Raw genomic sequence first — 55,969 nt, forward strand, 5'->3', positions numbered from 1 at the left:
GAGCGGGTCGATGCGGAGCGGGCCGAGCCCGGGTGTCAGAGCAGGCCGAGCTGGGTCACGAACATGGCGACGACGGCCACGAGGACCCAGCCCATGACGTGCTCGAGGATCTTCGGGCCGTCCTCGCGGGGACCGCCGGTGCGCGCGCGGGTGGCGGAGGCCGGGTGTGTGGTCATATCCATTTGTCCACCTTGCCACCCGCGACGGCGTCTGCGGCGATGAGCTTGCTCACACGGTCAGTGCACACCCACCGCCGCAAGCGCCATGCCCTGGCTCGGGCTCGGGTGGGCCGGGAAGTAGAGGTAGCAGACTCCCCCGGTGCCGGAGACGACCTTGCCGGAGGCGTTGTACCGCTTGGTCCTGAGCCAGATGTTCTCGAACTCCCGGCGCAGATAGACCCGTCGTACCGCCTCGTCGCTCGGCGAGGCCGGGTCGTTGGCGATCACGTCGCCGTCCGCGGTGAAGCCGATCACGGTCATCAGGTGGCCGGAGGTGCCGTAGCCGGCGCCGGTCAGCTCGGTCTTCAGGAAGGACTGGGACGTTATGGCCGGGATGCCGGCCGCGATGAGGGTCTCCAGGTCGGTGAGCGAGGCGAGTCGCGTCACCACGCCCTGCAGGCCATCGAACGTGGCCGCGTACGCGGCGTTGAACGGCCAGTTTCCGCAGCCCTCGTACTGGGCGTCGTAGGTGAAGCGGGCGGCGTGGTCCACCTGCGGGTCGGCGTACGTCGGGTCGACCCAGGACAGCTGCTCTGGAGTGAGTCGGCCGCCCCAGTACTCGATGATCATCTGCGAGGAGGTGGGGCTGCACCACGCCTCGCCGCCGCCGTCGTACTGCGGGTACTGGCCCTTGTGGATCTCCTGCGAGTAGCGCGGGACGGCCAGTTCCTGGGCGAGGCCGGGGGTGGAGGCGGGGACGGTGAAGCGGTCGGGGATGTCGGACCCCATGGCGCCCAGCCGCCACACGGTCGGCGTCAGATGCGTCCCCGGCCTGCGGTAGAGGGTGAGGCGCAGCCGGTACGACGCCAGGCGCAGGCCGGTGCTCGCGTCGTCGATGGCGAAGGTGTCGGTCCAGATGCTGCTCTTGCCGTCGGCCTGGCCGTCCACCGAGGTCCGCTTGATGTCCTGGTCACCGGCCGCCCAGCGGCCCATCACGTACCACGGGGTCTCGGTGCCGTCGGAGTACGTGCCCTGGAGTTCCACCTGGAGCCAGGTGCCCTCGGGAGTGTGGGCGTTCCAGGAGGAGACGACCTCGGTGGCGGGGACGGTGAGCCGGTGGACCGGGGAGGTCCAGGTGGCGTACTCCCAGGTGGCGGTCGTGCCGGTGTGCGGGTCGGTGTAGTCGGTGCGCCCGGCCGGGGCGCCGATCAGGACGCCGGGGCGGGCGCCGGCGACGGCCCGGACACCCTGGGCCACGCCGAGGCGCCACTCGCGGTACGTGGTCCAGGAGTGGTAGTCGATCGGGCGGGCCGGCGCCTGGCCGGGGTCGTCCGCGGCGGTGGCTCGCTGCGCGGCGGCAGCGGGGACCGTTCCACCGGCCACCGCCGCGGCGACGGCTGCGGTGAGGACGGTTCTGCGGGACGGCTGTTGGGCTCTGCTCATGGGCGCGATTACCCCCAGGTGTCCGATGATCCGGTGCGGTGTGTGCGCCAACTATGGAGCAGGCGGCATGGGCGCTGCCAGCACTTCTGCCCATGCGGCGCCATCAATATTGGTCTCGTCCACTGGAACGGCAGAGGGGAGCCCGCTCGAGACGCCGAGCGGGGAACCGCGCGACCGGCCCGCAGTCGCACAGCTCCCCGCAGCCACCCCGGCTGGACGCCTCCTGCCGTGGTGCTCGGCGTCAGACGAGATCCATCGCGGCGACCTCGTCGGGCCGGCCGTAGCTGATCGGCCCCTGGAAGCGGCGGCGGGCGGTGGCGAACCACCACACCGTCGCGACAAGCAGGACGACGGCGAGCGCGATCGGCGCGTAGTTGAAGGTGTCGACGGTGATCGGCGAGGCCTGCGGCAGCATGAACAGCACGCTGCTGAGCACGATCCAGATCACCGCGAGCCAGCCGACCGGCCGGCCCCAGCGGCCCAGGTGCCAGGGCCCGGGCTGGAACTCGCCGCCGAGCCGCAGCCGCAGGAAGATCGGCACGGCGTAGGCGAGGAAGAGGCCGACCACGTTGACGCTGACGATCGCGGTGAACGCGGTGTGCGACCACCAGCCGGGCACGACCAGGGCGACCGAGCAGGCCACCGCGAGCCACACCGCCTTCACGGGCGTACGGGTGCGCGGCGAGACCGAGTGCCACCAGCGGGAGCCGGGCATGGCGCCGTCCCGGGAGAAGGCGAAGATCTGCCGGGTGTTGCTGGTGAGGTTGGCGAGACCGCAGAAGAGCATCGCGCCGATGACGATGAGGAGCATGACCTTGGCGGTGCCGAGACCGAGGCCGTCGATGAGAATCTGGACGGGCGGCGCATCCGAACCGGCCACCTTGGCGTAGTCGCCGATGCTGTAGACGAGTGCCAGCATCAGGATCAGACCGGTGATCGCCGAATACCCGATGGCGCGGGTGATCCCCTTGGGCGCGTTGACCGTCGCGTGGACCGTTTCCTCGGACATGTGGAAGCTGCCGTCGAACCCGGTGAACGTCCAGCTGGTGACCAGCAGGCCGAGCATGCCGCCGTAAAGTCCGCTCGTGAAGCCGGTGTTGTTCTCGAAATGCGTCACGAAGGACGCCGGCTGGTGGTGATCGGGCATCACTATGAGTGCGCCGACGATCACCACGAGTCCGACCAGCAGCCACCACACGGAAATGCGGTTCAGTACGGCGACGAGCTGCACGGTGTACGTGTTGGCGAGGCCCTGCACGACGATGATCAGGGCCGTGATCAGCACCGTCTGGTGCGTGGTCGGCTGGTAGGAGGGCCACTGCAGGTGGATGAAGGCCTGGATGAAGGTGGCGGCCGCATAACCGGTGGCGGCGGTGCCGCCGATCTGGCCCACGAAGTTCAGCCAGCCGGTGAACCAGGACCAGGCGCCCTTGTGGCGCTTTGCAAGTTTACCGGCAGAGAAATACAGGGCACCGCTCGTCGGATAGGCCGAGGCGACTTCCGCCATGGCCGCACCGATGAGGAGCACCATGACGCAGACCCCGATCCAGCCGAACACGAGAATTCGCGGGCCGCCCGCGTTCATCCCGAATCCGAAGGACGAGAAAATACCCGAGAGGATATTGATGATGGTGAAGGAGATCGCGAAATTGTCGAACGCCTGGAAGCGGCGGGTGAGTTTCCGCGGATAACCCATCGCGTGCAGGGTCGCGTCGTCGTCGAGCACGACCGCGTCCTCACCCGCGCGGGCCTTCGCCCGTGGCGTCGATGTCCGTTCCGACACAGTTCGGCCTTTCTCTCGATGGGGTGAAACTCGATGGGGGTGGAGATGGAGGTGAAAGGGACGAGCCGGGGTCAGTCGGGCCGCGGCACGGGCAGGCCGCAGGCGCGCCGGGCCCGGGAGAGCTGCTCGGCGGGGTCGCCGAAGGCGCTCCAGGGCATGCGCGAGGCGTACGGGCCCATCGCCGTGAACACCGCCCGGGCCTCGAACTCGCGCCGGGCCATGACCAGGGCGTGCGCGAGGTAGGCCAGGTCGAGCACCGGGGTGAAGCGGTAACGGGCCACCGCGGGCAGCCAGTTCCGGTAGATCGCCAGCGCGGTGGAGCGCCACTGCGGCTCTTCCCAGACGCGGTCGGCGAGCAGCTGGGTGGGGTTGTAGCTCTCCACCAGGGCCACCAGCGGCAGCAGCCGGAGGGCGGAGTCGGCGGGCGCCCGCTGGCTGAGGAAGGCGGCCACGTCCCAAGCCGCGTTGACCGAACCGCCGTGCCGCGTGAAGAAGAACGACAGGAAGCGGTGGTGGCCCTCGCGGTGCCAGGGGTCCAGCGACAGGACGTGCGCGAACAGCCGCCAGGGCCCGGCCGGGGCGGTGAGCAGGCCCCGCGGTGCCGGGTCGCTCGGCCGATGCAGCCGGGCCATGGCGAGCTTGGCGACCCAGGGCGTGGGGTCCTCGGGGGCCATGGCGGCGGCGCGGTCGCAGGCGGTCAGCGCGATCCGCTCCAGCGCCTCGGCGCGCTCGTCGCGGGCGTCGGCGGCCCGCAGGGCGCGCTGCACGGCGACCCGGGCCCACATCAGCGTCGCCTCGGGCGTCGGTTCCTCGGCGAGCCAGCGCTCGACCAGATCGGTGCCGGCCGCCTCCGAGGCGAGGACCAGCGAGCGATGGGCGCGCAGGGCGTGGTCGGTTCGCGACTCGGCGAGCGCCTCGGACGCGTATCGATAACGTCCGACACGCACATCGACGCATACGCTCGCCAGGACACGGTCGTCGGCCGCCGGATGCCACACGTAGTGCCCTTCGAATAACTCCGCGGCCATCTCCCCCTGCCAGTCCCCGTACGGCGCACAGCGGTTGCGCTGGAGGCACCCTACTCAGCGACAGGCACACCCGGAACGCCTAATTCGACATATCGGTCAGGGGATTCGCGAATGTTTATCCGGGCCATTGACTGGCTGCCAGCCGATGATTCAAAACGCGACCACTACTACACTGTTTCCGGAAAACCGCCCACACCGACCACAACCGGGGGAACCATCATTCGCGACCTCGCCGCCCGGCTGCGCGGGCTCGCCCCCTCCCTGGGGCCGGTCCGGCTGATCGGCGTCGACGGACACGCCGGCTCGGGAAAGTCCACGTTCGCCGGGCACTTGGCCGCCGCGCTCGGCGGGGCTCCCGTGCTGCACCTCGACGACGTCGCCAGCCACGAGGAGCTCTTCGAGTGGACCGACCGGCTGATGGCTCAGGTGATCCACCCGCTCGCCCGGGGCGAGAACGCGTCCTACACACCCTACGACTGGCGCGCCCGCGGCTTCGGCGCGCCGCGCCCGCTGCCAGCCGCGCCCGTGGTCCTCGTCGAAGGGGTCGGTGCCGGCCGCCGGGCGCTGCGGCCGCATCTGGCCCGGCTGCTGTGGATGGAGCTGCCCCGGGAGGAGTCCTGGACGCGCGGCCGGCTGCGGGACGGGGCGGAGCAGCGGGAGTTCTGGGAGGGCTGGGTCGAGGCGGAGCGCGCGCACTTCGCCGCGGACCCGACGCGCCCCCATGCCGACCTCCTGGTGCTGCAGGAACCCGAGGGGTATGAGGTACTGCCGGGTCCTGAGACAACCCGTGGACCGGACCAAAGCGTGACCCAGAGTGACGGGGCGTCCGCGTTGTGGTGAACGTGTGAAGACCCTTGCGGGGGAACTTCTCCCAGTGCCTCAACTCCGCTTGACCCGGGGGCCGTACAGGTCTTACGTTCTCAATGAGCGGTCATTCGGGACCGCCCCCAGACGCGAAGCCCCCGGTTGTTCCCCCGTGACCGGGGGCTTCGTTCTGCCCACGCGGCTCTTTCCGGGCGCCCGGCGCACCGATCCGCTCACCCTCGGTCACCGATCCGTGTGCGCCCCGTCCGCCCCCACCTCGTCAAACGTCCCGTGCGGCACCCTTCGGCGCGCGGTCATGGCGCGGGTACGATGCCCTCGGTGCGACCTTCGAGGTTGATCGCGCACCTGTAACTCCGGTCCGCGGCACGGCGGTTCGACCGCGGCGGCCGTCGGGCGACTGCCCGGTGGTGAACCACGGGGACACGGTCTGTGGGGGGACGGGATGGACTTCGGCACGCAGGGCCCCGAGGCCCCGGCCGACCTGGCCTGGCTGCGGGGTGTGGACGCCTACACGATGGGCGCCTATCCGCAGGCGGAGGAGGAGTTCCGCACCGCGGTGCGGATGGACCCCGGGATGGCCGACGGCTGGCTCGGGCTGCACGCGCTCCGGGTCGACACGACGACCGCGCTGCTCAGGATGTTCCGGCACCGCGACCGCTTCGGCGAACAGCGCGCCCGGCACCGCCGGACCCTCAACTCCTGGTACTGGCTGGGCTGGTGGGTGCAGCCAGTGCTGGAGAGCCCGCGTGATCTGCTGCTCGCCCACGCCTCGCACTGGCTGGACGGCCGGCACGTGCCCGAGCTGGACCGGGCCCTGGCCGGGCTGCCCCCGGTCGACACCGACCCGCAGGTCCGCTTCCTGCACGCCTGCCGCGCCTATCTGGTCAAGGACTGGGAGCAGCTGATACGGCACACCGACCCGCTGCTGGACGATGCCATGCTCGGCATCGAGGCGGGCCTGTTCGGCGGCATGGCCCGGGTCCGGCTGGAGATGTACGGGCAGGCCGAACCCCTGCTGTCGGCGGCCCTGATGCGCTGCCGCAGCGAGCAGCCGCAGCGCAAGGAGCTGCGCTACTGGCTGGCGCGGGCGCACGAGGGCACGGGCCGCTCCGCCGCCGCGCTCCCCCTGTACCGGGCCGTGCACCGCGTCGACCCGGCCTTCATGGACACCTCGGCACGGCTCGCGGCGATCGCCGAGGGCGACGGGTACGACGACACCGCCGACCTGGCCGCGATCACGCTGACCGGTGCCGGGCAGGACAGCGTGGACGGGCCCGACGGATTCGATCCGCTGTTCGGCACCGAGGGCCGTGACCTGCGGCTGCCGGAGCCGGATCTGCCCACGGGGCCCCTGCCGTCGGTGAGCGATCCGGGGGTGCGGGTGAAGACCGGCGTCTCCTCCCCCATTCCGGCCGGGCCGACCGATCCCGCCCTGTTGGAGGAGGCGCTCGCCGAGCTCGAGCGCATGGTGGGGCTGGAGCCGGTGAAACGCCAGGTCAAGGCGTTGTCCGCGCAGTTGAACATGGCCCGGCTGCGGGCCGGGCAGGGGCTGCCGGTGCAGCCGCCGAAGCGGCACTTCGTCTTCTCGGGGCCGTCGGGGACGGGGAAGACCACGGTGGCCCGGATCCTGGGCCGGGTCTTCTACGCCCTGGGCCTGCTCGGCGGGGACCACCTGGTGGAGGCCCAGCGGGCCGATCTGGTCGGCGAGTACCTCGGGCAGACGGCCGTGAAGGCCAACGAGCTGATCGACTCCGCGATCGGCGGGGTGCTGTTCGTGGACGAGGCGTACTCGCTGTCCAACTCCGGATACGGCAAGGGCGACGCGTACGGCGACGAGGCCCTGCAGGTGCTGCTGAAGCGGGCCGAGGACAACCGGGACCACCTGGTGGTGATCCTCGCCGGCTATCCGGAGGGCATGGACCGGCTGCTGGCCGCGAACCCCGGACTGTCCTCCCGGTTCACCACCCGCGTCGACTTCCCCTCCTACCGGCCGCAGGAACTCACCGAGATCGGGAAGGTGCTGGCCGCGGAGAACGGGGACCAGTGGGACGCGGAAGCGCTGGAGGAACTGCGCTCGATCGCCGGACACGTGGTCGAGCAGGGGTGGATCGACGAGCTCGGCAACGGACGGTTCCTGCGCACGCTGTACGAGAAGAGCTGCGCGTACCGGGATCTTCGGCTGTCGACGTACGCGGGGTCGCTGTCCCGGGAGGACTTGGCCACGCTTCGGCTGGCCGACTTGATGCAGGCGTACGGGGAAGTGCTCTCGGGGCGGGGGCCGCAGGACCCGTCGGGTATGTGACGCGCCCCGAAGGGGCGCGGGGAACCGCGCGACCAGCCACGACGCACCGGCAGCCGCGCTGCTCCCCGCACCACCCCGGCTAGGAGGCGAGCACCTGCTCCGGCTCCCCGCTCATCCGAGGCTCCGGCATCTCCCGGTGGGCCGGGTCACGGACCTCGCCGACCAGGAGTTCCAGGACGTCCTCCAGAGCGACGAGCCCCAGCACCCTGCCGGAGGCGTCCGCGACCTGGGCCAGGTGCGTGGCCGCCCGTCGCATGACCGTGAGGGCGTCGTCGAGCGGCAGCTCGGCCCGCAGGGTGGTCATGGGACGCCAGACGTACTGCGGGACGGCGCGGTCGGAGTGCTCCAGGTCGAGGACGTCCTTGACGTGGACATAACCCATGAAGGAGCCCTTGTCCGTCGCCGAGACCGGGAAGCGGGAGTAACCCGTGCGGGCCGTCAGCTCGACGATCTCGCCCGGGGTGACCGACGGGTTCACCGTGACCAGCGACTCCCGGCGCAGCAGGACGTCGGTCACCGGGCGGGAGCCCAGTTCCAGGGCGTCCTCCAGGCGCTCCCGCTCCTCGGGGTCGAGCAGGCCCGCCTGGCCGGAGTCCTCCAGCAGGCGGTTGAGCTGCTCGCTGGTGACGACGGCCTCGACCTCGTCCTTGGGCTCGACCCGGAAGAGCCGCAGGATGCCCTGGGCGCAGGCGCCGAGGGTCACGGTGATCGGCTTGCACAGGCGGGCGAAGTAGACCAGGCCGGGGCTCAGCCACAGCGCCGCCTTCTCGGGGGCCGCCATCGCCAGGTTCTTCGGCACCATCTCGCCGATGACCAGGTGGAAGAAGACCACCGCGGCCAGCGCGATGACATAGCCCAGCGGGTGGACCATGCCGTCGGGGAGGTGGACCGCCGCGAACACCGGCTCCAGCAGATGCGCCACCGTCCGCTCGGCCACCGCGCCCAGCGTCAGCGAGCAGACCGTGATGCCGAACTGGGCCGCCGCCATCATCTGGGGCAGGCGTTCGAGCCCGTAGAGCACCTGGCGGGCCCGGGCGGTGCCGAGCGGTTCGATCTGGCTGCGGCGCACGGAGACGAGCGCGAACTCGGCGCCGACGAAGAAGCCGTTGGCGAGCACGAGAAGCGCGGCGAAGACCAGTTGGAGGACGCTCATCGGACGGCCTCCATCACGTTCACCGCCGGGGCCGTTCGGACCAGGCGGACCCGCTCGGCGCGGTAGTGGCCGACCTGGCGGACCGAGAGACGCCAGCCGGGCAGTTCGGCCTGGTCACCGGGGACCGGGATACGGCCGAGCAGGTCGGCGACGAGGCCGGCGACCGTCTCGTACGGCCCCTCGGGCACGTCGAGGCCTATGCGCTGGAGGATGTCGACGCGGCAGCTGCCGTCGGCGTCCCAGGCGGGCCGTCCGTCCTCCGGCGGGGCGGGGGCCAGCTCGGGGATGTCCTTGGCGTCGTGCTCGTCGCGGACCTCTCCGACCAGTTCCTCGACGATGTCCTCCAGGGTGACCACGCCCGCCGTGCCGCCATACTCGTCGACGACGACCGCGATGGGCTGCTCGGAGCGGAGCCGGGCCAGCAGGGGCTGCACCGGCAGGGTCTCCGGGACCAGCAGCGCCCTGCGGGCGATGCGTGCCACCGGGGTGCGCAGCCGGTCGTGCACCGGGACGGCGAGGGCGTCCTTCAGATGGGCCATGCCGACGATCTCGTCGATCTTCTCCCGGTAGACGGGGAAGCGGGACAGACCGGTGGCCCGGGTGAGGTTGACGACGTCCTCGGCGGTGGCCGTGTCCTGGAGGGCGCTGACCTTCACGCGGGGGGTCATGACGTGCTGCGCGGTCAGCTCGCCCAGGGACAGGGTGCGGACGAACAGGTCGGCCGTGTCCTGTTCCAGGGCGCCGGCCTGCGCGGAGTGCCGGGCCAGGGAGACGAGCTCGCCCGGGGTGCGGGCGGAGGCCAGCTCCTCGGCGGGTTCGACGCCGAGGGCCCGCACCAGCCGGTTGGCGACGGTGTTGAGCGCGGCGATCACCGGCCGGAACAGACGGGCGAAGCGGTGCTGCGGGCCGGCCACGAACCGGGCGACCTGCAGGGGCTTGGACACCGCCCAGTTCTTGGGCACGAGCTCGCCGATCACCATCTGGATCGCGGAGGCCAGAAGCATGCCGACGACCACGGCGACACCGGAGACGGCGCCGTCCGGGACACCGACGGCGGCGAAGGGGCCGTGCAGCAGCCGGGCCAGGGCCGGCTCGGCGAGCATGCCGACGACCAGGGAGGTGATGGTGATGCCGAGCTGGGTGCCGGAGAGCTGGAAGGACAGCTCCTTGAGCGACTCGGCCACCCTACGGGCGCGTCGATCGCCCCCGGCGGCGGCCTGCTCGGCGTCCGTCGCCTCGACGGTCACCAGGCCGAACTCGGCCGCCACGAAGAATCCGTTGGCGAGGATCAGCAGGAAAGCCGCTCCGAGGAGCAGCAGGGAGACGGTCACGCTGCCACCGCCTTCCCGGTATGTCGGGTCGGGGCGGCGCAGGTACTACAGGACGATCCGTCCATCGCTGGAGGGAGTCACTCCTCGGGTAGCAGGAACCCCTGTGCACCGGGTGGCGCGCCAGGGGCGGGGCCGCAGCGAAACGGCCTCCGTCACCAGATTAATCAAGACATGGGCCACTCGGGCAGGGTGGACGCCCCCGAGTCAGCCCGGATCCGCCCCCGAGTCAGCCCTGATCTTCCACCGGATGGGCCGTGGAGCGGGCGTCGGCGAGGGCCCGCAGGGCCTGCGCGTCGGCGATGGCGCGCCGCTTGGCCAGGCCCGGCTGGATGCCGAGCGCGGGCAGGCTGGTGCCGTCGCTGAGGTTGAGGAACACCCAGGGATCCCCCGGACGGAGGTTCACCTGGACGATCTCCGCCCACTCCAGGCGCCGCCTGCTGGCGATGTTGACCACGGTGACACCGGACTCGTCGGCGACGACCTTCACCCGGGAGATCTGGGCCAGCGCCCAGAAGATCAGCGCCCCGGTGATGAAGAAGCTCGCCCGCTCCCCCGGGCCGAGCTGCTCCAGCAGCATCGAGATCCCGGAGATGGTGAGGAAGATCACGACACCGGCGGTGAGCAGGATCGCCCGGGTGTGGCCCGGCCGGAACGTGACGGGAAGGGTGGGCAGGTCGGACATCGGTCGGCGTACCCCTTACAGGCGGCAGGCGTGGATGGCCGTGGTGAGGATGGCGCGCGCGCCGATGGCGTAGAGGTCGTCCATGATCCGCTGCGCCTCCTTGGCGGGGACCATGGCGCGGACCGCGACCCAGCCCTCGTTGTGCAGCGGGGAGACGGTCGGGGACTCCAGGCCGGGGGTGAGCGCGACGGCCTTCTCCAGCTGCTCGACGCGGCAGTCGTAGTCCATCATCACGTAGGTCCGCGCGACCAGGACGCCCTGGAGGCGGCGCAGGAACTGCCGGACCTTCGGCTCCTCGCCGTCGGTGCCGGTGCGGCGGATGACGATCGCCTCGGACTTCATGATCGGCTCGCCGAAGACCTCCAGGCCGGCGTTGCGCAGGCTGGTGCCGGTCTCCACGACGTCGGCGATGACCTCGGCGACGCCCAGCTCGATCGCGGTCTCCACCGCGCCGTCGAGGTGGACGACGGAGGCGTCGACGCCGCTGTCCTCGAGGTGCCCCGCGACGATGCCCTCGTAGGAGGTGGCGACCGTCTTGCCCTTGAGGTCCTCGACGCCGTTCGCGGTACCCGGCTTGGCGGCGAAGCGGAAGGTGGAGCGGGCGAAGCCGAGCGGCAGGATCTCCTCGGCGTCGGCGCCGGAGTCGATCAGCAGGTCGCGGCCGGTGATGCCCACGTCGAGGCGGCCGGAGGCCACGTAGATCGCGATGTCACGGGGGCGCAGGTAGAAGAACTCGACCTCGTTCACCGGGTCGACGATCCGCAGCTCCTTGGACTCGCGGCGCTGCTGGTAGCCGGCCTCATGCAGGATCTCCGCCGCAGGGCCGGACAGTGAACCCTTGTTGGGGACGGCGATGCGCAGCATGAGGTCGGCTTCCTTTGCGTGAAGGGGTTTTCTACGGCTTTTGCAGCAGGCGGCTTACAGGTGGGCGTAGACGTCGTCCAGGGAGATCCCGCGGGCGACCATCATCACCTGGATGTGGTACAGCAGCTGGGAGATCTCCTCGGCGGCCGCCTCCTTGCCCTCGTACTCGGCGGCCATCCAGACCTCGGCGGCCTCTTCGACGACCTTCTTGCCGATGGCATGAACGCCCTTGCCGACCAGCTCTGCGGTGCGGGAGGTGGCGGGGTCGCCGTGGGCGGCCTTCTGCTGGAGCTCGGTGAAGAGCTCCTCGAACGTCTTCTTGGACATGGTGGTCCTTACCCTACGCGCTCCGGTCGGTGCCTCAGTGCCAGGGTTCGGATACTGAGCGGAGCGTGGCGGCGGTCGCGACCGCCGCGGTCACCGCCTCGTGGCCCTTGTCCTCGTTCGAGCCCTCCAGGCCGGCCCGGTCCAGGGCCTGCTCCTCGGTGTCGCAGGTGAGCACGCCGAAGCCGACGGGCACTCCGGTCTCCACACTGACCTGGGTGAGGCCCTGGGTGACGCCCTGGCACACGTAGTCGAAGTGCGGGGTGCCGCCGCGGATGACGACGCCGAGGGCGACCACGGCGTCGTAGCCGCGCCCGGCCAGCACCTTGGCGGCGACCGGGAGTTCGAAGCTGCCGGGGACCCGGATCAGCGTCGGCTCGTCGATCCCCAGTTCGTGCAGGGCGCGCAGGGCGCCGTTCACCAGACCGTCCATCACCTTCACGTGCCACTGCGCCGCGATGACGGCGACCCTGAGGTCGCTCGCGTTGCGTACGGACAGTTCCGGTGCACCCTTGCCGCTCACGTGTCTCCTAAGTGCTTCTTGCTTACTGGTTGCCGCAGCCGGACGTGACCGCGGCCGCGGAAGCGGTCACGGCGGGCGTCTCCAGCCAGGGCAGGTCGTGTCCCATACGGTCGCGCTTGGTGCGCAGGTAGTGCAGATTGTGCTCGCCCGCCTGGATGGGCATCGACACGCGGCCGGTGACCCGCAGGCCGTGGCGCAGCAGCGCGTCCGTCTTGTCCGGGTTGTTGGTCATCAGCCGGACGCTGTGCACGCCGAGGTCGGCGAGGATCTGCGCGCCGGCACCGTAGTCGCGGGCGTCGGCGGGCAGGCCGAGTTCGAGGTTGGCGTCCAGGGTGTCGCGGCCGCGCTCCTGCAGCTCGTACGCCCGGAGCTTGGACAGCAGACCGATGCCGCGCCCCTCGTGGCCGCGCAGGTAGACGACCACGCCCCGGCCCTCCTCCTGGATGCGCTGCAGGGCGGTGTCCAGCTGGGGGCCGCAGTCGCAGCGCAGGGAGCCGAAGACGTCACCGGTGAGGCATTCGGAGTGGACGCGGACCAGAACGTCCTCGCCGTCGCCGAGATCGCCGTGGACGAGGGCGACGTGTTCGACGCCGTCGACGGTGGAGCGGTAGCCGTAGGCGGTGAAGGTGCCGTGCTTGGTGGGCAGGCGGGTCTCGGCCTCGCGGCGGACCGTGGGCTCGCTGCCGCGGCGGTAGGCGATCAGGTCCTCGATGGAGATGATCGTCAGGCCGTGCTTGCGGGCGAACGGGATCAGCTCGGGCAGGCGGAGCATGCGGCCGTCCTCGCCGGCGATCTCCACGATGGCGCCGGCCGGGCGCAGACCCGCGAGCCGGGCGAGGTCGACGGCGGCCTCGGTGTGGCCGTTGCGGGTGAGGACGCCGCCCGGCTTGGCGCGCAGCGGGAAGACATGGCCGGGCCGTACGAAGTCCGCCGGCTCCGCCGTGCCGCTCGCGAGGAGCTGAAGCGTCGTCGCGCGGTCGGAGGCCGAGATGCCGGTGCTCACACCGTGAGCGGCCGAGGCGTCCACGGAGATGGTGAACGCGGTCTTCATCGACTCGGTGTTGTCCTGGACCATCTGCGGCAGCCGCAGCCGGTCCAGTTCCTCGCCCTCCATGGGGGCGCAGATGAGTCCCCGACACTCGCTCATCATGAAGGCGACGATCTCGGGGGTCGCCTTCTCGGCGGCGATGACGAGGTCGCCCTCGTTCTCCCGGTCCTCGTCGTCCACGACCACGACGGGGCGGCCGGCCGCGATGTCGGCGATGGCCTGCTCGACGGGGTCGAGCCCAAAGCTCTCGATGGCGTCCGTGTCGTACAGGGGCGGTGCCGAGGTCATGCCGGGGCTCCTTCCAGGACGGGCTGCGAGCTCCTGCGGGAGCGCAGCCACCAGTCGCGCATGCCCCACAGGACGAGTGCGCCGTAGATGACGTAGACGAAACCGGAGAAGGCGTAGCCGTTGGCGAAGTTGAGGGGTACCCCAACGAGGTCGACCAGCAGCCAGGCGATCCAGAACTCGACCATGCCCTTGGCCTGGGCGTACATGGCGACGACGGTGCCGACGAATATGTAGGCGTCGGGCCAGGGGTCCCAGGACAGCGACGGGTAGGCCGTGAAGAGCAGGGCCACCGCGACCGTGCCTGCGGCGGCCGCGCCGAGCATCGCCGCGCGCTCACGCCAGCTGGCGAACCGGGGGGCGATGTGCCCGTCCTCGGCCCGGCCCTGGTCGCGCCGCCACTGCCACCAGCCGTACAGCGCGACGGCCATGACGACGGCCTGCTTACCGGCGCTGCCGGTCAGATGGCCGTAGAAGGCGGCGAAGAGGACGAGGCCGGAGAGGAACTGCACGGGCCAGGTCCACAGGGAGCGGCGCCAGCCGAGGGCGAGGGTGATCAGGCCGAGGATGTTGCCGACCATGTCCGACCAGATGATGCGCTGGCCGAAGAGGGTGAAGGCCTCGGAGTTCAGCCAGTTCACTTGGCGGCTCCCTGGGCACGGTCGCCGAGGAGCCGCTCGACGTACTTGGCGACGACGTCGACCTCCAGGTTGACCGGGTCGCCGGGCTGCTTCAGGCCGAGCGTGGTCAGGGCGAGGGTGGTCGGGATGAGGCTGACGGTGAAGTGGTCGGGGCCCGCGTCCACGACCGTGAGGCTGATGCCGTCGACGGTGATGGAGCCCTTCTCGACGACGTAGCGGGAGAGGTCCGCCGGGAGGGAGATCTTCACGATCTCCCAGTTCTCCGAGGGCTTGCGCTCCAGCACCTCGCCGGTGCCGTCGACATGACCCTGCACGATGTGCCCGCCGAGGCGCGCGCCCACGGCCATGGGGCGTTCGAGGTTGACCCGCGAGCCGACGCCGAGCGCGCCGAGGCTGGAACGGTTCAGGGTCTCGGCCATGACGTCGGCGGTGAACTCGTCGCCCTCGTGCTCCACGACGGTGAGACAGACCCCGTTCACGGCGATGGAGTCGCCGTGCTGCGCGCCCTCGGTCACGACGGGGCCACGGAGCCGGAAGCGGGAGGCGTCGCCGAGGTTCTCGACGGCGGTAACCTCACCCAGCTCTTCGACGATTCCGGTGAACACTTCCCGGGTCCTCCTGCCTCTTGGGGCACGGACTCCGGGGCCTGTCGATGACGACAGAATGTACGGGTGAGCACACCGGGCGACGCCGAAAGAGGCCCGTCCACATGCGGACAAACCCCAGATACGGCGGCGCGCACGGATACACGTGCCCGCCCGCCGCGCACTGCCTCCCATCCGGACTTTAACCGTCGGTCCAGGAATTTCACCTGGTCAACCGGCCGCTGGAAGCGACCGGGTCGCGGACTGTAACCGCCGGTTCGGACTTTCACCGACCCCGGAGTGCGCTGCTTCTGGTACAGGGCCAGTGTGCCACGCCGGGCGGCGCTCCAGACAGACGGAGGGTGTGGGCTCCCTCACAGCATGTGTCTCCGGCCTTGCGCGACACGATCGGGTCACGCAACTGCCGGATTTCCAGGGCACCTTGACTATTGGTCCAGACCTATTGACCGAACTGGTCTAGTCCTCTTATCGTGCGGGCGGGTCCGGTGGCGGTGACGACGGCCCTTGCCCGCCGCCGGGCCGCCAGGACCTCGGGACGCCGCCGGGGCGTCTGGCAGGCTGAGGCGCATGACGCCTTCGCCGCTCTCCGACGAGTTCGAGTCCCACCGGCCCCGGCTGTTCGGTCTGGCCTACCGCCTGCTGGGCTCCGCCCACGAGGCGGAGGACGCGGTGCAGGACGCGTATCTGCGGTTCAGCGGCGCCGATCGGGCGGCGATCGAGCACCCGGGGGCATGGCTCGCCAAGGCCGTCACCAACCTCTGTCTGACCCGGCTGACCTCGGCCCGGGCGCGGCGCGAGGAGTACCCCGGGACCTGGCTGCCCGAGCCGGTGGCCACCTCCGACGGGACGCTCGGCCCGCTGGAGTCGGCGGAGCGTCGCGAGCAGGTCTCCATGGCCCTGCTGGTCCTGCTGGAGCGGCTGACGCCGACCGAGCGGGCCGTGTACGTGCTGCGCGAGGCGTTCGGTTACGCCCACCGGGAGATCGCGGACGTCCTGGCCCTGAGCGAGTCCAACTGCCGCCAGCTGTACCGGCGGGCGGCGGCCCGGGTCGCCCTGCCGGAAGGCCGCTTCGAGCCGGCGCCGGAGCGGCAGGAGGAACTGCTCATGTCCTTCCTCACGGCGGCCCGCGAGGGTGACCTCGCCGGTCTGGAGAAGCTGCTCGCGGCGGACGTCACCTACTGGGGCGACGGCGGCGGCAAGGTGTCCGCGGTCAGGCGGCCGGTCGAGGGACGCGAGAAGGTCGTGCGCTTCCTGGTGGGCGGGGCCGAGCGGTTCGCGGGCGGCCTGGACATCGTGGTGGCGGAGGTCAACGGCGCGAGCGCGCTGGTCGCGTGGGCGGGCGACGTGCTCGCCGCGGTGGCGTCCTTCGAGCTGCGGGACGGCCTGATCACCCATGTGCGGACCGTGACGAACCCGGACAAGCTCTCCTACGTGCAACGGCAGCTGCAGCGGTCGTAGCGGAGCCGGTCCGGGCCTGTCACATTTCCGGGGGCTGCCTGGTCTGAAGCGGGAGAGGGCGCTCCGTCCGGGGGCACCCGAGTGCGGAGGGACGGGAACGGCATGACGATCCTGGTGACCGGCGGGACCGGCACGCTCGGCCGGTGCGTGACGGAGCGGCTGCGGACGGACGGGCACGAGGTGCGGGTGCTCAGCCGGCACACGCAGCCGTACGCCGTCGATCTGCGCGTGGGCGGCGGTGCGCTCGACGCGGCGCTGGAGGGCGTGGACACCGTGGTGCACTGCGCGACCACCCAGCGGGGCGGGGACGAGACCTCCGCCGATCATCTGATCGCGGCGGCGCGGCGGGCCGGGGTGGGCCATCTGGTCTACATCTCGATCGTCGGCATTGACCGGGTCCCGCTCGGCTACTACAAGACCAAGCTGGCCGTTGAACGCCGGATCGAGGCGTCGGGCCTCGGCTGGACCATCCTGCGCACGACCCAGTTCCACGACCTGCTGGCCACGCTCCTCGGCGGACTGGCCAAGCCGCCGGTCATGCTGGTCCCGGCCGGGGTCCCGGACCAGCCGGTGGAGGTGACGGAAGTCGCGGACCGGCTGGCCGAGTTGGCACTCGCCGCGCCGGCCGGGCGGGTGGCGGAGATGGGCGGCCCCGAAGTGCGGTCCCTGGACTCGCTGGCCCGCGCCTACCTCCGCGCGACCGGACGGCGCCGGGCGGTGGCACGGGTGCCGCTGTTCGGCCGGGCCTATCGCGCCTGCCGGGACGGGGGACTGGTGACGCCGGAACAGGCGGTGGGCAAGACGACGTTCGAGGAGTATCTGGGGCGGCGCTTCGGCGGCTGACACGGCGGCCGTGGCAAAGACGAGGGGGACGCCCAGGCGTTGCCGCTCAGCAACGGCCGGTGGGCGGTCAGTTGCGGTCCGGGGGTGCGAACAGCTCGTCCTGGGCGCGGTCGCGGGCGGTCAGCAGGGCGCCGCGCAGGACCGCCGTGCCGCCGAGAGTGCTCGGCCGCACCTCTGTCAGCAGGGGCGACATGCGGCGGAGCCGCTCCTCCACCAGCCCCGCGAGCACGGTGCCGCCGGCCTGGCCGGCCTCTCCGCCGAGCACCACACAGCCGGGGTCGAGCACGGCCACCACCGACGCGGCGCCGACGGCGACCCGGTCGGCGAGGGCGTGCAGAAACCGGCCGGCGGGGCGTTCGGCGTCCGTATGGGACGCCTCCCCGGCCACCTCCGCCACGGCCTCCCGGATCACCACCGCCGCGCCCGGTCCGTCCATCGTGGCCGGTACCGGCAGGCCGTGCCCCGCCGCCAGGGCGCCGATCGCCGCCGCGCCCGCCAGCGAGTGGAAGCCGCCGTCGCAGTCCCTCGCCGAAGGCAGCGCGTCGGTGCCCGGCACCGGCAGGAAGCCGATCTCGCCCGTGCCGCCCGAGGCGCCGCGGCGCAGCGTGCCGTCGAGGACGACCGCCGCGCCCACGCCGTGGCCCAGCCAGAGCAGGACGAAGGTGTCCCGGTCCCGGGCCGCGCCCTCGCGCTGTTCGGCGAGAGCGGCGAGGTTGGTCTCGTTCTCCACGGTGACCCGGGCCCCGGGCAGCCGTTCCTGCAGGGCCGCGGCCAGGCTGCGGTGCCACTCGGGCAGCCCGCCGGAGTCGCGCAGGTCGCCGGTGGCCGGGTCGATGAGGCCCGGCGCGCCGATGCCGACGGTGTGCAGCCTCCCCCACGCTCGAACGCCCTCGCGCGGGGGCGCCCCGATCGCCCCGGCCTCCTTGGCGGTCCGCTCCACCGCGGCCACCGCCTGCTCCACGGCGGGACCGGTCCCGGTGTCGCCGCCGATCGGCACGGACGCCTCGGCCAGCACCCGTCCGACCAGGTCGGAGACCAGGACGAAGACCCCGCCGGTGCGCACGTCGAGCGCGGCCAGGTGGGCACGGTCGGCGACGATGCCGTACAGCCGGGCGTTGGGCCCCCGGCGCTGCTCGCCGGACTCGCCGACCACCGTGATCAGCCCTGCGGCGCTGAGCCGTTCCACGAGGTCGGCGACCGTCGGCCGGGACAGGCCCGTCAGCTGCTTCAACTGCCCGGCCGTGAGCGGGCCTTCCTGCTGCAACAGGCGCAGGGCCAGCCGGTCGTTGATGGCCCGGGCGGTGCTGGGTGATGCGGGCATGACGGGAATCCTCCCAGATCGACGCGCCGAGGAACGCCGACCGCGGCCGTAAAACCGTCTATCTATCAGGCAGGGTCCCTGATAGTTTACGACGCGTGCCGCGAGGGCGACCTGTGGGGAGGGAACGGAACATGAGTGACGTGGGCTTCGCGCGCGACGAGGTGAGGCGCGCCCGGTACGCCGTGGCGGCCGTGTTCGCCGTGCACGGCGCCGTGACCGGCACGTTCGCCACCCGGGTGCCGTGGGTCCAGGACCACGCCTCGCTCAGCGCGGGCCAGTTGGGGTTCGCACTGGCCTTCACGGCGTTCGGCGCCTCGTGCGCGATGCCGCTGGCGGGCCGGATCAGCCACCGCTTCGGCAGCCGTACGGCACTGCGCGGCCTGATCGCGCTGTGGACGCTGTCGCTGGTCCTGCCGTCCCTCGCGCCGAACCTGTACACCCTGTGCCTGGCGATGTTCACCTACGGCGCGAGCGCCGGCATGGCCGACGTGGCGATGAACGCGCTCGGCGTCGAGGTCGAGCGGCTGCTGGACAAGTCGATCATGTCGGGGCTGCACGGCATGTGGAGCGCGGGCGCCCTGATCGGCTCGGCGGCCGGCACGCTCGCCGCGCACCTCGGCTCGGACGCCCGCCTGCACTTCTCGCTCGCCGCGGCCGTGCTGACCGTGCTCGGACTGGTGGCCTGCACCTGGGTGCTGGACCTGCAGCCGGCCGAGGACGAGGAGCCGCCGCCGCGGTTCGCGCTGCCGCCGCGCTCGGCGCTGCTGATCGGCACGGTCGGCTTCTGCGCGGTGTTCGCGGAGGGCGCGAGCCTGGACTGGTCGGCGGTGTTCCTGCGGGACCGGCTGGACAGCTCGGCCGGCGTGGCCGCGGCCTGCACGACCGGCTTCATGCTGACGATGGCGGTGGCCCGGATCGCCGGGGACGCGGTGGTGAACCGGTTCGGCGCGGTCCGCACGGTCCGGGCCGGCGGCGTCCTGGCCGTCCTGGGCGGCCTGCTGATCGTGTTCGCGGGGTATCCGGCGGTGGCGATGGGCGGGTTCGCGCTGATGGGGCTCGGCATCGCGGTGGTCGTGCCGCTGTGCTTCGCGGCGGCCGGGCACGCCGGGCCCAACCCCAGCCAGGCCATCGCGGGCGTGGCGACGATCACCTACACCTCGGGCCTGGTCGCGCCGAGCCTGATCGGCGGGGTGGCCCAGGCGACCAGCCTGGTGGTGTCGTTCTGCGTGGTGACGGCGCTGGCGAGCGGGCTCGCGGTGTTCGCGGGCGTCCTGCGCAGCGCCGAGCGCGGCGGCCGGACCGAGGTCAGCCGGCCGGCCGCAGCAGTTCCCGACCCACGGCCCTGAAGGCGTCGGACCAGGGCGCCGGGCGCAGGGTCGTGGCGTCGAGCCGGACCAGCACCCGGGTGCCCTGGGCGTAGGTCCGCGTGCCGTCGGCCGAGCAGAGGCGGAAGCCGTAGGTCAGACCGGTGGTGCCGAGCCGGTCCAGCCAGAGGTGGACGGCGTAGGCGCCGGGGCTGGTCACGGGTGCCTCGTAGCTGATGCGCAGTTCGCGGACCGCGTTGCAGGCGTCGCCGGCCGCCTGCCAGTCGCCGTCGAAGCGGACGCCGTGCGCGTTCCACAGTTCGGTCCAGGCGCGCTCGACCAGCAGCGGGTAGCGGGCGTTGTGCAGGAGGCCGAGCGCGTCGAGGTCGTCGAAGTGCACGGTGACGGGGATCAGCCGGCCGTAGGAGACGACGGGCGCGATCGGGGCTTCGGCTGTCACGGGGGCGGGCTCCTGAACATCGCTGCTGGGACGGATCCATACTAAGCGACCGCTCAGGAGCCCTGGCCCAGGGCCGGTCAGCCCGCGATCGAGTCCAGCTGCTCGGCGGCGGGCCGCAGCGCCCACAGGTCTCCCCCGGGCGGCGCCTCCAGCCCGGTCACGGCCGCCTTCGCGGCGGTGTCCCCGGCGTCGGCGGCCGCGTGCACGACGTCGGTGGCCGCGTACCGGTGGAACTCCAGCTCGGGGTACGGCCACGCGGCGGCGCCGGTCGCGGCCGGCAGCAGGTAGTCGACCGCCTTGAACAGGCTCTGACCGTCCGGGCCCCGGTACGACCACAGGTTCACACCCACGTGCCGGCCGATGGCCGCGAGCCGGGTGTAGGCGACCAGGTCGAAGGTGGAGTAGTGCCAACTGCGGGTGCGGGCGAGCTCCTGCGGCTGGCTGCCGTCGCCCGCGATCTGCGGGTCGATGCGCCTGCCGCGCGCGTCGAGCACGGTCCGCCGGGCCAGGGCGGTGTCGCCGGTGACGTAGGCGAGGGCGGCGAGCTGCATATCGTAGAAGGTGCCGTGGTTGTTGGCGGCCGCGCCCTCCTGCTCGCCGAAGTCGCTGTTCTTCAGCCAGTTCAGGAAGTCGGCGTTCCACTTGCCCATCGCCGTACGGTCCCCGGCGCTCCAGCCGGGGGCGCCGGCGGCCAGGATCGCCTGGGCGTCGAGGACGCTGGTGTACGACTGGGAGAAGTCGATGATGCCGATGGCCCGGCCGTCGTACTTGCACGGGATGAACTGGGCGTGGTCCAGGTCGGGGTTCATCCGGGTGGCCGGGTCGAGGAACCAGGTGCGCAGGATCTGCGCGGCCTTCTCGGCGTAGACGCGCTTGCCGGTGTAGTACCAGGCGAGCGCGAGGTCGTACGCCGAGTCGAAGACCTTCTCGGCGTCCTGCCGGTCCGTTCCGCTGTCGACCTCCGGGTTGCGCTGCCCGTCGCGCTGGACGTACGGGCAGCCCCAGGGGTTGTCGGCGGTGGGGGTGGTCGTGGGCCACCAGTAGGGGGCCTGGCTCAGGTACTCGTGGACGTCGCCGCCGGGTGCGGGTCTCGGCTTGTCGACGACCGTCCAGGGGCCCTGGTCCAGCCAGGTGTCGGCGCGGGTGGTCAGGTCCCGCAGCGCGTGCTGGAGTCGGGGGTCGTGGTCCAGGCCGGCGCGGGTCCGCAGGAGGCGGTCGCCGTCGAGGACGGCGGTCCTCGGGGCCCTCGGCGCGGAGTGCGCGGAGGGGGCGGCGGGGGCGGACGCCGCGTGCGCGGACGGGACGAGCACGGCCCCGAACGTCACCACCGCGGCCAGCAGCGCGGCCGCACGGGATCTTCCACTCATCGGGCACTCCGATCTGTCTTCGATCAGCGTGGGTCAGATATATGAACCATGTTCATGAGTAGGACCGTGCGAGCGTAGAACCGCTCGTTACCCGTGACAATGGTTCGGACCGTCTTCACGTACGTAAGAAAGCGAAACTGCACCATGGATCTCGGCGTGCGCTGGAAGCTGCACGGTGACGGGCGTACGCCCGCGCCCGGAGCGGTGGTACGCCCCGACGAACGGCTCTCCTGGCCGCGCACGGTGGGCCTGGGCGCCCAGCACGTGGTCGCGATGTTCGGCGCGTCCTTCGTGGCGCCCGTCCTGATGGGCCTCGACCCGAACCTGGCCATCATGATGTCGGGCGTGGCGACCGCGATCTTCCTGCTCGCCACCCGCGGCCGGGTGCCGAGCTATCTGGGCTGTTCCCTGTCGTTCGTGGGTGTGGCCGCCGTCATCCGCGCCCAGGGCGGCACGAGCGCCACGGTGACCGGCGCGGTGTTCGTCGTCGGTGTAGCGCTGTTCCTGGTGGGACTCGCGGTGCAGCGCTTCGGGGCGCGGATCATCCACGCGGCCATGCCGCCGGTCGTCACCGGCGCGGTCGTCATGCTGATCGGCTTCAACCTCGCCCCGGTGACCGCCTCCACCTACTGGCCGCAGGACCAGTGGACGGCCCTGCTGGTCATGCTGTTCACGGGGCTGGCCGTGGTCTGCCTGCGCGGCTTCTGGTCCCGTATCGCGATCTTCCTCGGGCTGGTCTTCGGCTACGGCATCTCCTGGGCCTTCGACCGGATCTTCGGCAAGATCCACTCCATGAGCCCCGGCGGCAAGGTCACCGACCACTGGCGCCTGGACCTCTCCGGCGTCGCCAAGGCCGACTGGATCGGCCTGCCGCACTTCCACGGGCCGTCCTTCCAGTGGTCGGCGATCCTGGTCGCGCTGCCGGTCGTCATCGCCCTCGTCGCGGAGAACGCGGGCCACGTCAAGGCGGTCGGCGAGATGACCGGCGATCCGCTGGACGACAGGCTCGGCACGGCGATCTCGGCGGACGGCGTCGGGTCCATGCTGTCCACCGCGGTGGGCGGCCCGCCGAACACCACCTACTCGGAGAACATCGGCGTGATGGCGGCGACCCGCGTCTACTCCACCGCCGCCTACTGGGCCGCGGCCGGCTTCGCCCTGCTCTTCGGCGTCTGCCCCAAGTTCGGCGCGGTCGTGGCCGCGGTCCCGGGCGGTGTCCTCGGGGGCATCACCGTGATCCTGTACGGCATGATCGGCCTGCTCGGCGCCCAGATCTGGCTGCACGGCAAGGTGGACCTGCGCAACCCGCTGAACCTGGTGCCGGCCGCCGCGGGCATCATCATCGGCGTCGGCAACGTCAGCCTCAAGTTCACCAGCACCTTCTCGCTCAGCGGCATCGCCCTCGGCACCCTGGTCGTCATCACCGGCTACCACGCGCTGCGTGCCTTCGCCCCGGCCCACCTGAAGACGCAGGAGCCGCTGCTGGACGAGGGCACCTCCGCCTACGACACGCAGGCCGAGGGCGAGGGGGCTCCGCCCGCCAAGTCGTAGGCGCACGACGGCGTGAACGTCCCGGCCGCGGGTCGGCGGCCGGGCCAGGGTCGCCACGGCGGTCCGTTACCCCGTTCCGGCGAAGCACCGGACCGGTCGGCCCGCCCCTCGGCCCAGGGCTGGGACCCTTCCCCCATGGCGCAGTTGGAACACCTCACCACTCCCGTCGACGCGGTCGTCTCCCGGATGCGCGTCCTCGACGCGACGCTGCCCGAGCGGGACGGCGTCGCCGTGTTCAACCGCGTGTACCTCACCGTCACCGAGGAGATCGACCGGCGCCTGGACGGCGGGGACTTCCCGGATCCACGGGCGGCGATCGCGCTGGACGTGCGGTTCGCCGAGCGCTATCTGGCGGCGGTCGACGCGGCGGCCGCGGACCGCCGTCCGCCCGCCTGCTGGCGCCCGCTGTTCCAGCTGCGCCGCCACCCCGGGGTGCGGCCGCTGCAATTCGCGCTGGCGGGCATCAACGCGCACATCGGGCACGACCTGGCGCTCGCCGTGGTGGACGCCTGCCGCACGCTCGGCTGCGAACCGCCCGAACTGGAGGACGAGTTCGACCGGGTGGGCGAGCTCCTCGTCGCGCTGGAGGAGCGCATCCGCGAGGATCTGATGCCGGGCCCCGATCTGCTGCAGATCGCCGACCCGCTCACCCATCTGCTGGGCTCCTGGAGCCTGGAGCGGGCCCGCGACGCGGCCTGGGTGGCGGCACGGACCCTGTGGACGCTGCGTCGCTGCGCCGACATGGCCGAGGAGTTCGCCGAACGGCTGGACACGGCGGTGGGGTTCGCGGGGCGGATGCTGCTGACGCCGCTCGCCGACTGAACCTGGCCGGATTCCGCCCCTGCGCGAGCCGTCCCCGGAACACCCCGGTGATCGCCGTACGTTGGCTGCGCGTATCCGATCCCATCACAGAGGAGCAGCGGTATGCCGACCCGCCTCGGACTGAGTCTTCCCCAGATGCGGCAGTACTCGATCGGCACGGACGTGCCCGCGGTGGCACGCGCCGCCGAACGGATCGGCTACGACAGCCTGTGGGTCTTCGAGCGCGCCCTGTTCCCGGAGCCCGCGACCCAGGGTCTGTACGGCGTCGAGGGCCTGCCCTGGCCCGACCAGTACCGGAACGTGGCGGACCCGCTGGTCACCCTCACCCTGGCCGCCGCGGCCACCGAGCGGGCGGAGCTGGGCTCCAGCGTCCTGGTGGCGCCGCTCCACGTGCCGTTCCAGCTCGCCAAGGCCCTGGCCTCGCTGGACGCGGCGAGCGGGGGCCGGGTCATCGCGGGCCTCGGCACCGGCTGGTCCCTGGACGAGTACGCGGCCTCGGCCGTACGGCCGTTCGAGGAGCGGGGCGCGGCCCTGGACGAGATCATCGCGGTGTGCCGGGCGGTGTGGGGTCCGGATCCGGTCGTGTACGAGGGCGAGTCGACCAGGATCGCCTCCGCCGTGGTCGGGCCCAAGCCCGCCCGGCCGATCCCGATTCTGCTCGCCGCGAGCAACCGGCGGGCGTGGCGGCGGCTGGTGGACCACGCCGACGGATGGCTGCCGGTGGGCATGGGCGCCGACCAGGTGGCCGCGCAGTGGCGCCGGTTGCAAGAGCTGGCCGAGGAGCGGGGACGCACCGAGCCGATCCGGACGGTCCTGCGGGTGAACACCAGCCACCTGCCCAAGGCGTACGAGGGCGCGGACCGCCAGCCGTTCCAGGGCAGCGTGGACCAGATCGTCGAGGACCTGGTGGAGCACGCGCGGATCGGCCTGGACGAGATCCTCATCGATCTCCAGGGCAGCGCCCGGGACGCGCGGGAACTGACGGACGTCGCCGCGGAGGTGTTTGAAAAGGCGCGGGCGGCCGGAGTCTGAGGCCGGCCGCCCGCGCCTTGGTCCTTGCTCGCTGCTCTGGTCAGTCCTCGGGCAGCTCCACCGGGGCGATCTCGTCGTACACGTCACCCGGACCGGGGTTGGCCGGGTCGGTCTCGCCGCCGAAGTGGTGCATGACGCCCCAGACCGCGTTCAGCGCGGTCTGGACGGCGCCCTCGGCCCAGCCGGCCGTCCAGGAGATGTCGTCGCCGGCGAGGAAGATGCCCCGCTTGTCCTCGGGCAGCCGGTCCTGCATGAAGTGGGTGAACAGGCGCCGCTGGTAGCGGTAGTGGCCGGGCAGGTTGGCCTTGAACGCGCCCATGAAGTAGGGCTCGTTCTCCCAGGAGACCGTCACCGGGTTGCCGATGATGTGCTTCCTGATGTCGACCTTCGGGTAGATCTCGCCGAGCGACTTCAGCATGACCTCCATCCGCTCGTTCGCGGACAGCGGCAGCCACTTCAGGCTGTCGTCGCACCAGGTGTAGGAGAGGCAGATGACGGCGGGCTGGTCCGGGCCGTTGTCGAGGAGGTAGGTGCCGCGGGTCATACGGTCGGTGAGCGTCATCGACATGACGTCCCGGCCGGTCGGATTTCCCCTGTCGTCGACAGCCTTGTCCAGCCAGAACGGCCGGTCCACGGGCACGAAGAGCTTGCTGGACTCCATGTAGTGGGTGCGCTCGATCGCCGTCCAGTGGTCGATCGGGAACAGCGAGTCGTCACAGGCGATCTTGGACAGCAGCATCCAGGACTGGGCGGTGAAGATCGCCGCCTTGTAGGTGCGGATGTCGCCGTTCGCGTCCGTCACGGTGATCTGGTTGCCCGCGGTGCGGTGCAGCCGGGTCACGGCCGGGCGCGGCTCGCCGTCCACGTGCAGGGACTTCAGCGAGGTGCCGTACGGCCAGTGGACGATCTTCTCCGGCTCGCGCTCCCACAGGCGCAGCGGCAGCTGCTGGGAGCCGCCGACGATACCGCGGTGGTGGTCGTCGGCCTCGGTGTAGACGACGCGCAGGATCTCCAGGATGGAGTTCGGGAAGTCGGTGTCCCAGCCGCCGGTGCCGAAGCCGACCTGGCCGAAGATCTCGCGGTGCCGGAAGGACTTGAAGGCCTCGGAGTCGCAGAGGAAGCCGTAGAAGGTCTGGTTGTCGAGCTTCTCGACCAGCTTGGCCCAGATCTCGCGGATGCGCGGGACGTCCCGCTCGCGCATGGCGCGGTTCATGTCGGAGAAGTCGGCGCCCTCGTCGAGGCACTTGTTCCAGGCCTCGGCGACGTCACGGTAGACCTGGGGCAGGTCGTCGATGGTCTCGGCGTAGTGCGACTCGCCCTTGAGGTCGACGACGGTCGAGGGGGTGGCCTCGGCCAGCGGGTTCGGGAAGGGCCTGGTCTCCAGGCCCACCATGTCGATGTAGTGCTGGAGGGCGGTGGAGGACGGCGGGAAGCGCATCGCGCCCATCTCGGCGGTCAGCGACTCGTCGCAGCCCTCGAAGCCGACCGTGCGCAGCCGGCCGCCGATCTGGTCGGCCTCGTAGACGACGGGCTTGAGGCCCATCTTCATCAGCTCGTAGGCGGCCACGATGCCGGACAGGCCGCCGCCGATGATCGCGACCTCGGTGCCGTGCTCGGTCGCGGGTATCTGGCCGAGGCCCGCCGGGTGGGCGAGGAAGTCGTCGTAGGCGTAGGGGAAGTCCGGGCCGAACATGGTGATCGGCGGCTGCTGCTCGTCGGTGTGCTCGACGGCGTTGGGCACCGTGGACGTCATGGGGTACGGACTCCTTGCGCGTGGTGAAACAGGGGGGAGGCTTTTGGGGCGGCGGCTCAGCCGAGCGACCCGTACAGACCGGGGCGGCGGTCCTGCAGATACGGGTTGGCCTCGCGGGAGGCGGCCAGGAAGGCGGGGTCGGCGTCGGCGACCACCAGCTGCTCGGCGCGGCCGGCGCGGGTGCGGGCGACACCGTCGGGACCGGCGAGGACGGAGAGGCCGACGAACTCGAACTCCCCTTCCTGGCCGACCCGGTTGACGTACGCGACGTACATCTGGTTCTCCCAGGCGCGCACCGGCACCAGGGACTCGGCGACGAACTGGAAGGGGTGCATCTGCGCGGTCGGGACGACGAGGAGGTCGGTTCCGGCCAGGGCGTGGGCGCGGACGTTCTCCGGGAACTCGACGTCGTAGCAGATCATCAGGCCGACGGTGAGGCCGTTCAGCTCGGCCTGGACGACCGGCTGCTCGCCCGGCGTGAAGTGGTCGCGCTCGAAGCAGCCGAAGAGGTGGGTCTTGCGGTAGTTCGCGAGCCGGGTGCCGTCGGCGGAGATCAGCTGGGCGGAATTATGGACGGTCTCTCCGTCGCGCTCCGGGTAGCCGTAGACGATCGCCAGACCGTGCCGGTGGGCCAGCTCGGCGATCGCGTCCGCGCTGTCGCCGTCGGCGGGCTCGGCGAGGCGGGCGATGTCGTCGCCGATCGCGTACCCGGTCAGGAACATCTCCGGCGCGGCGAGCAGCGCGGCGCCCGCGGCGGCGGCACGGCCCGCGGCCTCGTCGAGGACCTTGAGGTTCTCGGCGACCGAGCCGGGGCGGCCGGAGCTCTGGAGCAGGGCGGTGCGCATGCGGGTCCTCACCGGAAAGTGGCTTTTGGGGCGGGCCTCGACGTTTTTGGGGGCCAGGAAGAAGGTACGGTCGGCGCGCTCGGCCGGACAAGAAGGAGCCGTTGCGCGCCCGTGCGCGGTTCATTGCGTGGAATGCGGGTCGGGCGGCGATTCGTTGCGCGCCCCCGTGTCCGGTTCCCGTCCTCCCCCAGGCGCAGGTCCCGGCCGGGGCGCCCGCCGGATGGCGGAGGTGGGTGCCCGCCGGCACGGCCGGGGGCCTGGGCCAGGGCCAAGGCCGACAGCCGGGTGACCGGCGGCGAGGTCGCCGTCGTCTCCGGGGTGATCACCGCCTCCGACCTGCCTGGGCGAGGAACAGGCGGGGCGGTGTCACGGTCCACGACCTCGGCCGGTACGAACGGCTCGGCTACAACTGGTCGGGGGTCGGAGGTCCGGCTACTTGCCGGTGCCGACCGGGTCGACGGTGACGGCGGGGCCGCTGCCGTCGGAGACCGGCACGTTGATGCTGACGGGCAGCGTGCGGGAGTGGGTCTCGTTCGGCGGGGTCACGACGAGGCCGGTGAAGGTCTCGCCGCTGCCGCCGGAGTTGTTCGGCGGGTAGTGCAGGGTGAAGCGGGTCTCCTCGCCGGGCTTGACGCTGGCCAGCGGCGCGGCGAGCTTGCTCCGCTGTGCGCTGACGGTGCCGTCCTTGCTCTTGAGGTCGGCGCCGGGGAAGCCCTTGAGGCTGCAGGTGGCGGAGCCGGTGTTCTTCAGGTTGACGATGAGGGTGCCCTCGGCCATGCCGCCGGAGGTGCTGAACGCGAGCTGGGACGTGGTGCAGGCGGACGCCATGGCGCCGCCCGTCCGGGACGCGGTGGGGGCGCCCTTGCCGCCGGACGCACCGCTGCCGTCGGAGCCCTGGGAGGTGGAGCTCTGGGAAGAGGTGGAGCTCTGGGAATCGGAGCCCTGGGAAGTGGAGCTCTGCGAGCTCGGCGAGGAGGAGTCGCCCGCGCCGGACGAGCTCGTGTCACCGCCCTGGCAGGCGGTGAGCGACAGGCCTGCGACGGCGGCGACGGCGAGCAGCGAGAGCTTCTGGACGCGCATGGTTCCCCTTCGGCGGTACGGGTTCGGCGGTGCGGGTGACGTGCTGACCCATGAGACAGCGACCGCGGTGGGCGCGTTCCGATCGGCACCGCTCTCGTACTCGGCTGTGACAAACGGCTAGATCTCCCGCAGCCGTCGCACGATCTCCCGCAGCAGCCCCGGATCGGTGGCCGGGCCGCCGGCCGGGTGGCGGCGGGGCTCGTCGATGCGGATCAGACCCGCCTCGGCCAGGTCGCCGAGCAGGACCCGCAGGACGGTCAGGGGCAGGTCGGCGTCCGCGGCCAGCTCCACCACGGGACGCGCGCCGCGCCGGATCAGGTCGAGCAGGGCGGCGCGGGCATGGTCGACGTCCGGTCCCGGAGCGTCGGCGTCCAGCGCGGTGACCCGGGACATCAGGTCGATGGCGTGCGCGCTCGCGGGCCGGGTGCGGCCCCGGGTCACCGTGTAGGGGCGCACCATCGACCCGGTCTCGTCCTCGTACCAGTGCTCGTCGCTCACCGCTGGATCATTCGGGGGTGCGGGCGGCCGCGTCCAGGTGGCGGCCGAGGCGGCGGACGAGCAGAGCCATCTCGTGGGCGAGCTGGCCGACGTCGGTGCCGGCCTCGCTGAGGACGGCCAGCCGGCTGCCGTGCCCGGCCGGGGTGATGAAGAGGTAGGCGTCCTCCAGCATCACCATGGTCTGCCGCACCTCGCCCGCGGCGAACCGCTCCCCGGCGGAGCGGGCCAGGCCGTGGAAGCCGGAACAGACGGCGGCCAGATGCTCGACCTCCCGCCGGCGCATCCCGTCCGAGCTGCTGAGCGGGAGACCGTCGGCGGTCAGCAGCACGGCCTGCCGGACATGGCCGGTGCGTGCCACGAGGTCGTCCAGCAGCCAGCCCAGGTCCGTGCCGGGCGCTCCCGCGGGCGGGTCCTGCGGCTCCGGGGTCTGGTCGTCACCGTTCATGATCGGTGTCGGTCCCTTCGTCGGCGTGGCTGGTCAGGGTGTCGGGGTCGGCGTGCCGGGCCGTCGCGTCGGCCGGCGCTTCTTCCGCGGCCGGCAGGCCCTTGCGGCCTCGGTCGAGGCCGCGCTGAAAGGCTCCGAAGATCGCCCGCATCTCCTCGGCGTCGACCTCCCGCCCGGGTGCCGTGTCCGGCGCGGGCGGGTCCTCCCTCAGCTCCCGGGCGAGCGAGGCCTGGCGGACCCGGGTCGGCAGGGCGGGGGCCTCCTGGTCGGGAGCCGGGGTGTGTGCCAGTTCCCGTTCCCGCCCGGCGGACGGCTCCGGGGCGACGGCACTCCCCGGTTCGCCGGAAGACCGGACCCCGGGCCGCCTCCGCGTGGGCAGCACATCCGCGCCGGGAACGGAACCGGCCCGCTTGCCCGACGGCGGCTCGGCCGCATCCGCCGACGCCTCGGGCCGGCCCCTAGCCGGCAGCTCCCGTACGGTTGCGAGGCCGTCGGCGCGCCCGTGCGCGGGCGTCCGGCCCACTGAGGCGCCCGCCCCAGGCCGGGTGTCTCCATGCCGCGCGTCCCCGGGGGCGGCGGGCTCCACCTCCGCCAGCACTCCCTCCGGCAACAGCACCACCGCCGTCGTGCCGCCGTACGGCGAGTCGCCGAGGCTCACCTCGATGCCGTGGCGGGCGGCGAGGCGGCCGACGACGTAGAGGCCGAGGCGGTCGTGGCGGGTGGGGTCGAAGGCGTCGGGGTCGGTGAGGGTGGCGTGGGCCCGGGAGCGGGCGTCGGCGTCGAGGCCGAGGCCCCGGTCGTCGATCTCCAGCACGAACCCGCTGCCGACCCGGCCGGTGCGCAGCGTGACCTGGGTGTGCGGGGGCGAGAAGACCGTGGCGTTCTCCAGGAGTTCGGCGATGAGATGGACGACGTCGGCCACCGCGTCCGCCGCCACGCCCACGTCCGGCATCGGCGGCACCACCACGCGCGCGTAGTCCTCGATCTCGCCGACGGCCGAGGCGACGACGTTCGCGATCGGCACGGGCCGGCGCCAGCGGCGGCCGGGCGCGGCGCCGGAGAGGATGATCAGGCTCTCCGCGTGCCGGCGCATGCGCGTGGTCAGGTGGTCGATGCGGAACAGCTCGCGCAGGACGTCGGGGTCGTCGGTGCGCCGTTCCAGGGTGTCGACGAGCTTCAGCTGGCGGTGCACCAGCGCCTGGTTGCGCCGTGCGATGTTGAGCAGCACCGCGAACAGGCCCCGGCGCAGCCCGGCCTGCCTGACGGCGGCGTCGACGGCGGCGAGCCGCGCGGTGTTGAAGGACCGGCCGACCTGCCCGATCTCGTCGTCGCGCACCTCGTCGGCGGCCAGCGGCGGCGCCTCCGCCGCCGCATCGACCTCCTCGCCGGCGCTCAGCCTCCGCATCACGTCGGGAAGCTGGCGCTGGGTCAGGACGTCGGCCGCGTCCCGCAGGGTCTCCAGGCGCCGCGAGATGCGCCGGGCACCGCGTACCGCGAACCACAGCGACAGTCCCACGGCGGCGAGCCCCACCACGCCGACGACGGCCGACTTGGTCAGCTCCCGGTAGGCGAAGGCCCGCCCACGTGCCGCGGAGTTCTCGGCGGACCGCGTGCACAGCTGCATGTACCGCTTCACCGCCCGGTCGGTGGTGGACCGCCAGGTGTCCGCCGCGACGGCCTCCCCGGCGCCCGCGGCGCCGGCCCGCAGCAGCGCGTCCTCGCCGCGCACCAGCGAGCCGTACAGGTCCCCGCGCTGGAAGTCCTCGAACAGCGCGCGCGAGTCGGCGGGCAGGTCCGGTACGTACGTCCGCTGGAACACCCGCCGGTCCTCGATGGTCGCCGTCAGCGTGTCGTACTGCTGATCGGTCAGCGTGCCGGCCGCCCGCGCCCCGGCGACCAGCGCGTCCTCCCGCGAGACGAACTCCCGCACCCGCACCAGCTCGATGACGACCTGGGCCTCGCGGGCGAGCTGTCCGGCCTGGAGGGCGGTGAGCGTGGACTGCACGTCGAAGCCGGGCTCGACCAGCGCGCTGTACTCCGCCACGGCCCGGTCCCAGGTGATGTGCCGGGACAGCACCCGCGAGCGCAGCCCGTCCAGCTTCCCCGTCGCCGCGTCCACGGTGTCCAGCGCCTGCCGCTGCCGGGCCGTGAGCCGGTCGCGGTCGCCGCCCCGGATCGCCTGCCGCATGGCGTCCACGGCCCGGTCGGTACGGCGTTGCTGTTCGAGCAGCCGACCGGCCGTCGCCGTGTCGAGGCGGGCACCCAGATAGGCGGCGGACATCCGGCGCTCGATCTGGATCTGCCCGATCGCGGTGTCCACGGGGGTGCCGAAGTCCTCGTACACCCCCTGGAGCCGGATCAGCCCGCGCAGTTCCGCGGTGACGGACACCATCGCGAAGCTCCACAGCGCCATCAGCGCGACGGCCGGGGCGAGCGCGAGCGCCACGATCCGCGCGCGGACGGTGGTGGGACGGCCGAGGGGCCAGCGCATGGAGTACCTGCCGAGGTTACCAGTCAGTAGGAAGTGCGGGACAACCTACGGGACCGTCACCGCGACCGCAATGGGTGACCTGCGGTAACCCCCGGTCACAGCCCGGTCAGCGCGAACGTGGTGACGACCGCCGCGTGATCGGAGGGCCAGTCGTTGTCCGCGACGTCCGGCCAGGGCCGCGGGCTGCCGGTGACGAGGGTCCGCGCGTCCCGTACGGTCAGGCCCCGGTGCAGGACGTAGTCGATCCGGTCCTGCGGTTCGGGCCGTCCGCTGCCGTCCTCGTGCACCGGGTGGATCGGCGACCAGGTGTGGCCGGGCTCGGTCGCCGGGTCCGGGTGGGCGTCGCGGTAGGAGTCGGCGAAGCCCGCGTCCTCGGCGGCCCTGGTCACCGGCCAGGCCACGTCCGGCCAGTCCAGGTGCGAGGGGCAGTTGAAGTCGCCGACCAGGACGACCGGGACGCCGTCGGCCGAGGACCCGGCGATACGCGCCAGCGCGTCCCGCATCTGGGCCAGCCGCAGTTCCTCGTGGGCGATCAGCTCCTGCGCCGGCAACCCGTCGAAGGCGGCCTCGTAGGGGCCGTACGGCGTGTAGTGCAGATGGGCGGTCCACACGTCCACCTCGCGGCCGGGCGCCACGGCGATCCGGACGCCCGCGGCGCCGTAGAAGCCCACGTCCGGGTCGCCGAAGCGGGCGGTGATGGGGTGGCGGCTGAGGACGCCGAGGTTCTCGCCGGCCCGGTGGTGGTGCCAGCCGAGCGCCTCGGCCAGCTCCTGGGCCGCGGTGCCGCCGGTCTCCTGGAGCCCGACGACGTCGGCGCCGCTCTCCAGGATGACCTTGAGCTGCTTGGCGCGGTGGTCGTCGACCTCGCTGCCGCCCAGCCACAGGTTCCAGCTCATGACCCGCAGCTCGGGCGTCACCATGCGCCGCAGCTCCTCGACCGTGACCCCGGTGAGGCTGTCCCGCACGGTCCGGCCGGGCGCGAGGCCGATCGGCGCGAGGGAGGGTACGGCGAGGACGGCGCAGCCGGCGGCCTCGGCGGAGGCCACGCCGGTCTCGGTGTCCTCGACGGCCACACAGGCGGCGGGGTCGACGCCGAGGGCCCGGCAGGCGGCCCTGTAGGGGTCGGGGGCCGGCTTGGTGCGGGCGGTGTCGTCGGCGGTGACGGAGGCCGCGAACCGGTCGGCGCCGAGGGCGTCGAGGACGACGTCGGCGACCGCGCGCGGGGACGCGGTGACCAGGGCGGCCGGGACGCCGGCGGCGGCCAGCGCGTCCAGCAGGTCCAGCGCGCCGGGCCGGGGCACGATCCCGGTGCGGACGCGGGCGGCGAACTCGCGGTGCAGCTCGGCCGCGATGCCGGCCTCCGGCCGGCCCGTCGCCGTACCGAGCCAGGCGGCGGTGTGCTCGACCGGGCGGCCGAGCACATCGGGCTGGTCGGCCTCGGTCAGCGGGCGACCGGCGACCTGCTCGACCGCCTCCCACCACAGCCGCTCGGTGTCGACGAGCGTGCCGTCCATGTCGAACAGAACGGCCTGCAGCGGGTGTTGAGGGGTGTGGGGGGTCACGTTCGGGGGATTCCTCACTTCTGGATACGTTCGGCCACGAGCACCGGTCGCTCGGGCAGCGACACGCCGACGGCGGTTCCGGCGCCGAGTCCGGTGGCCTCGTGGGCGGGCAGGTCGGCCTTGACCTCGGTGCCGTCGGCGAGCCGTACGGTGACCCGGACCACCGCGCCGAGGAAGGCGGTGGCGAGGATCCGGGCTGTGCCCTGCTCGTCGGCGCCCACCCGGACGGCCTCCGGCCGCACCAGCACGTCCACCGGGCCGGCCGGGACCTCGCCGTCGGCCGGCAGCCGCTGCCCGAGCACCTCGACGGTGCCGTCCTTCAGCTCGCCCGGGATCCGGCTCATGGTGCCGACGAACTCGGCGACGAAGGCCGTGGCGGGGCGGCCGTACAACTCGGCCGGTTCGGCGCACTGTTCGAGGCGGCCGGCGCGCATCACGGCGACCCGGTCGGCGACCGACAGGGCCTCCTCCTGATCATGCGTGACGAACAGGGTGGTGATGCCGAGTTCCTGCTGGAGGCGGCGGATCTCCTCGCGCAGGGTGAGCCGCACCTTGGCGTCCAGCGCGGACAGCGGCTCGTCGAGCAGCAGCACGCGCGGGCGCAGGGCCAGGGCGCGGGCCAGCGCGATGCGCTGCTGCTGGCCGCCGGAGAGCTGGTGCGGATAGCGCTCGCCCTTGTCGGCGAGGCCGACCAGCTCCAGCAACTCGTTTGCGCGGGCGCGCCGTTCGGTCGTCCGGACGCCGCGCATGCGCAGGCCGAAGGCGACGTTGTCGACGGCGTTCAGATGCGGGAAGAGGCTGTACGACTGGAAGACCATGCCGGCGTCGCGGCGGTGGGCCGGGACGTGCGTGATGTCCTCGCCGTCCACCAGGACGGCACCGGAGTCGGGGTGCTCGAACCCGGCGAGCATGCGCAGCGCGGTGGTCTTGCCGCAGCCGGACGGGCCTAGCAGGGCCAGGAACTCCCCCGGGCGGACGGTCAGATCGAGCCCGTCGAGGGCGACGGTGGCCCCGAACTCCCGGCGCAGCGACCGGAATTCGACGGTGGCCGCCTTTTCTGCGACGGCCTTCTCAAGCGTGGTGGCGGTCATGGTGTGTGTCATCCCCGGGAGTCGGCGGTTCGGTTGCGCCCGCCGCCGGCACCGGCGAGCGCGAGGAGCAGGGCCCAGGTGACGAGCAGGCTGAGCACGGACACGGCGACGGACATCTGGGCCTGCTCGCCGCCGACGTTGTAGATCCACACGGCGAAGGGCGCGTATCCCAGCAGATGGGAGACCGTGAACTCGCCGAGGACCAAGGCCAGCGTGAGGAAGGACGCGTTCAGCAGGGCCCCGCGCAGATTGGGCAGCACGGCCCGGACCAGGGCCTTGGGCCAGGAGGCGCCGCAGCTGCGGGCCGCCTCGACGAGGGTCCGTACGTCCATGGCGCGCAGGCCGGCGTCCAGGGCCCGGTAGACGAACGGCAGGGCCATCACGACGTAGGCGAGGACCAGCACGACGGGGAACCGGTCGTTCTGGATCACCACGAACGTCTCGAACAGCGGGGTACGGGACAAATGCTCCGGCCCCCACTTGAGGACGGTGGCGATGCCGGCGACGAACGCGATGGGCGGCACCACCAGCGGCAGCGAGCACACCACCTCCACCACCGGCCGCAGCCGGGGCGAGCCGAGCCGGAGCGCGACCACGGCGGGCACCATCAGCAGCAGGACCACCGCGATGGTGGCGACGGCCAGTTCCAGCGAGAGCAACAGGCTGGAGAGGAAGCCGTCGGCGGAGAGGATCCTGGTGTAGGCGTCGAAGGTGAGGCCCCGGCCGGGCACGTCGACCGTGAAGATCACGGAGGCGGCGAGCGGCACCAGGAAGTACAGGGCGGCGAGGCCGAGGACGAACCACCGCCACGGGGTCAGGCGTCGAGCCATCGGGCACTCCGTCGCTGAAGGGGCAGGTACACGGCCATCACCAGGCCCGCCACCAGCACCATGTCGAGGCTGAGGGCGAGGGCGACGTTCTCCTGGCCGACCAGCACGTTGCCGGACAGGGCGTCGGCGATCTGCAGGGTGACCAGCGGGACCGCGCTGCCGACCATGGCGGCGGCGGTGGCGTAGGCGGCGAAGGCGCTGCCGAACAGCAGCACGAGACCGCCGAGCAGCGAGGGCGCGAGCACGGGCAGGGCGACGTGCCGCCAGTACTGCACACCGGTGGCGCCGTTGTTCAGCGCGGCCTCCCGCCACTGCGCGCGCAGGCCGTCCAGCGCCGGGGTGATGGTGAGGACCATGAGCGGGATGAGGAAGTACAGGTAGACGAGGACCAGACCCCAGAAGCTGTAGAGGTCCCAGCCGGCGCCCTTCAGGCCCAGGTGCACCGTGAGCACGCCCGCGTTGCCGAGGGTGGCGACGAAGGCGAAGGCCAGCGGGACGCCGCCGAAGTTGGCGAGCACGCCGGAGGCGGTCAGCACGGCCTCGCGCAGCCGGCGCGAGCGGGAGCCGACCACGGCCTGGGCGAGCGGCAGCCCGAGCAGGGCGCCGAGCGCGGCGGAGATCGCGGACAGCTTGACGCTGCCGAGCAGGGCGGTGAGGTACGGGCCCTGCAGCGAGGCCGTCATGTTGGCGCCGGTGTAGGTGGTGGCGCCCGTGGTGGCGTCGTCGGCCGAGAAGGCGCCGTTGACGATGGCCAGCGCTGGCAGGCCGAAGGCGACGGCCGTGAACACCAGCAGCGGCAGGACGGCGAGCCAGCCGGGGGCGCGGCGCCGCCGCTTCTGCGAAGCGACGGGCGCCACGTCCGCGCGCGGGAGAGCGGCGGTCATCCGGAGACGGCCTTACCCCAGCCCTGGGCGATGACCGTCTTGGCCTTGCTCTGCTGGGTCTCGGACGGGAAGGACGGCGTACCGGTGACCTTCGGGAGCCTGGCGGCGGCCGTCTTGTCGAGGGTGCCGGCCTTGTCCATGGCGGTCATCAGGGCCGGGCGGGCGTAGCCCCCCAGCCACAGGTTCTGACCCTCGGCGCTGTAGAGGTACTCCTGCCACAGGCGGGCGGCCGCAGGGTGCGGGGCGTCCTTGTTGATGCCCTGGCAGTAGTACTGGGCGTACTGGCCGTCGCTCGGGATGACGACCTTCCAGTCGAGGCCCTTGGACTTGAACTCGTCGGCGTAGCCGGCGTTCAGGTAGTCCCAGTCGATGGAGATGGGCGTCTCGCCCTTCTCGACGGTGGCCGGGGTGGACTCGACGGGCGTGTAGTTGCCGTTCTTCTTCAGCTTGGCGAAGAAGTCCAGGCCGGGCTGGATGTCGTCGAAGGAGCCGCCGTTCGCGAGCGCCGCCGCGTAGACGCCGCCGAAGGCCGAGCCGGACTTGGTGGGGTTGCCGTTGAGGGCGACCTGGCCCTTGTACTCCGGCTTGAGCAGGTCCTTGAAGCTGGTCGGGCAGGTCTTCACGCGCTTGGCGTCGCAGCCGATGGAGACATAGCCGCCGTAGTCGTTGAACCAGCGGGCCTGCTGGTCCTTCTGGGCCTCGGGGATGTCGGCGTAGGAGGCGACCTTGTAGGGCGCGAGCAGGCCCTGCTGGGCGGCGCTCAGCGCGAACGAGGAGCCCAGGTCGAGGACGTCGGGGGCGCGGTCCTGGCCCTTGCGGGTGGTGACGGCGCTGATCTCCTCCTCGCTGGTGCCGTCGGGGCTCTCGTCCTGGATCTTGATGCCGTACTTCTTCTGGAATCCGTCGATGATCGCGCCGTAGTTGGCCCAGTCGCGGGGCACCGCGATGATGTGCAGCGTGCCCTCCTTCTTGGCCGCCTTGACGAGGGCGTCCATGCCGCCGAAGCCGGCGGCGGAGGTGGCGGTGGCGGCGTTCTTGCCGTCCTTGGTGGTGGTCGACGCCTTGTCGGGGGCGGCGCCGCAGGCGCTCAGCGCGAGCGCGGCGACGACGGCGATGCAGCCGCCGAGGACGGCGTTTCTCGGCAGGGACACGGTCACGGTCTCTCCAGGGGGCGCACGAGGGTTCGGAGAACTTGTCTGAACAAGTTGCGTCACAGTACGCCCGCCCGCGGCGTCCTGTCTGTAAACGGGAGCGAAACTTTGACCCCTGCTTGGCTGCACAATCCAGACCGTTTCAGATCACGCTCAGGTCTCGATTAGGCTGGTCACGCTGTGCACAGTGACCCGAGCAGAGGGGAAGCATGACCGCGCGACACGAGGAGATCGCCGACGAGCTGCGGCGCGCGATCGACCGCGAGGAGTACACGGTCGGCAGCCGGCTGCCCTCGGAGTCGGAGCTCGCCGCGGCATACGGCGTCTCCCGCGGCACGGTCCGCCAGGCCGTCGCGGCACTGACCTCCGAAGGGCTCATCGGCTCCCGCCAGGGTGCGCGGCGCGTCGTGCTCGCCAGCCGCCGCAGCCAGAGCTTCGAGGAACTGCGCAGCTTCGCCCAGTGGGCCCGCGCGATGGGCCGCGAGGCCACGGGCCGGGTGGTGTCCCAGGAGTACCGCCCGGCGACCCAGGAGGACGCCGTACGCCTCCAACTGCCCGTCGGCACACCGGTGTTGCACGTGCTCCGGGTGCGCGGCCTGGACGGTGAGCCGGTGCTGCTGGAGCGCACGGTGTACGCCGACTGGATCTCCCCCGCGGTCGAGCCGATCGAGCCGGACTGCCCGTCGGTCACCCAACGCCTCTACGACGACACGGGGTTGGTCTTCGCCTACGGCGAGCACATCATCGACGCCGTCGCGGCGGGCGCGCAGGACGCCGAGTTGCTGGGTGTCCGCCGCACGAGTCCGCTGCTGCGCGTCCGCCGGGTCACGACGACCCGCGAGGGGCGCCCGGTGGAGTGGTCGGACGACCGGTACCGCTCGGACGCGGTGAGCTTCAGCGTGCACAACTCGATCGGCAACAACGCGCTGGCGCGGAAGACCGCGGGGTAGGGCCCGGGGCGCATGGCCGTATGCCGACCGCGGGCCGCCTGTGGCTGGTCGCGCGACCCGGCACTACCCGCACCCGGCGAACGACAGGGCGCCCCGGACAGGAAGCCGCCCTACCCCGGCGCTCCGGAAGAAAAGCGCCGCAGCAACGGCGACAGCACCAGCACCGACTTGGTCCGCTCCACGAACGGCTCCCCGGCGATCCGCTCCAGCACCCGCTCGAAGTGCCGCATGTCGGAGGCGAAGACCTGGGCGATCGCGTCCGCGTCCCCGGTGACGGTGGACGCGGCCACGACCTCCTGATACCGCTCCAGTCCCCGCTGGATGGTGTCCGGCGAAGTGTTCCGCCGGCAGTAGATCTCGATGTAGCCCTCGGTCTCCCAGCCGAGCGCCGCCGGATCCACCCGCACGGTGAATCCGGTGATCGCTCCGGTGGCGCGCAGCCGGTCCACGCGCCGCTTCACGGCGGGCGCGGACAGGCCGACCATCTGCCCGATGTCCGCGTAGGAGCGGCGGGCGTCCTCGGCGAGGGCGTGCACGATGCGTTCGTCGAGATCGTTCAGCACAGGGGGTGGTTCACTTCTTCGGTCCGGTCACTTCTCTGCCGTCACCGCGAGGCCGTCACCGGTCGCGAGACGGGAACGGCGATAGCCGTATCCGAAGTAGAACACGAGCCCGACGGCCATCCAGACACCGAACACTATCCAGGTGACGGTGGACAGGCTGCCCATCATCCAGACACAGAAGGCGAAGCCCAGCGCGGGCAGCACCGGCGACAGCGGGACCCGGAAGGAGCGCCGCATGGTCGGGCGGGTCCGGCGCAGCACCACGACGGCCACGTTGACCAGAGCGAAGGCGAACAGCGTGCCGATGCTGGTGGCGTCCGCGAGCCGGCCCAGCGGGATCGCGGCGGCGAGGACGCCGCAGAACAGCGACACGATGACCGTGTTGGCACGCGGGGCGCCGGTCTTCGGGTGCACCTTGGCGAAGACCTTGGGCACCAGGCCGTCGCGGGACATGGCGAACAGGATGCGGGTCTGGCCGTAGAGCACGGTCAGGACGACGCTCGCGATGGCGATGACGGCGCAGAAGGCCAGCAGCGTGCCCCAGAAGCTCTGCCCGGTGACGTCCTTCATGATCTGGGCGAGCGTGGCCTCGGAGTCGTCGAAGCTCCGCCACGGCCTGGCGCCGACGGCGACGGCGGCGACCAGCACGTACAGGGCGGTCACGATGACCAGCGACAGCATGATCGCGCGGGGCAGGTCGCGCTGGGCGTCCCTGGCCTCCTCACCGGCGGTGGAGGCGGCGTCGAAGCCGATGTACGAGAAGAACAGCGTGGCGCCGGCGCCGCTGACGCCCGCCATGCCGAGCGGCATGAAGTGGGAGTAGTTGCCGGACTTGAAGCCCATGAAGCCGATCGCGCAGAACAGGATCAGCGCGGCGATCTTCACGCACACCATGACGGTGTTGGCCCGCGCGGACTCCTTGGCGCCGCCCAGCAGGAACACCATCGCGAGGATCACGACGATCAGGGCGGGCAGGTTGAAGACACCGCCGTCGACGCCGGGCGGGTTGGCCAGGGCGTCCGGGATGGTGACGCCGAGGGTGCCGCTCAGCAGCTCGTTCAGGTACTCGCCCCAGCCGACGGCCACGGCGGCGACCGAGACGCCGTACTCCAGCAGCAGACACCAGCCGCAGACCCAGGCGATCAGCTCGCCCATCGTCGCGTATGCGTACGAGTACGAGGAGCCGGAGACCGGGATGGTGCCCGCCAGCTCGGCGTAGGACAGGGCCGAGAACAGCGCGGTGAGACCGGCGATCACGAAGGAGAGGACGACGGCCGGGCCCGCCTTCGGGACGGCCTCGCCGAGGACGACGAAGATGCCGGTGCCGAGGGTGGCACCGATGCTGATCATGGTCAGCTGCCACAGGCCGAGGGACCGCCGAAGCGAGCCTCCCTCGCCCTGGCCGCCCTCCGCGACCAGGCGTTCCACGGGCTTGCGCCGCATGAGGCGCGCGGCGAGGCCCCGGGGTGCGGGGGCGTTCGCTGTGCGGTCGTGCGGGGGTGCGCCTTGGTCGAGCACGCGCTGGCTCCTTCATGCTGCCGGTCATTGCGTCCGGGGACCGGGGGGAGCCTGCGAGGGCAGGAACCCACCGAGCGGGGTCCCCGCCACGCCACGTACAGACGAGCACCCTATGAGCCAGGCCTTCACGGGCGTAATGCAGCAACCTTGCACGCATGCGCAAGATCATTGCGTTCCCGTCGTGGGGGCGCGGATTCGTTGCGCGGTGCCTGCCGCGCCCCCGAAGGGGCGCGGGGCTGCCCAGCGGAGCGCCTAGCTCCAGCTGGCGTGCAGCGGCTTGCCCTCGGCGTAGCCGGCGGCGCTCTGGATGCCCACGATGGCCTTCTCGGCGAACTCCTCCAGGGAGGCCGCACCGGCGTAGGTGCAGGAGGAGCGGACACCCGCGATGATCGAGTCGATCAGGTCCTCGACGCCCGGGCGGGCCGGGTCGAGGAACATGCGCGAGGTGGAGATGCCCTCCTCGAACAGCGCCTTGCGGGCGCGGTCGTACGCCGACTCCTCCGACGTGCGGTTGCGCACCGCGCGGGCGGAGGCCATGCCGAACGACTCCTTGTAGGCGCGGCCGCTCGCGTCGTGCTGGAGGTCGCCCGGGGACTCGTAGGTGCCGGCGAACCAGGAGCCGATCATCACGTTGGACGCGCCGGCCGCGAGGGCCATGGCCACGTCGCGCGGGTGGCGGACGCCGCCGTCGGCCCACACGTGCTTGCCGTACTTCTTCGCCTCGGCGGCGCACTCCAGCACCGCCGAGAACTGCGGCCGGCCCACGCCGGTCATCATGCGGGTGGTGCACATGGCGCCGGGGCCCACACCGACCTTGATGATGTCCGCGCCGGCGTCGATCAGGTCCTTCACGCCCTCGGCGGAGACGATGTTGCCCGCGACGATCGGCACCTGCGGGTCGAGGGCGCGCACCAGCTTGATGGCGCTGATCATCGACTCCTGGTGGCCGTGCGCGGTGTCGATGACGAGCGTGTCCACGCCCGCGTCGAGCAGCTGCTTGGCCTTGCCCGCGACGTCGCCGTTGATGCCGACCGCGGCGGCGATGCGCAGATTGCCGTTCGCGTCGACGGCCGGGGTGTACAGCGTGGCGCGCAGGGCGCCCTTGCGGGTCAGGATGCCGGCGAGCCTGCCGTCCTTGTCGACGGCCGGGGCGTAGCGCCGGTTGTGCGCGTCGAGGGTGTTGAAGGCCTCGCGCGGGTCGATGTCGGCGTCCAGCAGGAGCAGGTCCTTGGACATGACCACTTCGAGCTGGGTGAAGCGGTCGACGCCGGTCAGGTCCGCGTCGGTGACGACGCCGACGGGCCGCTCGTCCTCGTCCACGACCACACCGGCGTTGTGCGCCCGCTTGGGCAGCAGCGCCAGGGCGTCGGCGACGGTCTGGTGCGGGGCCAGCACGATCGGCGTGTCGAGCACCAGGTGGCGGCTCTTCACCCAAGAGATGACGTCGGTGACAACGTCGATCGGGATGTCCTGCGGGATGACCACCAGACCGCCGCGGCGGGCCATCGTCTCGGCCATGCGGCGGCCGGCGATGGCGGTCATGTTGGCCACGACGAGCGGGATGGTGGTGCCCGTGCCGTCCGGCGCGGCGAGGTCCACGCCCTGACGCGAACCGACCGCGGAGCGGCTCGGCACCATGAACACGTCGTCGTACGTCAGGTCGTACGCGGGCTGGATGTCATTGAGGAAACGCACGTGCTGCACATCCCAGTCGATCAGAGGTGACCCCCCGACAGGTGTGCCGGGGGGAAAAGAGCACGTACTTCATTGTCCCATGTCGGGATGGCTGTCCCGCCCTCACGGAACATCCAGGGTGAGCGCCGATCACCTAGGAGGATCCTCCGAGAGCCAGCGCGACGGACAGGGCGGGCGTGTGGTCCGCGGCCTGGGCGAACACCTCCTGGGCGATCCGCCACTCGTCGGGCCGGGCCTCGGCGTACGGCCGCCAGCCGCGGACGACGATCAGCAGTCCGCGCTCGACAGCCCCCTCGGGCCACACGGTGTGGTCGCTGAGGGAGTCGGCCAGCGCGTCCCAGTTGCGGCCGAACCAGTCGGGCAGCGCCAGGGCCCGGGCGGTGCGGTCCATCAGTCCGGCCTTGTCGGTGACGCCGTGCAGGTCCAGGGTGACCACGAGCCGCCCTGTCAGGTCGGTCGGGTCTTCGCTCATCTCAGCACCGCCCGGAACGAGTTGTAGTGATCATCGGTGTAGTAGATCTCCCCGCCCCGACCCGTGACGATGCGCCGGGCCCCGCGATCGTGGGAGCCGGGCGTCGGGACCGTGTACTCGTGGTAGTAGCCGCGCGGGTGCTTTGGCAGACGCCCCTCGAAGTTCCCGAACACGACGCCGTCCCTGGCGTACGGGAAGGGCCCGCCCCTGTCGATCAGGGCCAGCGTCCTGCGGGCCTCGGCCGGCAGCCGGGACTCCCTGACCGTGCCCATTCCGTGCGCCCACGCCGGGACGGAAGCACTCGTGCCGGACGCCCGCCCAACCGTGCCCGCCCCGGTGCCGGAACCCGGACCCGAACCGGACGAGCACCCCGCGAGCAGGACGGCGAGGACGAGGGCCAACAGCCCCGCGAGCGCGCGGGCGGGCGTCGGGGCCCGCCCATGGGCCGAGGCCCGGGACCGTCCGGGGGTGCGAGGTGGCGTCAGGGGCCGTCTGGTCGTGTAGGCGAGCCGGGGCGACATGCCGACGATGCTGCCACGGCCGCTCCGCTCCTCCGCCGCCGCGACCCGCCGCAGCGCTCCATGACGCTCGTGTCGGGCGGTGAGCCGCCGGTGCTCACTCGCCCTCCGCACGACACGCGGGCGCTGCGGCGGTCGGTGAGGCGCCGACGGTCACCGCCCACGTGCCCCACGGGAGCCGAACCCCGGCGCACCCCTGGCGGCCGGCCCCCGCGAACCCCGCGGCGAGGACCGACCACTGTGTCCCCGCCGCGGAGTCCCTCAGTGCCCGTCGGGGTCCGCGCGGCTGAGCGTCGGCTTCGGGGTGGGCCCGGCCGTCATCAGGTAGTCGGCCGCGGAGGTGTCCGTGACCAGGCTGGTGACCAGCCCGGACCGCAGCACCGCGTCGATCGCGGAGGCCTTGCGCTGACCGCCGGCGATCGCCACGACCTCCGGGATACGGCGCAGCTGGTCGGCCTTGACCGTGATGCACCGCTCCCCCAGGTCCCGCCCGATCCGGCGCCCCTCGGCGTCGAAGAGGTGCGCGGCCATCTCGGCGGCGACACCGAGCGAGGCGTAGTGCGCCCGCTCCTCGTCGCTGAGCATGTCGTGCACCGTCGAGATGCCCGGCTCCCAGGAGCCGATGGAGACGCAGGCGACCGTGACCTTGTCGAAGTACTCGAAGGCCCGGGCGATCCCGGTCTGGTTGCGCAGCGCGGCCGCGGTGGCCGCGTCCGGCAGCAGCATCGGCGCGTAGATGGGGTGGGCGTCGCCGCCCGACACCTGGGCGGCGCGGCGCACGGCCTCGACCGAGCCGCGCTCCGAGGTCCCGGCGTCGTACACGCCCGTCAGCTGCACCACCGTGCACGGCGGCAGCCGGTCGAGCGCCGCCGCCATGTGGATCGTGGACCGGCCCCAGGCCAGCCCGAGCACGTCCCCCTCGTTGACGAGCTCGCCGAGCAGGTCGGCGGCCACTTCCCCAAGGTTCTCGGGGTCGGGGGTCTCCTCGGCCTCGGCCGGGGACTCGACCACGACGGCGTGCCTCAGGCCGTACCGGGCGCGGAGCGCGTCGGAGCGCTCGGCGTCCAGCTCGGCCGGGACACGGATCTCGATGCGCACGAGATCCCGTTCGAGGGCGGTCTCCAGGACCCGGGCCACCTTGAAGCGGCTGACGCCGAACTCCTCCGCGATCTGGATCTTGGACTTGCCCTCGAGGTAGAAGCGGCGGGCCATGGCCGCCGCCTGCACCAGCTCAGCGGGTCCCATCCGCATGGCTGACCGGCCCGCCGACATACCCGACACGGCGATCTCCTCACTGCTGTTCACACTCTGGATTCGCCGTTCATCCTTGCAGATTCGGCGCTACGGATCCGCCCTGATAAGGGCCGTTGACTTAACCGTTCACGTACCTGTGGCTCAGTGGTCGCATGCCCAGGAGGCCTTGGCGGTTGCCGCCTCGGCCTGCGCCCGCAGGCCCCGGACCGCCTCCGCCGGGTCCTTCGCCCCGTACACGGCCGAGCCTGCCACGAACACGTCCGCTCCCGCCTCCGCGCACCGCTCGATCGTCGAGGCCGAGACACCGCCGTCCACCTGGAGCCACAGCTGCAGGCCGTGCTTGCCGATCAGCTCACGGGTACGGCGGATCTTCGGCAGCATGATGTCGAGGAACGCCTGCCCACCGAAGCCGGGCTCAACCGTCATGATCAGCAGCATGTCGAGTTCCGGGAGAAGGTCCTCGAACGGCTCGATCGGCGTCGCCGGCTTGAGCGCCATGGAGGCACGGGCGCCCTTGGCCCGGATCTCCCGGGCGAGCCGCACGGGGGCGGCGGCCGCCTCCACGTGGAAGGTGACCGAGGAGGCGCCCGCCTCGACGTACTGGGGCGCCCACCGGTCGGGGTCCTCGATCATCAGGTGGCAGTCCAGCGGGGTGTCCGTCGCACGCGCCAGGGACTCCACGACCGGCACGCCGAGCGTGAGGTTCGGGACGAAGTGGTTGTCCATGACGTCGACATGGAGCCAGTCGGCGCCTTGGACCGCCTTGGTCTCCTCCGCGAGGCGGGCGAAGTCGGCGGACAGGATGCTGGGGTTGATCTGCACGGCCATGCCCCAAGCCTGCCATGCCGCTGCGCTGGGCTGTAACGGCGGTCTGTTGCGGTTGCGCTTCGTCTGCGGGCCGGTGGGGTTGCTCGCGCCCCGCGGCCGAGCCGCATATCGATACAGCCCCGCGCCCCTTTCAGGGGCGCCGGCCCCCGCGGCGTTCAGCCGGTTCTGCGGATCAGGGCCAGGTACATCGCGTCCGTGCCGTGTAGATGGGGCCAGAGCTGTACGTCCGGGCCCTCGCCCAGCGCCGGGACCCCCGGCAGTAGCGGACGGGCGTCGAGCAGTTCGGTGTCGGGGTGCTGCTTGAGGACGTCGGCGACGACCGCGCGGGTCTCGGCCAGGTGCGGCGAGCAGGTGGCGTACCCGACGACGCCGCCGACCCGCACCGAGTCGAGCGCCGTGCGCAGCAGGGCGCGCTGGAGGGGCGCGAAGTTGTCCAGGTCCTCGGGGCGCCGGCGCCAGCGGGCCTCGGGACGCCGGCGCAGCGCGCCGAGCCCGGTGCACGGCACATCCATGAGCACGCGGTCGAAGGTGCCGGGCCGCCACGGCGGCCTGGTGCCGTCGGCGGCGATCACCTGGTACGGCCCCGGGTTGCCGGCCAGCGCCTTGGCGACGAGGCCCGCGCGGTGCGGCTGCTTCTCGGAGGCGAGCAGCGTGGCCCCGCGCTCGGCGGCGAGGGCGGCCAGCAGGGCGGCCTTCCCGCCGGGCCCGGCGCACCCGTCGAGCCACTTGGTGTCGGGGCCCTCCAGGGGCGCGCCCGCGAGCGCGAGGGCGACCAGCTGGCTGCCCTCGTCCTGCACCCCGGCCCGCCCCTCGCGCACGGCCTGTACCGCGCCCGGCTCACCGCCCTCGGCGAGCCGCACGGCGTACGGCGACCAGCGCCCCGGTACGGCGGCCTCCTCGCCGAGCAGCTCCTCGGCGGTGGCCCGGCCCGGCCGCGCGACCAGGGTGACCTCGGGCCGTTCGTTGTCGGCCGCCAGCAGGTCCTCGATGCCGGCGCGCCCGCCGCCGAGGGAGTCCCACAGCGCGGAGACGACCCAGCGCGGATGGGAGTGCACGACGGCGAGGTGCTCCTCGGGGTCCTCGTCGTACGGCGGCGCGACCTTCGCCAGCCACCCGTCGAGGTCGTCCTGGGCCACCTTCCGCAGCACCGCGTTGACGAACTTGGCGCGCCCGTCGCCGAGCACCACCCGCGCCAGCTCCACGGAGGCGGACACGGCGGCGTGCGTCGGGATCCGCGTCCCGAGCAGCTGGTGCGCACCGAGGCTGAGCACGTCGAGCACCGGCGGGTCGACCTCGCGCAGCGGCCGGTCGACGCAGGCGGCGATCACCGCGTCGTACGTCCCCTGCCGGCGCAGCGTGCCGTAGACCAGCTCGGTGGCGAGGGCGGCGTCCCGCGCGTCGAAGTCGCCCTTCTCCCGTGCCTTGCGCAGCAGCGGAGGCAGCACGAGGTTGGCGTACGCGTCCCGCTCGTCGACCGCGCGCAGCGCCTCGAAGGCCAGGATGCGGACGGGGTCCTTCTGAGGACGACGGTAGGGCTTGGCGGGCTTACGAGGCCGCCGGGACTGCTCGCTCACGAAAAAGGTGCTCCGGATGTGAAGAAAGGGCTGCGGTGTCCAGCCTACGTCGGCGCACCGCCGCCCCCGCCGCCCGGGGCTCAGCCGCCGAGCGTCTCGCCCTCGGCGATGCGCACGCCGCGCGCCCAGTCGGCCGCCCGCATCGGCTTCTTGCCCTGGGCCTGCACCCAGAGCAGCTCGACGGCGTAGGAACCGGTGCCCACGTGCACGCTGTTCTTGCCGACGGCCATCCGCCCCGGCGCGAGATCGGTGCGCTCGGGCACGGGGGTGACCTGGATGAGCTTGAGCCGCTCGCCGCGGAAGGTGGTCCAGGCGCCGGGCGCCGGGGTGCAGCCGCGCACGACCCGGTCGACGCGCAGCGCGGGCGTGGCCCAGTCGACCTTGGCGTCCTCGACGGTGATCTTCGGCGCGAGGGTGACGCCCTCGGCCGGCTGCGGGACGGCCTTCAGGGTGCCGTCCTCGATCCCGTCCATGGTGGCCGCGAGCAGCCCCGCACCGGCGAAGGCGAGCCGGGTGAGCAGGTCGCCGCTGGTGTCGGTGGGCCGGATCTCCTCGGTCACGGTGCCGTAGAGAGGGCCGGAGTCGAGCCCCTCCTCGATGAGGAAGGTCGACGCCCCGGTGATCTCGTCGCCAGCCATGATGGCGTGCTGCACGGGAGCGGCTCCGCGCCAGGCGGGCAGCAGCGAGAAGTGCAGGTTGACCCAGCCGTGGGCGGGGACGTCGAGGGCCACGCGGGGCAGCAGGGCGCCGTAGGCGACGACGGGGCAGCAGTCCGGCGCGATCTCCTTCAGCCGCTCCAGGAACTCCGGGTCGCGCGGCCTGACCGGCTTCAGCACCTCGATCCCGGCCTCCTCCGCCCGCTCGGCCACGGGCGACGCGACCAGCCTGCGCCCACGCCCGGCCGGCGCGTCGGGCCGCGTGACGACGGCGGCCACCTCGTGCCGCCCGGAGGCGATCAGAGCGTCCAGAGCGGGAACGGCGACCTCTGGGGTACCGGCGAAGACGAGCTTCATGGGCGGGATCGGGCCTCTCGGGCGGGGGTTGACCGGGCAGCGCACCAGTCTATGACCAAGGAACGGATGACACCCCATACGCACGAACGGACGCGCGGCCGCCGACGGCGAGCGACCCCCACAGGGTTGTCCAGCCTCGCCACACACGGCGCGCACCGGGACGACCGGCGTACGCATATGCCCGTACGCCCCCAGCCCGTGACCAGCGGAGCGCACACGCGTTGGTCAAGAAAGAGTTGACCACATAGGGCCGCTTTCGCGGCCCGATTACTTTCAACGCCGGTTCGAGAGGCTTGTTCATGGCCGACCACGCAACCCACGACGCCCAGGCCCGGGCCAGCCTGCACTTGCTGGTGCGGGACATCGAGCGAGTCCGCCGGCAGGTGGACGCCCTGCGCACGCTCACCGCCCAGCTGGGCAACGTCTACCGCCCGCGCCGCTCCGGCCCCTCCACGGGCTTCGTCGTCTACGGACGCGCCCCCGCCCCGACGGTGCGCCTCGCCCAGGAACTCCGGGACAGTGTCGAAACCCTGGTCACGGCCGCGGTGGACTTCGACCGCTCACTCGGCTTCTCGTGGGACGCGGTGGGCTCGGCGCTGGGCGTCACCAAGCAGGCGGTGCACCGCCGTTACGGCGCCCGCCGCGCCACGGCCCAGGCGGCCGCCGAGGCCGAGCGCACCGCGGAGCCGTCCGGCACCCGCACGCTCAATGTGAACACCGGCCTGCCCGCGGTCCCGACGGTCCCCGCGGCCCGCTCGATGCCCACGCAGCCGACCGCGGGCAGCCCGGCCCTGCGCGACCGCGACGAGGCCCGCCCGACGGCCTTCCCCGGCCCGCGCAACGGCTGAGCAGCCGCCGAACAGCGGCCGAGCAGCGGCTGACACTTCCGCCCTGCCCTCCCGGAAGGACCCGGGAGGGCAGACACGCGCTCGCCCGGACAACCGGCGCGAACGCACCACCACCAAACAGCCGGAACACCACCGTCACCCGATGTCCGGCGGATCGATCCGCACCCGCACCGCCTCCCCGCTCCCCCGCGCCATACGAGCGGCCTGCGCGGTCTTCAGCGCGGCAGCCAGCGCCGCCCCGCTCCCCGGCGGCACCCGCACCAGCGCCCGGTCCCAGTGCTCGCCCGGCGGCGGCTCTCCGGATCTACGAGGCCGGCCGGGCGGCGGCGCAGACATCGGCACCGGCCCCAACACCTCCGCGTCCGGCGGCAGTTCGACCGAGGCCAGGAACTCGGCGACCGCCGCGGGCGCCCCGGACACCGCCGCCATCCGCGACACCGGCGGAAAGCCCAGCTCGGCCCGCTCGGCCAGTTCCCGCACCGCGTGCCCGACGGGGTCCCAGCGCACCAGCGCCTGCACCGGCCGCAGGGTCGGTTCGGCCACCACGACCACCGTGCCCCCCTCGCTCTGCGGCCGGACCAGCGCGCCCGCCCCGATCCACCGGCGCAGCGCGTCCTCGCCGGCCCGCAAGTCGGGTCGTACGAGCATGGCCCAGCCGTCCAGGAGCAGGGCGGCCGCGTAGCCGCCCTCGGCGACCGGTTCGGCCCCCGGTGTGCTCACGACCAGCGCGGGCGTGCCCGGCACCGTGTCCAGCACATGCTCCCGCCCCGAGGTGCGCACCGGGACGGCGGGGAAGGCGCGCCCCAGCTCCTCGGCCGTCCGCCGCGCCCCGACGACCTGGGCCCGCAGCCGGAAGCCGCCGCACTCCGGGCAGTGCCACGCGCTCTCCTCGCGCCCGCACCAGCCGCACCGCAGAGCCCCCGCGTCCTGCCCCTGGAGCGGCCCGGAGCAGTGCCGGCACCGGGCGGGCGCCCGGCACCGGTCGCAGGCCATGCGGGGCGCGTAGCCGCGCCGCGGCACCTGAACGAGCACCGGTCCGTGCCGCAGCCCCTCGCGGGCCGCCTGCCAGGCGAGCGTGGGCAGCCGGGCGGCGCGGGCGGCCTCGTCGCGCGCGAGGTCGTCGTCCCCGACCGTGCGGACCAGGGGGGCGGCGCGCCGCACCTGCTCCCGCCCGGCGACCAGCGGCCGGGCCCAGCCGCTCTCGACGAGCTGGGCGGCCTCCACCGTGCAGCTCCAACTCCCCAGCAGAAACGCGCACTTGTCCAGCGCGGCCCGCAGCAACAGCACATCCCGGGCGTGCGGCTGCGGGGCATGCTGCTCGCTGTGGCTGTCGTCGCCGTCGTCCCAGACGGCGACGAGCCCCAGGTCCTGCACGGGCGCGAACATGGCGGCCCGGGTCCCGACCACGGCCCGCACGGCTCCCCGACGCACGGCGAGCCACTGCGCGTACCGCTTCTCGGGTCCCGCGTCGGCCGTGAGCAGCACATGCCGGCCGGTGCCCAGCAGCGCGGTGAGCGCGGCGTCGACCCGCGCGGCGGCCCGCCCGTCCGGTACGACGACGAGGGCGCCGCGTCCGGAGGCGAGCGTGGCGGCGACGGCGCGCGCCAGTTCCTCGCTCCACAGCGGGCCCGGCAGCGCGTTCCAGACGGCCCTGGGCGACCCGCCGGAGGCCAGGGCGTGGAGGAATGCGTCCCCGTGCTCGTACCGGCCCCAGGAGGCCGTCTCCGGGGCCTTCGGCGGGGCCAGGGGCGCGGGCGAGGGCCGCTGCTCGGCCCGGGCGCTGCGCGGCGGCACGGCCAGCTGGAGCACGTCGGCGAGGCTTCCGGCGTACCGGTCGGCCACGGCCCGCGCGAGCCCCAGCAGCTCCTCGCTCAGCACCGGCTCCGGCGACACGACCTGGGCCAGCGCGGCCAGCGGACCGGAATAGTCGGACTCGGCCCGCCGCTCGACGAGGAACCCGTCGATGAGCCCGCCGCCCTCCCGGCGCCCTTCCCGCACCCGGCCCCGCCCGGCCCCGAACCGCACCCGGACCCGCACGCCCGGCTGGGCATCGGCGTCCAGCTCGGCGGGCACGGCGTAGTCGAAGTACCGGTCGAGGTGCAGCACGCCCTTGTCGACCAGCACCCGGGCGACGGGCAGCTGCGGGGCGAGCGCGGCGCCCCGCCAGGTCCGCGGCTTGGCCCGTGGCACCTTGGCCTTGCGCACGCTCTCCCGGATGAGCGCGAGCTGCTCCGGCGGCGCCCCTTCGGCCCCGCCGTCCCCGTCTGCCCGGGGCGCCCCGTTCTCGCTGCTCACGCTTGCATTCTTACCAAACGGCACCGACAACCGACGTCCGCCCGAGATCCGGATCGGCAGCGGCACGGATTCGGCTTCACCGCACGCCCCGAGGGGCGCACTCCACGAAGTAACCGCGGCCTTCGCACCGGGCGGCGTCGACGGCGTCAGCGTAGGTACCGCCCGGTCGGCCCCGCCAGTCAATTCGCCACCGGCGGCGCGACGGGGACCTAGGCTCACGGCCATGACCGAGCCGACGCCGAGCCCGCTGGAACGCCTACGACAACGCCTGGCGGCCCGTGGGGAAGTGCGCTCCGGCACAGTGGTCGGTTTCGACGGGGACGACGTGGTCGTACGGCTGGACGACGACCCGGACGTCGCCTCCGCTCGCGTCCCCGGGTACGAGCTGTCCTGGCGTCGGGTGGAACACCCGTCGGAGATCTGCGGGACGGGGCAGCGGATCACGGGCGAGGTGATGGGGGCGGACGGGCAGGGCCGGGTCCTGCTGTCCACGAAGGCCTGCGAGGACGAGCCGCTGCGGCACTTCCTGCTCGGCATCGAGCGCGGCAGCGTGGTCACGGGGACGGTGACCTCGGTGCACGCCTTCGGTGTCTTCGTCCGGATCGACGGCGAGTCCCCGCACCCGGTCCACGACGGAACCGGCTTCGTCCGCATCCCGGAGCTGTCGTGGTCGCGTTTCGGCCATCCGGCGGAGGTGGTGCGGCCGGGGCAGCGGGTCACCGGCGAAGTGCTGGTCGCGGACACCCGGCAGGGCCAGGTCTCGCTCTCCCTCAAGGCCCTCCAGGAGGACCCCTGGGACCGTCTCGGCGCGGGTGTGGGAGACGCCGTGCCGGGTGTGGTGACCAAGCTCGTGCCCTTCGGCGCCTTCGTCCGCATCGCCCAGGACGTGGAGGGCCTGGTGCACGCCGACGACCTGGGCGGACGGGCCGTCGAGGAGGGGCAGGAGTTCCGGGTCAGGATCGTGGAGATCGACCGTCCGCGGCGCCGGATCCGGCTGGCACCGGCCGACTGACCCCCGACACGCCGAAGCCCGGCCCCCGAGAAGGGGAACCGGGCCTCGGTGAGAAGGGTGCTCGGGACTTACAGGCCCACGGCGGCGCGCAGGGCGTCCACGCGGTCCGTGCGCTCCCAGGTGAAGTCGGGCAGCTCGCGGCCGAAGTGGCCGTAGGCCGCGGTCTGGGAGTAGATCGGGCGGAGCAGGTCGAGGTCGCGGATGATCGCGGCCGGGCGCAGGTCGAAGACCTCGTCGATCGCCTTCTCGATCTTCTCGGCGTCGACCTTGGCGGTGCCGAAGGTCTCCACGAACAGGCCCACCGGCTCGGCCTTGCCGATCGCGTAGGCGACCTGGACCTCGCAGCGGGAGGCCAGGCCCGCCGCCACCACGTTCTTGGCGACCCAGCGCATCGCGTACGCGGCCGAGCGGTCCACCTTGGACGGGTCCTTGCCGGAGAACGCGCCGCCGCCGTGGCGGGCCATGCCGCCGTAGGTATCGATGATGATCTTGCGGCCGGTCAGACCGGCGTCGCCCATCGGGCCGCCGATCTCGAAACGGCCGGTCGGGTTGACCAGCAGGCGGTAGCCGTCGGTGTCCAGCTTGATGCCCTCGTCCAGGAGCGCCTTCAGCTCCGGCTCCACGACGAACTCGCGGATGTCGGGCGCCAGCAGCGACTCCAGGTCGATGTCGGAGGCGTGCTGCGAGGAGACGACGACCGTGTCGAGACGGACCGCCTTGTCGCCGTCGTACTCGATGGTGACCTGCGTCTTGCCGTCGGGGCGCAGGTAGGGGATCGTGCCGTTCTTGCGGACCTCGGACAGGCGCTTGGACAGGCGGTGCGCCAGGAAGATCGGCAGCGGCATCAGGGTCGGCGTCTCGTCGGACGCGTAGCCGAACATCAGGCCCTGGTCGCCCGCGCCCTGCTTGTCCAGCTCGTCGTCGTCGCCCTCGACCCGGCTCTCGTACGCCGTGTCCACGCCCTGCGCGATGTCCGGGGACTGCGCGCCGATGGACACCGACACACCGCAGGAGGCGCCGTCGAAGCCCTTCTTGGAGGAGTCGTAGCCGATGTCGAGGATCTTGTTGCGGACCAGGGTCGCGATGTCCGCGTAGGCCTTGGTCGTCACCTCGCCGGCCACATGCACCAGGCCGGTGGTGATCAGCGTCTCGACGGCGACCCGGGAGGTCGGGTCCTCCCGCAGAAGCGCGTCGAGAATGGTGTCGCTGATCTGGTCAGCGATCTTGTCGGGGTGACCCTCGGTCACGGACTCCGAGGTGAACAGGCGACGGGACACAACGCTCCCTGTGGTTGCAGCGGCTGCTGGCTGATCATTTGCGGCGACGCGCGGGGCTGCGCCCGGCGTCGACCGTGAACAGTTTATCGGTCGCACTCGGCCGATGGGCCACCCGTCTCGCCTCTCGGGAGCGCTGTGACCAGCGGCACGGGCATTCTGCACAATGCCGGGCGGCCTTGGCCAGGGTCGCCACACCAGATTTGATCGGCCCGCGGGGCCCGCCGTCAACGGGCCCTCGCGATCGGGCCGGGGTACGCCGGGTCAGCCGAGCCGCCGTACGACCAGGTCCCAGACGGTGTCGGCCAGGGCTTCCTTGGGGCCGTGCGGCACGGGGGTCTCGCTGCCGTCGGCGCCCAGCACCAGCGCTTCGTTCTCCTCGGAGCCGAAGGTCTTGCGCTCCCCCACCTCGTTGACGACGAGCAGGTCACAGCCCTTGCGGGCGAGCTTGGTGCGGCCGTTGGCGAGGACGTCGTCGGTCTCGGCGGCGAAGCCGACGATCACCTGGCCGGGGCGGGCGCGCTCGGCCGAGATCTCCGCGAGGATGTCCGGATTGCGGACCAGGACGATCGGGTCGGGGTCCTGGCCGTCCTTCTTCTTGATCTTGCCCGTGGCGTAGGCCGCCGGACGGAAGTCGGCGACGGCCGCCGCCATGACGACCGCGTCGGCGTCCGCCGCCGCCTTCAGGACGGCCTCGCGCAGCTGGACCGCCGTGCCGACCGGGACGACGTCCACCCCCGCCGGGTCGGGCAGCCCGGTGTTGGCCGCGATGAGCGTGACCCGGGCACCGCGGGCGGCGGCGGTGCGCGCGAGGGCGTAGCCCTGCTTGCCGGAGGAGCGGTTGCCAAGGAAGCGGACCGGGTCGAGGGGCTCGCGGGTGCCGCCGGCGGAGACGACGACGTGCCGCCCCATGAGGTCGGGCTCGGTGACGCCGCGGGCCAGCACCCGGCGGCAGACCTCGAAGATCTCCACCGGGTCGGGCAGCCGGCCCTTGCCGGTGTCGACGCCGGTGAGCCGGCCGACCGCGGGCTCGATGACGACGGCGCCGCGGCGGCGCAGGGTGGCCACGTTCTCCTGGGTGGCCGGGTGCTCCCACATCTCGGTGTGCATGGCGGGCGCGAAGACGACCGGGCAGCGGGCGGTCAGGAGGGTGTTGGTCAGCAGGTCGTCGGCGAGCCCGTGGGCCGCCTTGGCGAGCATGTCGGCGGTGGCGGGCGCGACGACCACCAGGTCGGCATGCTGGCCGATGCGGACGTGCGGGACCTCGTGGACGTCGTCCCAGACCTCCGTCGAGACGGGGTTGCCGGACAGGGCGGACCAGGTGGGAGCGCCGACGAAGTGCAGTGCGGAGGCGGTGGGCACCACGCGGACGTCATGGCCCGACTCCGTGAGCCTTCTCAGCAGCTCACAGGCCTTGTAGGCGGCGATGCCGCCGCTGACCCCCAGAACGACGCTCGGCTTGTCCACGTTCACTCCCCGGACTCGGAACCCTGCACACCCAATGACACACCACAGGCCCGGCAGTCGGACTGCCGGGCCTGTGGATAAGTCGTTCGCAGTCTGAAAGTACTACTGCGTGGTACTACGTGGTCCTACTGGGCGGGGCCCTCGACGGCCTCGGACGTCAGCAGACCCGCGTTGATCTCACGCAGGGCGATCGAGAGCGGCTTCTCGTGAACGTGGGTGTCGACGAGCGGACCGACGTACTCGAGGAGGCCCTCGCCGAGCTGCGAGTAGTACGCGTTGATCTGACGGGCACGCTTGGCCGCGTAGATCACGAGGCTGTACTTCGAGTCGGTGGCCTCGAGAAGCTCGTCGATCGGCGGGTTGATGATGCCCTCGGGCGCGGTGATGGAAGAGGACACGCTCTACCTTCCGATGGGTGGGAAAAGATCAGTCGCGATCACACACTCGTGATCACACAACATCCATCAAGGCTAGCAGCTCGCGCGCCACATCCTCGACGGAGGTGTTGACCAAGGTCGTATCGAACTCCGGCTCGGCCGCCAGCTCGGTCCTGGCCGCCTCGAGACGGCGCTCGATGACCTCCGGCGGCTCGGTGCCCCGGCCGGTGAGCCTGCGCACCAGCTCCTCCCAGGAGGGCGGAGCCAGGAACACCAGCCGAGCGTCGGACATCGACTCCCGGACCTGCCTGGCGCCCTGCAGATCGATCTCCAGCAGAACCGGCTCGCCCTTCTCCAGCCGCTCCAGCACGGCCGCGCGGGGCGTGCCGTAGCGGTTGCCGGCGAACTCGGCCCACTCCAGCAGCTCGCCGTTGGCGATCAGCTTGTCCATCTCGTCGTCGGTGACGAAGAAGTAGTGGACTCCGTGCTTCTCGCCAGGGCGCGGCTTGCGGGTGGTGGCCGACACCG

The 55,969-nt window shown here is 72.3% G+C and carries 52 protein-coding genes and 1 riboswitch (1 of these 53 cut by a window edge); of the genes, 11 read left to right on the forward strand and 41 right to left on the reverse strand.

Translation table 11 applies throughout. From position 1 onward, the window contains the following. Positions 1–35: 35 nt before the first annotated feature. From ACIBJF_RS00240 to ACIBJF_RS00255, 4 genes are all read right to left on the reverse strand, one after another. Positions 36–176 carry an SCO1431 family membrane protein gene (locus tag ACIBJF_RS00240; RefSeq protein WP_399171399.1) on the reverse strand — a complete coding sequence of 47 codons (141 nt, stop codon included), beginning with the start codon at positions 174–176 and terminating at the stop codon, positions 36–38. Positions 177–236: 60 nt separating this feature from the next. Next, the gene (locus tag ACIBJF_RS00245) at positions 237–1,601 is read right to left on the reverse strand and encodes a peptidase C39 family protein (RefSeq protein WP_399171400.1); all 1,365 of its coding nucleotides are present in this window, start codon (positions 1,599–1,601) and stop codon (positions 237–239) included. A gap of 241 nt (positions 1,602–1,842) precedes the next feature. Then, positions 1,843–3,384 (reverse strand): amino acid permease, encoded by a 1,542-nt coding sequence (locus ACIBJF_RS00250; RefSeq protein WP_399171401.1) that lies wholly within the window; start codon positions 3,382–3,384, stop codon positions 1,843–1,845. Between the two features lie 71 nt (positions 3,385–3,455). Beyond that, the gene (locus tag ACIBJF_RS00255) at positions 3,456–4,412 is read right to left on the reverse strand and encodes a hypothetical protein (protein ID WP_399171402.1); all 957 of its coding nucleotides are present in this window, start codon (positions 4,410–4,412) and stop codon (positions 3,456–3,458) included. A 219-nt stretch (positions 4,413–4,631) separates the two neighbouring features. On the opposite strand from ACIBJF_RS00255, the gene ACIBJF_RS00260 reads away from it, so the two are divergent. Both ACIBJF_RS00260 and ACIBJF_RS00265 read left to right on the forward strand, forming a co-directional pair. Continuing rightward, the gene (locus ACIBJF_RS00260; RefSeq protein ID WP_399171778.1) at positions 4,632–5,252 is read left to right on the forward strand and encodes a uridine kinase; all 621 of its coding nucleotides are present in this window, start codon (positions 4,632–4,634) and stop codon (positions 5,250–5,252) included. Between the two features lie 427 nt (positions 5,253–5,679). After that, positions 5,680–7,539, forward strand: coding sequence for an AAA family ATPase (locus tag ACIBJF_RS00265; RefSeq protein ID WP_399171403.1), 1,860 nt, complete (start codon positions 5,680–5,682; stop codon positions 7,537–7,539). Between the two features lie 79 nt (positions 7,540–7,618). Here the strand turns inward: ACIBJF_RS00265 and ACIBJF_RS00270 are convergent, their stop codons facing one another. The 9 genes from ACIBJF_RS00270 to ACIBJF_RS00310 all read right to left on the reverse strand — a co-directional run bounded on the left by ACIBJF_RS00270 (position 7,619) and on the right by ACIBJF_RS00310 (position 14,995). Beyond that, positions 7,619–8,692 (reverse strand): hemolysin family protein, encoded by a 1,074-nt coding sequence (locus ACIBJF_RS00270; protein ID WP_399171404.1) that lies wholly within the window; start codon positions 8,690–8,692, stop codon positions 7,619–7,621. Further along, a complete protein-coding gene (locus ACIBJF_RS00275; protein WP_399171405.1) occupies positions 8,689–10,023 on the reverse strand; it encodes a hemolysin family protein in 1,335 nt (444 codons plus the stop codon). Before ACIBJF_RS00275 ends, ACIBJF_RS00270 begins: the two co-directional genes overlap by 4 nt. Positions 10,024–10,249: 226 nt before the next feature. Then, the gene (locus tag ACIBJF_RS00280; protein ID WP_399171407.1) at positions 10,250–10,705 is read right to left on the reverse strand and encodes a PH domain-containing protein; all 456 of its coding nucleotides are present in this window, start codon (positions 10,703–10,705) and stop codon (positions 10,250–10,252) included. A gap of 15 nt (positions 10,706–10,720) precedes the next feature. Further along, positions 10,721–11,569 carry an ATP phosphoribosyltransferase gene (gene hisG / locus ACIBJF_RS00285; protein WP_399171408.1) on the reverse strand — a complete coding sequence of 283 codons (849 nt, stop codon included), beginning with the start codon at positions 11,567–11,569 and terminating at the stop codon, positions 10,721–10,723. A gap of 54 nt (positions 11,570–11,623) precedes the next feature. Then, positions 11,624–11,896: a phosphoribosyl-ATP diphosphatase gene (locus ACIBJF_RS00290; RefSeq protein WP_351809542.1), complete on the reverse strand. Its 273-nt coding sequence runs from the start codon at positions 11,894–11,896 to the stop codon at positions 11,624–11,626. Between the two features lie 34 nt (positions 11,897–11,930). Continuing rightward, a complete protein-coding gene (ribH, locus tag ACIBJF_RS00295; RefSeq protein WP_351809540.1) occupies positions 11,931–12,416 on the reverse strand; it encodes a 6,7-dimethyl-8-ribityllumazine synthase in 486 nt (161 codons plus the stop codon). A gap of 22 nt (positions 12,417–12,438) precedes the next feature. Then, a complete protein-coding gene (locus tag ACIBJF_RS00300; protein WP_399171410.1) occupies positions 12,439–13,752 on the reverse strand; it encodes a bifunctional 3,4-dihydroxy-2-butanone-4-phosphate synthase/GTP cyclohydrolase II in 1,314 nt (437 codons plus the stop codon). Next, positions 13,749–14,390, reverse strand: a complete 642-nt coding sequence (locus tag ACIBJF_RS00305; RefSeq protein ID WP_399171412.1) for a nicotinamide riboside transporter PnuC — start codon at positions 14,388–14,390, stop codon at positions 13,749–13,751. Before ACIBJF_RS00305 ends, ACIBJF_RS00300 begins: the two co-directional genes overlap by 4 nt. Further along, positions 14,387–14,995, reverse strand: coding sequence for a riboflavin synthase (locus tag ACIBJF_RS00310; protein WP_351809532.1), 609 nt, complete (start codon positions 14,993–14,995; stop codon positions 14,387–14,389). The genes ACIBJF_RS00305 and ACIBJF_RS00310 overlap by 4 nt, the downstream gene beginning before the upstream one ends. Positions 14,996–15,151: 156 nt before the next feature. Continuing rightward, positions 15,152–15,282, reverse strand: a riboswitch (FMN riboswitch). A gap of 280 nt (positions 15,283–15,562) precedes the next feature. On the opposite strand from ACIBJF_RS00310, the gene ACIBJF_RS00315 reads away from it, so the two are divergent. Together ACIBJF_RS00315 and ACIBJF_RS00320 are read left to right on the forward strand one after the other, a co-directional pair. Continuing rightward, positions 15,563–16,453 carry an RNA polymerase sigma-70 factor gene (locus ACIBJF_RS00315; RefSeq protein WP_399171414.1) on the forward strand — a complete coding sequence of 297 codons (891 nt, stop codon included), beginning with the start codon at positions 15,563–15,565 and terminating at the stop codon, positions 16,451–16,453. Between the two features lie 102 nt (positions 16,454–16,555). Then, on the forward strand, positions 16,556–17,296 hold the full coding sequence (locus ACIBJF_RS00320) for an SDR family oxidoreductase (protein ID WP_399171415.1): 741 nt from the start codon (positions 16,556–16,558) through the stop codon (positions 17,294–17,296). A 67-nt stretch (positions 17,297–17,363) separates the two neighbouring features. Here ACIBJF_RS00320 and ACIBJF_RS00325 read toward each other — a convergent pair whose 3' ends face one another. Then, positions 17,364–18,617: an ROK family transcriptional regulator gene (locus ACIBJF_RS00325; RefSeq protein ID WP_399171417.1), complete on the reverse strand. Its 1,254-nt coding sequence runs from the start codon at positions 18,615–18,617 to the stop codon at positions 17,364–17,366. Positions 18,618–18,748: 131 nt separating this feature from the next. Here ACIBJF_RS00325 and ACIBJF_RS00330 point away from each other — a divergent pair, with 131 nt between their 5' ends. Then, a complete protein-coding gene (locus ACIBJF_RS00330; RefSeq protein ID WP_356307492.1) occupies positions 18,749–19,963 on the forward strand; it encodes an MFS transporter in 1,215 nt (404 codons plus the stop codon). Here ACIBJF_RS00330 and ACIBJF_RS00335 read toward each other — a convergent pair. Both ACIBJF_RS00335 and ACIBJF_RS00340 read right to left on the reverse strand, forming a co-directional pair. Then, positions 19,923–20,381, reverse strand: a complete 459-nt coding sequence (locus tag ACIBJF_RS00335) for an acyl-CoA thioesterase (protein ID WP_399171418.1) — start codon at positions 20,379–20,381, stop codon at positions 19,923–19,925. The genes ACIBJF_RS00330 and ACIBJF_RS00335 overlap by 41 nt on opposite strands. Before the next feature lie 77 nt (positions 20,382–20,458). Continuing rightward, complete coding sequence (locus ACIBJF_RS00340; protein WP_399171419.1) at positions 20,459–21,748, reverse strand: alginate lyase family protein; 1,290 nt, start codon at positions 21,746–21,748, stop codon at positions 20,459–20,461. Positions 21,749–21,892: 144 nt separating this feature from the next. Between ACIBJF_RS00340 and ACIBJF_RS00345 the strand changes: the two genes are divergently transcribed. From ACIBJF_RS00345 to ACIBJF_RS00355, 3 genes are all read left to right on the forward strand, one after another. Further along, positions 21,893–23,299, forward strand: a complete 1,407-nt coding sequence (locus ACIBJF_RS00345) for a uracil-xanthine permease family protein (protein ID WP_399171420.1) — start codon at positions 21,893–21,895, stop codon at positions 23,297–23,299. A 135-nt stretch (positions 23,300–23,434) separates the two neighbouring features. After that, positions 23,435–24,121 (forward strand): DUF5995 family protein, encoded by a 687-nt coding sequence (locus tag ACIBJF_RS00350; RefSeq protein WP_399171421.1) that lies wholly within the window; start codon positions 23,435–23,437, stop codon positions 24,119–24,121. Between the two features lie 102 nt (positions 24,122–24,223). Continuing rightward, the gene (locus ACIBJF_RS00355; RefSeq protein ID WP_399171422.1) at positions 24,224–25,153 is read left to right on the forward strand and encodes an LLM class F420-dependent oxidoreductase; all 930 of its coding nucleotides are present in this window, start codon (positions 24,224–24,226) and stop codon (positions 25,151–25,153) included. A gap of 40 nt (positions 25,154–25,193) precedes the next feature. Here ACIBJF_RS00355 and ACIBJF_RS00360 read toward each other — a convergent pair whose 3' ends face one another. The 11 genes from ACIBJF_RS00360 to ACIBJF_RS00410 form a co-directional block, all read right to left on the reverse strand. After that, entirely contained in the window at positions 25,194–26,906 is a 1,713-nt protein-coding gene (locus ACIBJF_RS00360) for a flavin monoamine oxidase family protein (RefSeq protein ID WP_399171423.1), read from the reverse strand. Between the two features lie 56 nt (positions 26,907–26,962). Continuing rightward, complete coding sequence (locus ACIBJF_RS00365) at positions 26,963–27,751, reverse strand: carbon-nitrogen hydrolase family protein (protein WP_399171424.1); 789 nt, start codon at positions 27,749–27,751, stop codon at positions 26,963–26,965. Positions 27,752–28,183: 432 nt separating this feature from the next. Then, the gene (locus tag ACIBJF_RS00370; RefSeq protein WP_399171425.1) at positions 28,184–28,831 is read right to left on the reverse strand and encodes a DUF4232 domain-containing protein; all 648 of its coding nucleotides are present in this window, start codon (positions 28,829–28,831) and stop codon (positions 28,184–28,186) included. A 117-nt stretch (positions 28,832–28,948) separates the two neighbouring features. After that, the gene (locus ACIBJF_RS00375) at positions 28,949–29,329 is read right to left on the reverse strand and encodes a DUF742 domain-containing protein (protein WP_399171426.1); all 381 of its coding nucleotides are present in this window, start codon (positions 29,327–29,329) and stop codon (positions 28,949–28,951) included. 7 nt (positions 29,330–29,336) lie between these two features. Beyond that, positions 29,337–29,774: a roadblock/LC7 domain-containing protein gene (locus tag ACIBJF_RS00380; protein ID WP_399171427.1), complete on the reverse strand. Its 438-nt coding sequence runs from the start codon at positions 29,772–29,774 to the stop codon at positions 29,337–29,339. After that, positions 29,764–32,265, reverse strand: coding sequence for a nitrate- and nitrite sensing domain-containing protein (locus tag ACIBJF_RS00385; protein WP_399171428.1), 2,502 nt, complete (start codon positions 32,263–32,265; stop codon positions 29,764–29,766). Before ACIBJF_RS00385 ends, ACIBJF_RS00380 begins: the two co-directional genes overlap by 11 nt. A gap of 95 nt (positions 32,266–32,360) precedes the next feature. Then, the gene (locus tag ACIBJF_RS00390) at positions 32,361–33,827 is read right to left on the reverse strand and encodes an HAD-IA family hydrolase (RefSeq protein ID WP_399171429.1); all 1,467 of its coding nucleotides are present in this window, start codon (positions 33,825–33,827) and stop codon (positions 32,361–32,363) included. A 14-nt stretch (positions 33,828–33,841) separates the two neighbouring features. After that, positions 33,842–34,918, reverse strand: a complete 1,077-nt coding sequence (locus ACIBJF_RS00395; protein ID WP_399171430.1) for an ABC transporter ATP-binding protein — start codon at positions 34,916–34,918, stop codon at positions 33,842–33,844. A gap of 8 nt (positions 34,919–34,926) precedes the next feature. Further along, positions 34,927–35,748: an ABC transporter permease gene (locus tag ACIBJF_RS00400; RefSeq protein ID WP_399171431.1), complete on the reverse strand. Its 822-nt coding sequence runs from the start codon at positions 35,746–35,748 to the stop codon at positions 34,927–34,929. Next, positions 35,733–36,632: an ABC transporter permease gene (locus tag ACIBJF_RS00405; RefSeq protein WP_399171432.1), complete on the reverse strand. Its 900-nt coding sequence runs from the start codon at positions 36,630–36,632 to the stop codon at positions 35,733–35,735. The genes ACIBJF_RS00400 and ACIBJF_RS00405 overlap by 16 nt, the downstream gene beginning before the upstream one ends. After that, the gene (locus tag ACIBJF_RS00410) at positions 36,629–37,789 is read right to left on the reverse strand and encodes an ABC transporter substrate-binding protein (RefSeq protein WP_399171433.1); all 1,161 of its coding nucleotides are present in this window, start codon (positions 37,787–37,789) and stop codon (positions 36,629–36,631) included. The genes ACIBJF_RS00405 and ACIBJF_RS00410 overlap by 4 nt, the downstream gene beginning before the upstream one ends. A 203-nt stretch (positions 37,790–37,992) precedes the next feature. Between ACIBJF_RS00410 and ACIBJF_RS00415 the strand changes: the two genes are divergently transcribed. After that, positions 37,993–38,733: a GntR family transcriptional regulator gene (locus ACIBJF_RS00415; RefSeq protein ID WP_399171434.1), complete on the forward strand. Its 741-nt coding sequence runs from the start codon at positions 37,993–37,995 to the stop codon at positions 38,731–38,733. Between the two features lie 110 nt (positions 38,734–38,843). On the opposite strand, the gene ACIBJF_RS00420 is transcribed toward ACIBJF_RS00415, so the two are convergent. The 9 genes from ACIBJF_RS00420 to fmt all read right to left on the reverse strand — a co-directional run bounded on the left by ACIBJF_RS00420 (position 38,844) and on the right by fmt (position 48,168). Next, entirely contained in the window at positions 38,844–39,296 is a 453-nt protein-coding gene (locus ACIBJF_RS00420; RefSeq protein WP_031174468.1) for an Lrp/AsnC family transcriptional regulator, read from the reverse strand. A 27-nt stretch (positions 39,297–39,323) separates the two neighbouring features. Next, entirely contained in the window at positions 39,324–40,814 is a 1,491-nt protein-coding gene (locus ACIBJF_RS00425; RefSeq protein ID WP_399171435.1) for an amino acid permease, read from the reverse strand. Positions 40,815–41,066: 252 nt separating this feature from the next. Continuing rightward, positions 41,067–42,509, reverse strand: coding sequence for a GuaB1 family IMP dehydrogenase-related protein (locus ACIBJF_RS00430; RefSeq protein ID WP_399171437.1), 1,443 nt, complete (start codon positions 42,507–42,509; stop codon positions 41,067–41,069). 133 nt (positions 42,510–42,642) lie between these two features. Then, positions 42,643–42,981, reverse strand: coding sequence for a barstar family protein (locus tag ACIBJF_RS00435; protein WP_399171438.1), 339 nt, complete (start codon positions 42,979–42,981; stop codon positions 42,643–42,645). Beyond that, on the reverse strand, positions 42,978–43,502 hold the full coding sequence (locus tag ACIBJF_RS00440; RefSeq protein ID WP_399171440.1) for a ribonuclease domain-containing protein: 525 nt from the start codon (positions 43,500–43,502) through the stop codon (positions 42,978–42,980). The genes ACIBJF_RS00435 and ACIBJF_RS00440 overlap by 4 nt, the downstream gene beginning before the upstream one ends. Positions 43,503–43,760: 258 nt before the next feature. After that, positions 43,761–44,804, reverse strand: a complete 1,044-nt coding sequence (locus tag ACIBJF_RS00445) for a sugar-binding transcriptional regulator (protein ID WP_174266495.1) — start codon at positions 44,802–44,804, stop codon at positions 43,761–43,763. 90 nt (positions 44,805–44,894) lie between these two features. Beyond that, positions 44,895–45,581, reverse strand: coding sequence for a ribulose-phosphate 3-epimerase (gene rpe / locus ACIBJF_RS00450; protein WP_399171441.1), 687 nt, complete (start codon positions 45,579–45,581; stop codon positions 44,895–44,897). Between the two features lie 155 nt (positions 45,582–45,736). Further along, positions 45,737–47,155: an RsmB/NOP family class I SAM-dependent RNA methyltransferase gene (locus ACIBJF_RS00455; RefSeq protein ID WP_399171442.1), complete on the reverse strand. Its 1,419-nt coding sequence runs from the start codon at positions 47,153–47,155 to the stop codon at positions 45,737–45,739. An 80-nt stretch (positions 47,156–47,235) separates the two neighbouring features. Continuing rightward, on the reverse strand, positions 47,236–48,168 hold the full coding sequence (fmt, locus tag ACIBJF_RS00460; protein WP_399171443.1) for a methionyl-tRNA formyltransferase: 933 nt from the start codon (positions 48,166–48,168) through the stop codon (positions 47,236–47,238). Positions 48,169–48,467: 299 nt separating this feature from the next. Here fmt and ACIBJF_RS00465 point away from each other — a divergent pair, with 299 nt between their 5' ends. Continuing rightward, on the forward strand, positions 48,468–49,016 hold the full coding sequence (locus ACIBJF_RS00465) for a hypothetical protein (protein WP_399171444.1): 549 nt from the start codon (positions 48,468–48,470) through the stop codon (positions 49,014–49,016). A gap of 135 nt (positions 49,017–49,151) precedes the next feature. Here ACIBJF_RS00465 and ACIBJF_RS00470 read toward each other — a convergent pair whose 3' ends face one another. Further along, a complete protein-coding gene (locus tag ACIBJF_RS00470) occupies positions 49,152–51,311 on the reverse strand; it encodes a primosomal protein N' (protein ID WP_399171445.1) in 2,160 nt (719 codons plus the stop codon). Positions 51,312–51,534: 223 nt separating this feature from the next. Between ACIBJF_RS00470 and ACIBJF_RS00475 the strand changes: the two genes are divergently transcribed. Further along, positions 51,535–52,323, forward strand: coding sequence for a S1 RNA-binding domain-containing protein (locus tag ACIBJF_RS00475; RefSeq protein WP_399171446.1), 789 nt, complete (start codon positions 51,535–51,537; stop codon positions 52,321–52,323). Between the two features lie 68 nt (positions 52,324–52,391). Here ACIBJF_RS00475 and metK read toward each other — a convergent pair whose 3' ends face one another. From metK to gmk, 4 genes are all read right to left on the reverse strand, one after another. Beyond that, entirely contained in the window at positions 52,392–53,600 is a 1,209-nt protein-coding gene (metK, locus tag ACIBJF_RS00480) for a methionine adenosyltransferase (RefSeq protein WP_399171447.1), read from the reverse strand. Positions 53,601–53,861: 261 nt separating this feature from the next. Next, positions 53,862–55,064, reverse strand: a complete 1,203-nt coding sequence (gene coaBC / locus ACIBJF_RS00485) for a bifunctional phosphopantothenoylcysteine decarboxylase/phosphopantothenate--cysteine ligase CoaBC (protein WP_399171448.1) — start codon at positions 55,062–55,064, stop codon at positions 53,862–53,864. Positions 55,065–55,189: 125 nt separating this feature from the next. Beyond that, positions 55,190–55,462, reverse strand: coding sequence for a DNA-directed RNA polymerase subunit omega (rpoZ, locus tag ACIBJF_RS00490; protein ID WP_003982715.1), 273 nt, complete (start codon positions 55,460–55,462; stop codon positions 55,190–55,192). A 52-nt stretch (positions 55,463–55,514) separates the two neighbouring features. Beyond that, positions 55,515–55,969: the 3' portion of a guanylate kinase gene (gene gmk, locus ACIBJF_RS00495; RefSeq protein ID WP_388626135.1), read on the reverse strand. Its footprint extends 103 nt past the window's final position; only the last 455 of its 558 coding nucleotides appear in the window; the start codon falls outside the window, past its right edge; its stop codon occupies positions 55,515–55,517.

The sequence above is a fragment of the Streptomyces sp. NPDC050743 genome (genome assembly GCF_044456925.1).
GTDB lineage: Bacteria > Actinomycetota > Actinomycetes > Streptomycetales > Streptomycetaceae > Streptomyces.

What these genes read in the sequence shown, in the direction of transcription:
- ACIBJF_RS00240 (WP_399171399.1), bottom strand. Translation starts at nt 176, where the DNA reads ATGACCACACACCCGGCCTCCGCCACCCGCGCGCGCACCGGCGGTCCC.
- ACIBJF_RS00245 (WP_399171400.1), bottom strand. Translation starts at nt 1,601, where the DNA reads ATGAGCAGAGCCCAACAGCCGTCCCGCAGAACCGTCCTCACCGCAGCC.
- ACIBJF_RS00255 (WP_399171402.1), bottom strand. Translation starts at nt 4,412, where the DNA reads ATGGCCGCGGAGTTATTCGAAGGGCACTACGTGTGGCATCCGGCGGCC.
- ACIBJF_RS00265 (WP_399171403.1), top strand. Translation starts at nt 5,680, where the DNA reads ATGGACTTCGGCACGCAGGGCCCCGAGGCCCCGGCCGACCTGGCCTGG.
- ACIBJF_RS00270 (WP_399171404.1), bottom strand. Translation starts at nt 8,692, where the DNA reads ATGAGCGTCCTCCAACTGGTCTTCGCCGCGCTTCTCGTGCTCGCCAAC.
- ACIBJF_RS00280 (WP_399171407.1), bottom strand. Translation starts at nt 10,705, where the DNA reads ATGTCCGACCTGCCCACCCTTCCCGTCACGTTCCGGCCGGGCCACACC.
- hisG (WP_399171408.1), bottom strand. Translation starts at nt 11,569, where the DNA reads ATGCTGCGCATCGCCGTCCCCAACAAGGGTTCACTGTCCGGCCCTGCG.
- ACIBJF_RS00290 (WP_351809542.1), bottom strand. Translation starts at nt 11,896, where the DNA reads ATGTCCAAGAAGACGTTCGAGGAGCTCTTCACCGAGCTCCAGCAGAAG.
- ACIBJF_RS00300 (WP_399171410.1), bottom strand. Translation starts at nt 13,752, where the DNA reads ATGACCTCGGCACCGCCCCTGTACGACACGGACGCCATCGAGAGCTTT.
- ACIBJF_RS00315 (WP_399171414.1), top strand. Translation starts at nt 15,563, where the DNA reads ATGACGCCTTCGCCGCTCTCCGACGAGTTCGAGTCCCACCGGCCCCGG.
- ACIBJF_RS00320 (WP_399171415.1), top strand. Translation starts at nt 16,556, where the DNA reads ATGACGATCCTGGTGACCGGCGGGACCGGCACGCTCGGCCGGTGCGTG.
- ACIBJF_RS00325 (WP_399171417.1), bottom strand. Translation starts at nt 18,617, where the DNA reads ATGCCCGCATCACCCAGCACCGCCCGGGCCATCAACGACCGGCTGGCC.
- ACIBJF_RS00330 (WP_356307492.1), top strand. Translation starts at nt 18,749, where the DNA reads ATGAGTGACGTGGGCTTCGCGCGCGACGAGGTGAGGCGCGCCCGGTAC.
- ACIBJF_RS00340 (WP_399171419.1), bottom strand. Translation starts at nt 21,748, where the DNA reads ATGAGTGGAAGATCCCGTGCGGCCGCGCTGCTGGCCGCGGTGGTGACG.
- ACIBJF_RS00345 (WP_399171420.1), top strand. Translation starts at nt 21,893, where the DNA reads ATGGATCTCGGCGTGCGCTGGAAGCTGCACGGTGACGGGCGTACGCCC.
- ACIBJF_RS00350 (WP_399171421.1), top strand. Translation starts at nt 23,435, where the DNA reads ATGGCGCAGTTGGAACACCTCACCACTCCCGTCGACGCGGTCGTCTCC.
- ACIBJF_RS00355 (WP_399171422.1), top strand. Translation starts at nt 24,224, where the DNA reads ATGCCGACCCGCCTCGGACTGAGTCTTCCCCAGATGCGGCAGTACTCG.
- ACIBJF_RS00360 (WP_399171423.1), bottom strand. Translation starts at nt 26,906, where the DNA reads ATGACGTCCACGGTGCCCAACGCCGTCGAGCACACCGACGAGCAGCAG.
- ACIBJF_RS00365 (WP_399171424.1), bottom strand. Translation starts at nt 27,751, where the DNA reads ATGCGCACCGCCCTGCTCCAGAGCTCCGGCCGCCCCGGCTCGGTCGCC.
- ACIBJF_RS00370 (WP_399171425.1), bottom strand. Translation starts at nt 28,831, where the DNA reads ATGCGCGTCCAGAAGCTCTCGCTGCTCGCCGTCGCCGCCGTCGCAGGC.
- ACIBJF_RS00380 (WP_399171427.1), bottom strand. Translation starts at nt 29,774, where the DNA reads ATGAACGGTGACGACCAGACCCCGGAGCCGCAGGACCCGCCCGCGGGA.
- ACIBJF_RS00385 (WP_399171428.1), bottom strand. Translation starts at nt 32,265, where the DNA reads ATGCGCTGGCCCCTCGGCCGTCCCACCACCGTCCGCGCGCGGATCGTG.
- ACIBJF_RS00395 (WP_399171430.1), bottom strand. Translation starts at nt 34,918, where the DNA reads ATGACCGCCACCACGCTTGAGAAGGCCGTCGCAGAAAAGGCGGCCACC.
- ACIBJF_RS00400 (WP_399171431.1), bottom strand. Translation starts at nt 35,748, where the DNA reads ATGGCTCGACGCCTGACCCCGTGGCGGTGGTTCGTCCTCGGCCTCGCC.
- ACIBJF_RS00405 (WP_399171432.1), bottom strand. Translation starts at nt 36,632, where the DNA reads ATGACCGCCGCTCTCCCGCGCGCGGACGTGGCGCCCGTCGCTTCGCAG.
- ACIBJF_RS00415 (WP_399171434.1), top strand. Translation starts at nt 37,993, where the DNA reads ATGACCGCGCGACACGAGGAGATCGCCGACGAGCTGCGGCGCGCGATC.
- ACIBJF_RS00435 (WP_399171438.1), bottom strand. Translation starts at nt 42,981, where the DNA reads ATGAGCGAAGACCCGACCGACCTGACAGGGCGGCTCGTGGTCACCCTG.
- ACIBJF_RS00440 (WP_399171440.1), bottom strand. Translation starts at nt 43,502, where the DNA reads ATGTCGCCCCGGCTCGCCTACACGACCAGACGGCCCCTGACGCCACCT.
- rpe (WP_399171441.1), bottom strand. Translation starts at nt 45,581, where the DNA reads ATGGCCGTGCAGATCAACCCCAGCATCCTGTCCGCCGACTTCGCCCGC.
- fmt (WP_399171443.1), bottom strand. Translation starts at nt 48,168, where the DNA reads ATGAAGCTCGTCTTCGCCGGTACCCCAGAGGTCGCCGTTCCCGCTCTG.
- ACIBJF_RS00465 (WP_399171444.1), top strand. Translation starts at nt 48,468, where the DNA reads ATGGCCGACCACGCAACCCACGACGCCCAGGCCCGGGCCAGCCTGCAC.
- ACIBJF_RS00475 (WP_399171446.1), top strand. Translation starts at nt 51,535, where the DNA reads ATGACCGAGCCGACGCCGAGCCCGCTGGAACGCCTACGACAACGCCTG.